This is a genomic window from Legionella nigrisilvae (genome assembly GCF_977063395.2).
Window position 1 is genome coordinate 230685 of record NZ_CDRUGZ020000044.1, and the last position, 57259, is coordinate 287943.

Consider the following 57259-nt stretch of genomic DNA (forward strand, 5'->3'; position numbering starts at 1 on the left):
ATTTAAGCATGATCCTTCCTTTGCTTTTTCTTCAACTTGCGTTCGTGAATCACATAAAAAACCGAGGGAACAAAAAAGAGAGTAGCCATCGTTGCAAAAGACAACCCCCCAATTACGGCCCGTCCTAGTGGAGCATTCTGCTCCCCTCCATCTCCCAAGCCCAAAGCCATGGGAAACATACCAATAATCATCGCCAATGCAGTCATCATTACAGGCCGTAAACGCGTCTGTCCTGCCTCAAGTGCTGCCTTCATGGGATCATTTTCAGTGGCAAGATGATCGCGGGCAAAACTAATAATAAGGATACTATTTGCTGTTGCCACCCCCATACACATAATGGCTCCTGTTAGTGCAGGCACACTCAAAGCGGTATGAGTGATGAATAACATCCAAGCAATTCCTGCAATCGCAGCAGGCAAGGCAGTAATAATAATAAAAGGATCAACCCATGATTGAAAGTTAATAACAATCAACAAATAAACCAACAAAATCGAAAAAGCTAAACCCCAATACAAACCATTAAATGCATGCTCCTTAGTATCAATCTGGCCACGAATCGCTACCGAAGATCCTCTCGGCAGTTCGTCTTGCGTATCATGAATAATTTTCTGAATGTCTTTAGTTATTGATCCTAAATCTCTATCTTGGATTGAAGCAAAAATATCAATCACTGGCTGAACATTATAATGCGACTCAACAACAGAGGTCCAAGTACGTTTCAATTTGGCAAAAGAACCTAAAATTTGCAGCCGACTGGGCAGAGTTAAACTGCCAATCGGGATATTAAGCAAATCATTTAATGAAGTCATGACATATTGGGGGGCTTGCGTAACAATCGGATAAGAAACTCCGTTTTTAGGATCCAACCAAAATGTGGGTGTCGTTTGAAAACTACCTGATAAGGTCACTAATAAATCGGAAGCGATATTGAGTTGAGTAAATCCAAGTTCATTGGCCAAACTCCGATCAACCTTCACAAAAAACTCAGGATAATTATTAGATTGTCTTATTCGCACATCAGTGAGACCGGGAACTCGCTTTAACTGATTCATCAAGTTATTGGCATGCCGAGCATTGGCCTCTTTTTTTAAGCCAATGACCTGGATATTAATTGGTGATGGCAAACCAAAATTGATAATTTGGTTTACAATATCCGCCGGTAAAAAAGCGAACGTCACTGCTGGAAAATGGTCTCTTAAAACCGATCTTAATTGATGAACGTACTCTGAACTAGGTCGATGTCCATCCTTCAGGGAGATTAAAATATCCGCATCTTCTGGGCCATTCGTTGCTGAATTACTGTACGATAAATTAATACCACTCACAGGTAAACCAATATTATCAACAATACTGCCAAGATCCTTGGGCGGTATTACCTTTCGAATTACGGTATCAATGTTATCGACAATTCGTGCTGTCTCCTCTACCCTAGTTCCCGTTGGAGCACTAATATGTAATTTAATTTGTCCCGCGTCGACATCAGGAAAGAAATTCGAACCCAACCATGGCCACAGCAATACAATTGAAAGGGCAACAAAACCTAAAAAATAAAAAATAAAAACTTTAGCATTGTTCAATACCCAAGATAATGATTTGAAATATTGGGCGCGCAATCGTGCAAATTGTTCTTCAAAAGATTGGTGTAAGCGCGCAAAACGTCCTTTATCTTGCTCTTCACCTATCAATTCGTGTTTATGCAACCAGTATTTTGCCAAAGTAGCAACCAGTGTACGGGATAAAATATAAGACATGAGCATGGCAAAAATTACTGCTTCAGCTAAAGGAACAAATAGATATTGGGCAACGCCTCCCAAATAAAACATAGGAACAAACACGATACAAATACATAAGGTTGATACCAACGCAGGTATCGCAATCTGTTTCGCGCCATCAAGAATTGCTTGTTCCACTTCTTTACCCTGCTCCAAATTCCAGTTAATGTTTTCAATAGCAACCGTAGCATCGTCAACTAAAATACCCACCGCCAGTGCCAAACCACCTAAGGTCATAATATTGATTGTCTCTCCCAAAGCAGAAAGGATAGTAATCGATGCAATGATAGATAAAGGAATGGACAAAGTAATTATAAGCGTACTCCGTAAACTCCCAAGAAAAAGTAAAATCATAAGTCCAGTTAGTGCAGCTGCAATCACCCCCTCCGTAATAACCCCACGAATCGCCGCGGTAACAAAGATTGATTGATCCGCAAATTTGGACAAGTTAAGCCCTTCCGGAAGCATGTTCTTAACTTTTGGTAATAAATCTTTAACCCGATTCACAATATCTAAAGTAGAAGCATTACCGGTTTTTTGGATTGACATCATAACCGCCCTTTTCCCATCCACTCGTACGATATTAGTTTGTGGGGCAAATCCATCACGCACATGAGCTACATCACGGATGTATAAAACTCGTCCAGGAGTGGATTTAACGGGCACATCATTTAATTCAACTGCTGAACGGGGGCTACCATTCAACTTAACAATATATTCATACTCTCCTATTTTTTGGGTACCTGCGGGGATAATGAGGTTTTGGGAAAGAATTGCATTATTAATTTCTTGTGCAGAAATACCATAGGTTTGCATTGCTTGCAGATCTAAATCGACCTGGATTTGACGTATTTTGCCTCCATAGGGATACGGCAGTGCAGCTCCTTGTACGGTTGCTAGTTGAGTACGAAGAAAGTTATTGGCCAAATCATTTAATTTTTGTTCTGGGATAGTTGCACTCGATAATACCAGTTGTAAAACAGGAACTGTTGAAGCTTTATAGCTTAATACTAATGGAGGTAAAGTTCCTGGTGGTAAACTACGGAGCATCGTTTGTGCAATTGCTGTGACTTGGCTTAAAGCCAAGTCAACATTTACATTGGGTTGAAAGAATAATTTGATCACACTAACACCAATCAACGACGAAGATTCAATGTGTTCAATATCATTCACTGTGGTAGTAACTGCTCGCTCAAAGACACTCGCAATACGATTCCCCATTTCATCAGGAGGCAAGCCTGCGTAATTCCATACAACGCTCACAACCGGAATATTAATGTCAGGAAAAATATCTGTAGGCGTACGCATTATCGCTAGAGGCCCAATAATAAGAAGCATTAGAGCCATTACAATAAACGTGTAAGGTCGCGAAAGTGCAATCCATACAATCCACATAAACATCCATATTAACGATTCGAAAAGTGAACCATTATATCAATGAAATCCATTAAATTTTAAGAATAAACTCAAGTTTTATTACGGGATTAGGTATCAGGTGATTTAATTCATATATTGACAAATTAGATATCTAAAGTTTGGGTAGGGGATTGTTTAAATTGAACTTATTAAATGAGTTATTACTTGTTTAACTAAAATCAAATTCCTGACCACAACGGATAAACCCTAAAAAACCATGAGCTTGTGCATCAGGTAGAGGGCCATCATTGTAATGATATAACCAACTTTTGGCTTTAATTTCAGGATCTAAAGTAACAAGCTGCTTAAAATGAGCATGTACTCCGCTTGGGGTTTCCAAGGTTTCACAATCATGAAAAATTAGAGTTGCCTCACGATAATAGGGGTCGAAACGTTCTGGGGTAAATCGTGCATCTGTAGTAATAAAATATTCTTTTCCTTTATAACTAATACTCAAACCATAGCTTGGCATTAATTCTTTATTGGAATAAATATGGAGTGTTTGTACTGGGTTGAGTGCCAAGCCTTCCCAATTAAAAGGGTGACCAGTACGAACCGCTTGGACTGCAAAATAATCGCTCAAAGTTGCTTCTTTATCATCAAGGGTTTTCAACCCACCACTTAGACTGCTATTCCATAATAGATCTACTAATTGTTCATGAATAATTAAATGAGGCATTCCCTTGGGGGAGGAAGCAAATTTTCGTTGAAAGGCGAACCATTCAATTCCACCTATGTGATCGGCATGTAAATGGCTTATATACAGTGCATCAATATCTTGAGATTGGTATCCTGCTTTTGTTAAAGAAAAACGAATATCTGTACCACAATCTATCAGGAGTTTTTTCCCACTATCTGTTAGAAGTAGCATATTTGATTGAAAATTTCCGAAATCCGTTCCTATACCGCTACCGGCTCCTAAAAATAACAATTTCATTAATAATCCTTGAACAATTTAAGGATCAAGTCTGACTCGTCCTAAGAATTCCCTAATAAAACAGACCTCTCTTCTATAAAGAATAGCATTTAAAATAAGTTATTAGAAATGCCTCCTTTATTATATAAATAAGCTATTCTTGAATGTAAGTGAATAGAAAAAAAGAGTTAAAGGTGCTCAGAAAGCTTCATCTTAAAAACACACGTCTTTTACACTATTTTTTCTTCTTCTTAGCGCTCACTGTAATGAGCCTTATCATGTGTTTATTTCTGTTAAAACACATTGCAGTTCAAGAGGTTATTGATGGCAATGAGCGTTATCAATTGTATGTATTAGCGAATAAGCTTCGACAAAGCTCTGATGATTTAACTGAGATGGCCCGCCTTTATGTAGTAACCGGCGAGAAGAAATATCGTAATTACTATAATGAAATTTTAGCGATACGTAATGGAACTTCCCCTCTCCCTTTAAATTATGACGAATTGTATTGGGATTTAGTTATTAATAACAAACAGCCCCAATCGTATGGTCCAGCAAAATCGTTATCCTCAATGATGTTGGAGCATCATTTTACGCTCAAAGAATTTTCCTTATTGGCCAAAGCAGAAAACCAAAGTAATAAACTCTCCGAAACTGAAATCAAAGCTATGAATTTATTTGAGGGTAAATATCCTGATAAATCAGGAAATTACACCATTATTGGCAAACCAAATCCTCAATTAGCGCAGCAAATGGTTTTTGGGGACGATTATATGAGCGCCAAATTACAAGTGGTAAAACCCTTACAAGAATTTTTTAAACTCGTAGATACTCGCACATTTTTAACGAATGAAAAAATTGATCTCAAAATGTCTAAAATTATTGCCCTGGCTCTTGCGCTCTCTTTTTTGTCAACAATACTTATGCTCTTTTTTATTATTCATGCATTAAAGACTTTATCAAGAGTAAATGAGGAAAATGATTTATTACTCTTGAATATTTTGCCAGAAGCAATCGCTGCACGCTTGAAAAAAGGAGAGGAAGATATTGCAGATGAATTTTCCCAAGCAAGCGTGATGTTTGCAGATATTATTAATTTCTCACAATTAACGGAGGAATTAGGAGCAAAACAAACGGTAAATATTCTCAATCGCTTGTTTGCAGAGCTTGATAAACTCACAGAGCAATATTATGTAGAAAAAGTTAAAACCATTGGTGATAATTATATGGCTGTATCAGGAGTCCCTGAACAAACCACTCGACATGCCATTAATATTGCAAATTATGCTTTGGCCATTCTGGAACGAATGATGAGGTTTAATCAAGAACACCACATGAAACTTCAATTTCGGATTGGAATGACCTATGGTACTGTAATCGCAGGAATCATCGGCCATAAAAAATTTGTTTATGATATATGGGGTAATGTAGTCAACTTAGCCAGTCGTCTAGAAGAAACATCCCTTCCTAATAAAATCCACATCTCAGAAAAAATGGCTTTTATGCTTCAAGATGAATTCCTTATTGAACCCCGAGGAACTCTGGAAATGAAAGGGATTGGCAAAATAAAGACTTATTTCCTTTTGGGAAAAAAAGAAAATTAAAGCTACCTATTGCGTTCATTGATCTTTATGGCAACGGGGACAAATTCCATAAATATTCAAAGCGTGATCGGTCATGTGAAAATTGGCGCGTTCGGCGATAGTTTTCTGTCTTTGTTCAATGACCTCGTCAACAAACTCCTCAACACAACCACATTTGATGCAAACCAGGTGATCATGATGCGCTCCCTGGCTTAATTCAAATACAGAGTGCCCTCCCTCAAAATTATGCCGATTCACCAATCCTGCAGTCTCGAATTGCGTTAGTACTCGATAAACCGTAGCAAGCCCCACATCTTCGCCTGTCTCTAATAATGCTTTATAAACACCTTCCGCGCTTAAATGATGGTTAGGAGACTGTTCCAATATTTGTAATACTTTTAAACGAGGCAAAGTAATCTTCAATCCAGCATTTTTTAGCTGTTTACTCTCTTCCATCAATGCTCCTTTGCAGTAACGAACTTGTCTACTTCTAACCTGAAAAAATTTCCGCAGATGGGTCCTTTTCGCTTGTACAGTAAGGGTTACAACTGCTTTTCTAGGTTAAAGGTGTCTTTCAGTAAATGACGTGTTATTATGGCGAAATTTTTCACGATAGGCAAAAAAAATGAGAATAATAATTTTTCTATTAGGAATTGTGTGTACCTTAACCCTTACTCAATGCTCATCATTTGATCTGTCCCGACGAGTAGTACAACAAGGAAATTTATTACCCAAATCGAAAATCGACCGACTCAAAATCGGAATGAGTAAAAATGATGTTGCTATATTAATGGGAACCAGTTTGTTAAGTCCTACGTTTAATGAAAACCGATGGGATTATGCATACACTTGGCGTAGAGGCCGAGGATATACGACTATGTCCACAGTCAGCTTATACTTCCAAAATGGAGTTCTCGCACGTATCGAACGGGGTAAACTAAAACCGGGGGTAGCGTCACTTAATCAACCGGACATTAATCAAGAATAAGCAAGATTCCTAATTTCTAATTTGTAACCTGGGTGTAGCGTAGCGAAACCCAGGATTCCTAGCAACAATTTCCAAAATTCAAGGCGGGCGCTAGACTACATAGGATGAAGATTAGCGAGCGCGGATGGCCTTTTGACGGCGTTTCTCTTTTGGATCGAGAACCAAAGGTCGGTATATCTCGATCCTATCTCCCTCTTGCAACACCTGTTCTAAAGAAACCTGTTTTGCATAAATTCCAACAGACATGCCTTGCGTCTCCGGATAGTCTTCATATATTCCTGACACATTAAGCGCATCAAGAACTGTTGCTCCTGGTTCGAGCTCTAAAACCCGATGCTGTACCGTCTTGTCAATAGCCACATAAACCAACTCAACTTTGACCATAAATTTCCTTGGCTCGCTCACAAAATGAGTCGACCATCTTATCGGTGACTTGCTCAAATACCGGGCCAAGAAGCATCGAAAACATACGCCCTGCAAATTCAAATTCCAGGTCAAAAGAGATTTTGCATCCTTCTTCGACTTCATCAAAGCGCCAAAAACCCTCTAAATGACTGAATGGACCATCAACAAGACGAATTTCTATCATTTTGTTAACTTGTAGCATATTACGTGTGGTAAATGATTTACTCATACCAGCAGCACCAATCACTAAAGTGGCCTGCACTTCATCTTCATCGCGATGATGTACTAAACTTTCTGCGCAGTAAGGTAAAAATTCCGCATATCGCTCTACTTCATTCACCAACGAAAACATTTGCTCACAGGTATAATTAACCGTACGTGACTTTTTCACTATGGGCATTATGCTTCTCCCCGAATTTTATTTCTAAACCAAAGACTTAAGTCTTTAATCTCCTCGAAACAAATTGAATGTTCCATAGGATATTTATAATAAGATAGGTGTTCATATCCTTTACCCAATAACCAATCTTTACTCGATTCAGTCCATTGAGGCAAAACCAACGGATCAAATTGTCCTGCTCCCATAAAAAAAGGGGTACTCTTATCCAACTTAGGTCTGGTATGCGCCGCTAAAGGTAAGTAAGCAGATAAAGCTACAACCCCCGCCAAGCGAGCTGTGGTATGAAGAGCGGTATGCAATGCCATTGCTCCTCCTTGTGAAAACCCTGCTAAAAAGATCTGATTGTACTCTAAACCTTCATTTAATTGCTCATCCATGACCTTACGAATCAGCAACTCGGATTGTTCAATTCCTTCTTTATCTTCTCTATCAATTAGTTTCATGCCCATAATATCATACCAAGCAGGCATGACCATGCCAGCATTTAAAGTCACTGGACGCTGGGGGGCATTAATAAATACATGACGTACCGCGAGATCTGCGATAGTTAATTGATCGACTAAACCCATCATATCGGAAGCATCAGCGCCTAAACCATGCATCCAAATAACACATGCTTGTGTTTGAGCCTGTGACTCCTTTATAAAATCACTCAAAACAAATCTCCTCACAGACAAAAAAAGAGAAATTATCGCTAATGCAACAACACAGTGCAAGTTATACGTGTCCGATATTTGATAAAAGCCATATTATTGCAAAATAACATCAGTTTGGGTCATTTATTAACAAATTTGAGGGGTATGGATATTCCATTATTACCCAACATGAATTATAGTTCGCTACTATGAATTAATAAGCGGCAAGCGTATGTTTAAGAAAGTAGAATCCAAGTCATTCACCCTTACGATGTTAGGAACAGATACATCTTACACTCCTACTTTAAAAAATAAGAAAAAAACTACCCCCTTAAAAGTAGGAACTAGAATACAGGATTACTACCCCAAAGGAGAAACATTAAGTATTGTCTCTACATTAATTAAAACAGAAGAACAGCCAGCGATTGATAGCAAACAACTCGCTCCTTATCAGTCTTTAGAGGTTTCGGTCGTTAATGGTCCAAAAACAGACGGTGGGAATGTTGGCGAAAAAATCGGAATTGGGCTAGGTATTGCATTAAATGCGGTTATCCGTGGGCAAACCGAACTTAATGAAATTGCGCACAGTAGAGGTGGCGTTGAATCCATTCTGATTGCTCATGAAATTAATGCAATCAAAGATGCTATTAACTCTTGCGCGAACTTTGATCAATTAATAAGTCTACTCGAGTCACAACAAACAGAAAGGCAACAAAATAAAAAAGGAAAACCTTTAAACAATACTCCTGACATTATTAAACCCCTTTTATCCCAGCTACCTAAAACTAAAGAAGCTCAGGAACAATGGTTTAATGCACTAAAAACCAATATTTCTAACGTGTCGATGAATCTCTTTATCATTGACCCAGTTCCCGGAGATTGCTGGCCTGTAACCTGGTATGACGAACGATTTTTTACACTTCCAGCTGTTGTAAAACATGCGGAGTTTGTCTATTACGAAAATGAGCGTTCTGATTGGGGCTTTACACCTATCTATCCAGAAGGTTCGACCCCTGATCAAATAATAGTTCGCAACACCATTCCTGGGCATCATGGTACAGGATCTGCTGGAACGAATGCATCACAACAAAACATTGTTGTTTCACCTGAAAAAACCAAAGCGACTCATGTTCAAAAATTAATGCTTTTTAAATTACTGAAGTTTCTAAAGGAACATGGGGTTGAATTTAAAAATGCACAAGAAATTTTTCATGAGCCTACAGGACTAGGTAGAAAATATGTGTCCTTGCTTGCCGATCTCGGAGATGGCATTGATGTGGAAAAACTTGATTTTCCAACGATATTCCGCAAGCTTTACGACAAAATTTACGACAATAGAGCAGCATATGAAGCATTTGATACGACTCACTACACTCTGATGGGAGTAGCGCCGCAACGAAAATTGCTTCGTACGGGCCATAAATATGGTCTTTTAACCGAGGTATTCCCTAAAAATACCGGATATGTTAATGAAGAACATAGCTTTTTAATGAAGGAATATTTCTTCAAGATATTTAATGTACATTCTGATGAAACCAAAGATTTATCCGTATTGATAAATTCAGCCCAAAAAGTACTCTCTAAAAACATTAAAAAAATATCCAATATTTCATCTTCCTTGGTGGAACATTCGATTTCACCAGCCGCAATACTCGACAATGAAAATGCACGCAAGGATGTTTTAAACTCATTTGGAGCATTAATACAAAGGGTCAGCCTACAATATTTGACGGAAGACTGGAGTGAAGAAAGTAAACAAAAAGAGAAGCAAGATCTTTTTATTGCAATCATTGCTATTTTTAAGGAGTTTGACGGATTATTACAAATAGATAATCCCGGCATTCAGGAATTTGTCAAATCTCTCTATAGCTTAAGTTTAAAGGGAATTACCCAAACCGCAGGACAACAACATGCAAACTTGCAAGATGATTTTAATCGTTTGCAAACCTCAACCGATACGAACTTGAAAAGCTTTTTTAATGGGTTATTAACTCAAATCAATAAGGATGAACGGTATTCAAATGGAGAAATTAACCCAGAAATTATACAAATTTTCGAAAGTCCTCAGTTTGCGCAATTAGCCAATTATCCAGTAAGCATAAAAATCCAATACATTTGTGAACAACTGGGGGAAAAACTATCCAAAGATGAGAGTTTGGAAAGTTTAGTTGAACAACTTACGAAACGATTTGAGGAACATTATGGCAGCTCTTTGGCTGAATTTGAAAAACTGCATCATCAAATTAAAGTCTTCATCGATGATATAGAAGCCTTAGGTCGAGTACGAGAGCTCGCAACTGAGGAAGCGGTGTTCAATAAGCATGAACTGTTACTCCGAAAAAAAGCCGAAATGCTAATTGATGTTGCAGCGCAAAAATTTTATCGAGACCGTCCTAATGCTTTGCCTGAACCTGCAGCTAAAGGTACTTTTAAAGAATTAGTGGAACGCCATGCGATTAACAAATATGGTGTGGTAGATAGAGTGAAGCAAGAAAAGGCAGTTTTAGCACAGGAAAAAAACGAATTAACGTCACAAATTGAAATGATGCAGCAAAATTTAGTGGAAAGGAACCAACAGCTAGAAAAAACTAAAACTGTATTGAAAGCGGAACGCAACAAAAAAATCGAATACAGTAAAGCACTGAACGATGAAAACGAGGTTGAGCATTTGCTGCTTATTAAGAAAAAACTCATCCCATTAACTGCGGAATATCTGGCTTGGCTTAGATCTCAATTATCTGATAGACCTAAAGAGTCGGAACAAGATGATGAAATTAAAAAATCCGATGATAAAATAAACGTCAAAATTACAGAAGTAACTAAACTGCTTAAGATTTTAAATAATACACGAGATTTCCCTCGTCCTAAAGAACGCGCGCGACAATTTTACAACTATCTTGATAAAGTGGAACAGACACTGATAAATCACCGTGATGACCGACTAATTCGATATATTAGAAATGCCGTAATTGCCGCAGGGGTTCTTTTGGCAGGTCTAGGATTAATTGGACTTGCAGCTTATACCCGTGTAGGTTATTCCTCAGTTAAATCCCTTCTTTTTTGGCAATCCTCTGGAGAAAATGTGGTTTCCAAATTGAATGAATATAGAAAAGAACTGGATATACCCATTGATAATGAAGAACCAGGAAAAGCACAAGAGCTCAACGTATAGTTAGAAAACCCGATTCTTTTAAAGGTATTGGGTTGCATTAATATCATTGTTTATCACTTGAATTTTTACTTAAATAAATAGATAGTGATACTCAAATCGTTAACCTGCTTATTTCAAATGAAACGAACTTACTTTTTACTTATGATCTGCCTTGTTATTTTCTTATCCGCTTGTGGGCAAAAAGGTCCTCTTTATTTGCCACACCCCACTAGCAGGACTGCAGATAAATCAACTCAATAGAATAATATGAACATTAAATTTACCAAAATGCATGGCTTAGGTAATGATTTCATTGTAATTGATGGGATTCATCAGACAATCAATCTAAGCCCACAGCAAATCGCTATTATGGCGCACCGGAATACCGGGATTGGTTTTGACCAATGCCTGTTAATCGAATCCAGTCAGCAAAAAGGTATTGACTTCAATTATCGAATTTTTAATGCCGATGGGCAGGAAGTGGGTCAATGCGGGAATGGAGCACGTTGTCTTGCCTTATTTGCAAAATACTACGGATTAACCGACAAGAATCACTTAACCGTTGCAACCAAAACGACCCAGATGGATTTGCATATTAATCCAGACTCCAGTGTGCGCGTTAATATGGGGATTCCTCAATTAGCTCCTTCAGCTATTCCACTTAAAGCAGCTCAGCAATCTATTGAATATTCTTTAGAACTTCCAACCCAAAAAATGGTCAAATTCCACGCCTTAAGTGTAGGGAATCCCCATGCAGTGTTATTAGTTACCGATACCGAAACAGCACCAGTGGATACCTTAGGAAAACAAATCAGTTTGCATCAGTGCTTTCCTGCTCAAGCCAATGTGGGATTCATGCAAATTATGAGTTCCCATCATATTAAATTACGTGTTTATGAACGCGGCTGTGGAGAAACCAAAGCCTGTGGAAGTGGTGCGGTTGCCGCGGCGGCGATTGGCCGGCTATACCATCAACTGGATAAACAAATAAAAGTTACCTTGCCCGGGGGTGATTTGTTTATCGACTGGCCGGAATTCAATCAAGCAATTACCCTAACTGGCCCCGCTGTCTTTGTTTATGAGGGTATCTTGTTTTAATAAATAGATAATTGAATCATCTTCGTATTAGTTTACTTATACAAAATTAACACAAGTATTGAATTTTATTTACAAAGAGTTATCCTGAAAGAACGACCTCACACTCGCACCGTTCCATCTGACTTCTATGCAACTCACTACAGTGAGCCTACACGAGAAGAAGCAGAGCGCGCAGAACACCGGAGTGTACACGAGCACATGAGGATTCGAGCACCACATCGGCGAAGTGATTTGCTGTCACAATAGAGTTCGAAAGAAATCTATTTTGAGACTGGTGCTTGACTAAAAGGAGAGTGCCATGACAGGAAGCAAAATACAAAGTTTTGATTTATTCAAAGCGGCTATGGGAAACTCTGAGTACTTAAAAGAGATCAGTCAGGATATAAGGAGTCATACTCAATTTCTAACCACTCTTGAAGAGAGCCAATTAACGGCCTTAGACATCCTTGAGTCCATAAAAATAGTGCAAAGTCTGGAAGTAAAGTCTCTTTTAATTATTCACCTGTTAAGCCAAAAAGAATTCCTATCTTGTTTAAGGGGCGATTCCTTATTAAATCGATTAACGCATCAAGATCATCATGTTCCTTCACGTCTTAATATGTTCATTCATCAACTTGATTTGACAATCCTCTCCGCTCAATTAATTGAGAAATTGGAACCCGAGGCTGCGATAAGTCTTCTTTGTTCAGTCCCTCATTTTCATCAATTAAGTAAAACACAAATTGAGGCTTTAATTGAACGATATCCTCTCTATGAGAGACACCGTGTTTTAACCTACTGGCTCAACCATTTCTCATCCATGCCTAATGCGCAGTATGTGTTGGCTCATTTAATGCACATTGCAGGCCCCAATGTAATCGATGAATTGTGCAAAATGGAGTCCAATCAGAAAGAAGCCATCATAATAAATATTATTGAACATTTGGGCCTATTTAATAAAATACCTCTTAAATTTTTAGAGCATGCAAATAAAGAATCTCATTTGATTTTGGCGATGCGTCTTTATCTCAATGGTCACTATAATAAGGCATATGCTAGTTATATCAATCAACTAACAAAAATATTATTAGATAAAAACCATTCATTTTCGCTCGAAGCAATTGAATTACTTTTTTATCTAAATGATAAACTCGCATTTAAGGAGTTAGCAAAAAGTACGGCTTTTTTAACGAATCGTTATTTAAGAAATAATGCGTTAAAAGGAAATGTTGCATTATTTTATCAAAATAAGCGAATAAATACTCAAAGGTTGTTGCAAACTGTTTATTTAAATCCAATTTCGGAAACTTCCAAAGAGCGAAAACAGTCATCAGACTCTGATGAAAACCCTTTTATCCAAGGATTAATTAAGCATGATAAATCGATTAACTGTTTTGAGTATTTCTTAATACATTATAAAGGGGACCCCGAACCCTTTTCGAAACTAATCAATGACTACATGGATTTCTACGCCGGTTCAGAACACTTAAAATCAAGAAACCAAGCCATACACCATATTGGTTTCATGCTAAGTCGTCCTGAATTAGATCCCATAATAAAGGAAATATTATTTACTGCTTTTTTAAATCATCCTTTATTCTTCGATGAACAAGTCAGCTATCAATTGTTTTTGTTTGATGCAAAGAGAGTTCTCCGATATTTTGGTTTACGTGGTGGGGAGGAAAATTATCAACACGTAATTAATTTGTGTACCTTAGCGTTAAAAAATCTTAATTCCGAAAAAAATCCGCAAATCATTCAGATAGCTCAACAAGCGCTTTCTGAAGCACGGCAAGAGTTAATTTGGATTAAACATCAGGGTTTTTTCGCTACTTTAATCAAATGGCTTAAACGATGCTGGACTTATGGATGGACTGGTTTTTTTAAACCAAACTCTCCTGATTATGTGGTCCCAGAATCATTGAGCTTCATACAAAATAATAAAAATGTACCTAAGAATTCAGAAAAAAAAACGGTTTCACCTCCAGAATCAGCAAAGGATCTTCCGACTTTGTTAAACAAAATTAGATTGCCACTAACACAAGAAAAATTTGCAGGAATTATTAAAGCATTCGAAAGTTATTCGTTAGAAATAATGCCTAAAGATGAGCTAAGTACAAGACAAAAACTTCATAAGCTATACCATTACGTAATGACCCATAAGGAGCATAACGAAGGGCTTTATCGCTGGTTAAAAGAAAATCAAACTCCCTTTAGTGTAAATCGATTCCATTTGCTGGAGTTAACCTTAAAAGAAAAACAACGTGAGGAGGTGGATTCCTTACTGGCAGAGGTAAATGAAGATTCCGATCATTTGCAATATGTTTCTGACGAACTGGATTGTCCTATGCCAGAACTAATAATTAAACCCACACCAAAACCCAAAACTCAAGAAACTTCTGACTTTGTTGCAAGCGCGTCTAAAGTGTTTTCCGAATATGCTTGTGAAGCAACTGTATATGCACACAGCGCATTCCATTGGGCAGAAAGTTTTTTCTCTAAAATGAAACAGCCGGAACAAGAAGAGGACGATACCTTCGAGGTGGAACATATTGAATCGTTTAAAAAAACAATTAGTAGTAGTTAATCTTTAGGTCTTAAGCTTCCAACGTTTATGCATCCAGTTCCATTGCTCAGGATGATTCAATATAATACGTTCTAACGCTTGATTATACGCCAATGTATTCTGGTAAAGGGATTCTTGAGCACTTCCATAATCTTTCCATGGAATAGGATCATAAAATTCTAAAACATGCTTTCCATTGGGTAACCGATAGCCTGCAGCAGGAATCACCGGTACGCCCGTATAACGAGAAAGAGTGGCTAAACTTCGATAAGTCCCTGCTTTCGTACCGAAAAACTCCACGGCAATACCATCACGATTCGCTAAAGAAGCATGTTGATCCAGAACAAAAATGACCGCATGGTTTTGCTCTAAAGCGGCACACACCTTATCAAGCGAATTTTTTTTAGGAATAACGTTTAAACCCACTTGATAATATTGCTTAAACAAACTTCGCTCAATAAATTTGATTGATAAAGTGCGACGAATAAAATGAAACTGTCCTCGAAATTCTTTAAAATTTAAAACACCCCCAATGGGTGCAACTTCCCAATTACCAAAATGTCCTGTTAGAACTAAAACGCCTTTTTGTTGTGCTACCACTGCCAACATATTTTCATGGCCACGAACCTCCACCAGATTGCGTAAATCATCCTCCGACATAAAACGCAATTGAATGGCTTCTTTAAACGACTTAAGCAAATGTGAATAATAGGATATGGCAAGCCGCTTTTTTTGGGCCTCACTTAATTGATCACCGAAAACACGATCAATATTGGCCATAACTATTTTACGCTTATAGGGTAAAAATTTATGGACAAATCGACCCAACCAACTCACGGGCAATTCATTGACTTTTTGTTCTAATTTAATCACAAGCTTTGATCACCAAACACGCATTCATACTGGCAAATCCGCGATTTACCGTCAGTGCATACGGTCCTTTTTTTACAGGTTGATGATCTGCACTTACGGATAAACCATTACAACTGGATGCAATATTTTGCAGATTAGCTATACCTGGCACACATTTAGATGAAAGTGCATAGGTCGTCATTACTGCGTCAATTAATCCAGAAGCGCATATGGTATGTCCCATGGACCATTTGAATGCTGTTACTGGAATTTCCTCATGGCCAAACACATTTTGTATTGCCTGAGATTCACTATAATCTGATTTACTATTACCGTTTCCATGAGCAACGATAAACCCTAAATCATTAGAACTTAATTTTACCAGATCTAACGTACGTTGCATCAGTTCAGCAAGCTGTTGCCCACTGGTATCTAGAGAAAATAGGCCTTCCGCTTCGCTGGTTGATAAACCACCGATAATCTCACCGTAACAGGTGGCTGAGCGCGCATTCATACTGGCTTCACTTTCCAAAACCAAAGCCGCAGCGCCTTCGGCTAAAATTGTACCATCATGCGCTTCATCAAAAGGTTTTAGATGTTGAGTACTCAATACCCCTAATTGATCATAGTAAAAGACCGCTTGAGGCTCAATACCCATATCATAAGCAACGACGACAGCTCGCTCTGCCTGACCCGTACGAATTGCGTGATAGGCTTCCAATAGAGCTTGTGTTCCCCCAACAGCATGATTTGTTACATTATGATTAGGGCCTTTAAATTCATAAGTTATTCCGGTATATGCAAGGACATTATTAGGTAATATTCGTAATAGCCACATCGGATGGACTGTTTCGAATAATTCCTGCGCAAATTGCTGCATCCCGTGGGTTTTTGCTAACAAGGGTAAAAAATCATATTGTTGAAAATATTTATTCCCCGGAGAGCCCACAAATACTGCTGTTTGCTCATTAAATGAATTGGGGTCTGCAAGAGTATCGCGATAATCAATCATATGACTATGTTCAATTGCTTGTACTGCAGCATTAATTCCCATCACATCCTGACGTGAAATGACCTTCATCAACTTACGATCGGGCAGCATTTTTGCAGGGTTGAACTCTTTTAGTTCGCCTCCCAAACGGTGAGACCATTGTGACAAATCCCATTGGGTTATTTCTGCAATCCCACTTTTACCAGAAAGAATCGAATTCCAAGTTGCATCTGCAGTAGCACCTGATGCGGTTAAAGCACTCCGTCCTGTAATAAATACTCTATTGTCTTGACTCATAAATCTGCTCCCCCAAACTCAGGATGCTTAAACAATAAGCAACTATTGGAGCCACCAAATCCAAATGAATTGGATAAAACCACGCCCAAAGATCGTTCGCGTGGCCCATCAACCACATAATCCAAATCGCATTCAGGATCGGGGTTAGTTAAATTAGCGGTTTTAGGGACTTGTGCCTGTTCTATCGATTTAACGGATAAGACTGCCTCAAGTGCGCCTGCAGCAGCAATTAAATGTCCTGTTTGCCCTTTAGTCGAACTTACCGGTAAGGTTGCGACAGACTCCCCAAAAACTGCTTTAATGGCATTTGTTTCGCTTAAGTCATTCATTTTAGTTGAGGTTCCATGTGCATTGATGTAATCCACATCGGAAGCCTTTACTCCAGCATCTTGAAGAGCACGTTCAATTGCTTGAATCGCGCCATCACCATTTGGATGAGAATCGGTAATTCGATAAGAACTTAAAGAATTCCCTTCACCGGCCAATTCAGCATAAATACGGGCACCGCGTGCTTTTGCTTTACTCCATTCTTCAAGAATTAAAAAAGCCGCACCTTCTCCTAAGACAAAACCATTACGCGTGGCATCAAAAGGTCGACTTGCTGTTTCTGGAGTACTGTTGTACGTAGATAAGGCACCTAATAGGCAAAAACTGGATAATCCTAAGGGATTGATCATTGAATCAAATCCGCCAGCTAACATATAATCTGCTTCACCCCGACGAATTACCTGCATTGCTAAACCTAAAGCTTGGCCGCCAGAGGCACAAGCGGTATGTACTGAGGAGGCATAACCTCTGATTCCGAATTGTTGAATCAATAAAGACAAGCCTGAATTTGGCGTTGTTTTGCCAAAATCGGATAATTTATAAAATTCTTGAGTGTTATCAAGCAAACGTCCCCAATCTGCTTCACCATCTGAGGCACAAATTTGCTGAAATCGAGATAGATAATCAAATTCGGCAGTCATCATACCACTGCCGGTAACTACACCCCACTGGGCTGCAGTTTGTTCGGTAGGCACGAGACCCGCATCATCAAAAGCTTGTTGAGCGGCAGCAAGAGCAAAACGGGTAAAATGCACTGAAAAGCGACTTCGTTTGGTAATTAACTTGGGATCGAGCGCAAAGTTTTTCACCTCAGCCGCAATATATGTAGGAAAAGCACTGGCATCAAATTGCTTAATTTCAGCAATTCCTGAGTGTCCCGCCAATAAATTAGACCATGTGGACTGGACATCGAGTCCTAAAGGGGAAACCGCTCCCAAACCTGTAATAGCCACTCGTCTTTTTTTCACTTTATTTATCCTCTGGGAATAAGTACTACATCTACAACACAAACACGTTTACCGGCAACCTCGCTGCGGTAAGCCAGGATCAACTCGTCTTCGGTTTGCTTCTTAACGGTTACATTACATTCAAGAACATCGCCTGGATAGACAAATTCATTCATTTTTATTTTGCGAAATTCGCTTACTTGATACTGTGTTGAGTATCCTGCGCGCAAAACAAATTCATAAGCTAAATTGAGCTTGCATTCCAATAATACCGTCAAAGGTAGTACAGGTTTCTTGGGAAAATGATCTGCAAAATAAGGGGCAGCTCGGGATATTCTTTTTTCAGCGACTAAACGCACCCCCGGTTGACTGGAACATATTCTATCAAAGGCCATGGGCATTACAGACACGTTCGAATCCATTATCAGATAATCATCCGCCACAGGCCCACTTTCTTTACTAATAACCGACCATTCGCCAGGACGGTTAATTTCAGAAAATTGCTGTTTCACTTCATCCAAATTGATAAAATCATCCATAGGCAGTAAAGGGCCTAAAGCGCCGTCAAGACTGAAGACAAGTTCACTACCTACCCGGGCTTCACTATGATATTGCATCACTGAATCATCTATATGTTCTATAAATGACTCCAGCAATAAAGTCTCCCCGACATAGGCTCTGCGGTGCATAGAGGCACGTGCTACGATACCAGCCACAGGCCTATGAGTGAATTCTTGCAGCGCCATAACATTCCATGCTGCCAATTGCCCAAGTGTTTCTCCGATTAAAGAAGGGATAAAACAAGGCCGCCCCTGTTCATCAACTGTGAGGAACGTATCATTTGAGGTAATATGTTTTATTCCCCGGATCCACTGACCAGGAGATGACTCGACGATACGATCAACAAATAAGAATCTCATCAGTATTTAATAAACCCTATTAATCTATAAAAATAATACCGAACTTAAGCTCCAGCTCCGGCAGTTTGTTGCTCTTTGATGGCAACAACAACTAACTTACAAAACGTTTCAATGGTAAATAACAAGGGTATTTCATTGACTTTCATATTTGGCTTGAATTGATCCGCTGGAACTTCGCTTAAATAGTCTTGCAACGCTTTCAAACCTTGCTCAGTAATAACGCCGCCTTTTTCAAACTCATCTTCCGCCAAATCACCCCGTGCATTTTTTTCCAATTGGCCCCGAGGGATTTTTATTTTGAATTCTTTTTCTAATTGGAAAACCAAATCAAGAAAATCAATAGATTCAGCGCCTAGATCTGCTATCAATCGACTATTAAGAGATACGTCTTCAGCATCAATTACTAACACATCAGCAACAATTTCCCTAACCTTAGGATAAACGTCTGCTACATTCATATTTTGTTCCTCAGAGATCAGCTAATTTAAAAAGCCGGGAATTATACCATATATTTTTTTAAAGACACAAAATTAAAGTGATAAGGTATTAACCAACCTGACTATACCCTGCATCAACAAATAAAGTATGAGCATTAATCATAGCCGCTTCCGGTAAGCATAAAAGATAAATTGCATTGGCAACATCTTGGGTTGTCAATGGTCTATCGGCCAAAGAGTGCGCTTGATACTCATCAAGTAACTCTTCTCTGTTAGGAAAATGCTTTAAGGCGTCGGTATCAACTACTCCAGCCGAAACAGTATTCACAGTGATCCCATCAACCGCTAACTCAAGACTTAAAGAGCGAACTAATGCTTCAAGAGCCGCTTTAGAAGCACCTATAAAGGCATAATTAGGAATCGCGCGTGATGCGCCAAGACTGGACAAAGCAATAATTCGACTCCCTTTTGGCATTAATGAACGAGCTTCTGTGGCTAAATGATTTAATGCCAAAGCATTTGTTTCCAAACACCAACGCCAATGCTTAGTTGACATCTTAAGTGCCGATTTTAAAACACCACTGGCCGCATTACTAATTAAGAAATCAAGTCGATTAAAGTGTTCGCGGAATTGAGTCAACATTTCCTTTACGGACTGATGGTCAGCCACATTGGCTTGCAGAGCAATTGCCCTGCGTCCAACAGCCTGGATTTCTTTAACTAAAGCTTGGGCTTCATCAGAGCTGTTGTAATAAACTATAGCAATATCACATCCTGCCTGTGCTAACTTTAATGCAGTCGCCTTACCGATACCCCGTGCACCGCCAGTAATCAATCCAACTTTATCTGCAAAAACCAAACTCATGGAAAATTCCTCATCAACTTCATCTATAAAAGCAACTGTTTGCTAAAACAATGGTATCTCTTTAAGAATCCATCCCCTGTTGCGTGTACCCTGGTCAAAAAACAGAATCCAGGAATTCTCCCTACCCAATCCAGATTCCCTTTTTCTTGCCTAAGTAGTGATTTCAAAATACCAAGCGCTCGTATCCTAACATCCTTGGACCAACAGTTACAAAAAAATACATTTTCATTTTTATTTATCGATAAAGCAATCATTAGATCATTAAATTTTCAAATATCTTGTTTCTAGAGTGCTAACTTTGTACTATCGGCACCACGATTAAGATAAACATATATTAATGAATGAAACATTCTTGGTTTAAAACTGTGTTTCCTATAGCTGCAATTTTTTCTTTTCGCATGCTCGGCTTGTTTTTGCTTATTCCTGTATTTAGCATCTATGCAGAAAATTTGCGTAATGCCACTCCAGCATTGGTAGGTTTTGCGCTTGGAATTTATGGGCTGGCTCAAGGCATCCTCCAAATGCCTTTCGGAATGCTTTCCGATAAAATAGGTAGAAAACCCATGATTACTTTGGGATTGCTTCTTTTTGCCAGTGGAAGCTTACTGGGTGCTCTGACCGATTCTATTTATGGAATGATCTTTGCCCGAGCATTACAAGGAACCGGTGCTATTGGAAGTGTTTTAATCGCCTTACTTGCCGATCTTACGCCTGATGAACAGCGTACCAAGGCCATGGCAGTCATCGGTATGACCATCGGTACATCGTTTAGTTTGGCTATGGTCGTGAGTCCTGCCATTACCCATTATTTTGGTCTATCGGGTATTTTTTATCTCACTACCTTATTAGCGATTGCCGGGATCGTTTTACTTAATTTGGTTATTCCTAAACCTGTAAGTGAACGTTTTCATATTGATAGCGAAACAAATCCCGCTTTATTGAAACAAGTTGTATCCAACATGCAACTACAACGTCTTAATATAGGTATTTTCTGTCAGCATTTTATTCTCACAGCAACCTTTTTTGCTATTCCCTATATCTTAAGAAAACAAGTGGAGCACGGCCATTTATCCCAACAGTGGCATTTTTACCTGCCACTCATGCTCATATCATTTATACTGATGATCCCGTTTATTGTGCTTGCGGAAAAGAAAAAGCGCATGAAAAGCGTTTTTCTTTCTTCAGTCCTTACAATAACTGCAGCACAACTGTTATTGGCCTATACGTTTCAAAATTGGTTTAGTTTGTGCATTCTCATGCTAATTTACTTCGTTGCTTTTAATATCCTCGAGGCAGCATTACCCTCTTTGGTATCGAAACAGGCAAATCCCAATAGTAAAGGGACGGCAATGGGTATTTATTCAACCAGTCAATTTTTAGGGCTTTTTATTGGGGGAGCATTATCTGGTGTACTGTATCAGTGGAATAGTAGCGAGGGAATATTTATTACTAATGCCATTCTTGGTATCTTATGGTTAATTGCATCTGTTTCAATGAAATCAAACGATGCTGTTTCAACACTTATTTTGCACTATCCTTGGTCCGAAAAGAAAGAGAATATAATTACTCAACTACTAAACATTAAAGGAGTGGTTGAGGTGGCACTCGCAGAGAAAGAGCAAGTTATATATTTACGCGTTAATAGAGAGAACTACCCAGAGGGTAGTGCAGAAAAAATTCTATCGACTTTCTCTCATTAAAAAGGGAGGGTTTTTATCGTCGTGTTGAAGAGTCAAATGATCTTATTGACAAACTTTTGGCAACACTTCAGAGCATTTTATTTTTTTGACTCGTTTGTAAACTTTCAGATTGTTCTGGACTAATTGCGAATTGATTTAAATAAAGGTTGAGAAGTTCTTTATTAATATTAAATTCCAGTATAATACTCTTGCCCGTAAATTTTAACCCACTCACCTGATAGCTTTTTATATCGCGGGGCAAAAGAAATAATAGCTCACCGATAAGATAATGTTGATTCTTTGACAAGATTTTATCACACTGTATTATTCTAACTAGTTTTTCAGCAAATTCTTGCAAAATAGGATGTGAATATTCAGGATAATTTATTTTTTCTGGTTTACGTGGAGGGTCAAAGAATCGTGCGGAGACTGAAAAGGAGGAAACACTTGTAAAAGGTTGTTCGTTTAGCCCGTGTCTAAATGTTTTTGCCTTGCCTGCAAGACAGGTTAAGCTAAGATCAAACAAATCATTAGTCATATGGAGTGTTTTCAAAGCACCCTTAGCTCCCCCTAACACGCTCCGTGCTGCTCCTGGCACACTAAGACTCACCTCTGAATAATACTCGATTTCTATTTTTTGGAGGGATTTGTCTAAATGTTTACGAAATTGCTCAGCCATACTTCTAGACTTATTCTCTTGTCGGTATTCATCACAAAAGAATAACTTAATAACATTGTTATCACTAAAATTTGGTATCACTAAATCCTCTGTAAAATGTGCTGCAACGTCCTCAATACCCAGCTCTTGATAAGCGTCATCATCAATTGATTGGTTACAGACTGTGTATTTACTCGTATTCATTCCATGACTCAGGATATAAATGTGGCATTGTCCCTTTTGCAAGGCTTGTTTAAGGCTTAATTGAGTATCAACTTTGCCGCTACCGTGATAAATAATAAATAGTTCTTCACCGTTTCTTTTTGATCGCTCATACCAAACATTGGCTTTTTTTTGTAAATCAAACAAAGCATCCTCAAAGGAAAAAGGAATATACAATATCTTCATAAATCAAACACTCGGCACATCTTTTTAGCTCATTGTAACCAATAATTATTAACAAAGTATTAAATTTAATTCTCTGTATTGCACGCGATTTGTCTTGAATTACCTGATGCTAAGATGTCTCATACATTGTCCATTATTTCTGCCACAAAAAAGAAAAGCTAAATGGGATAGTAAGAATTAATTTGGATTGGTCATGGGCTTGCCAATATTGTTGCTCACTGGTTCTTCATTACAGATATGGGAAAAAATCCTTAGTTTTCTCTGAGCCTGTTTTTTGTCACAAAATCTTATAATTACTTCAGATTTTTCTCTCTCATTCAACAAATTATATTTAACTAAATAATCCAATAATTGGATAATATCCTTAACAGTTATTTTCCCTTTATCCTTTCTTTCGAAATGGTAGTGACCTTCATCACTATAAGTCGCATTAATTCCTTCGTGGTACTTCAGTTTATTAGTTTCTTCCGTATCATGGTCCACTACATAAGTGAAAATACAATGTTCATCTTTATCAAGCGCCAGTGCCATCTCCATTAAATTGAGTAAATCATTAAATCCATTGTAATAAAGGGTTATATTATTTTTTTTAAAAACAAGATATTTTATACTCTCAAAAAGTTCGATAACTATATTCGTCATTATTACCTCTACATTTCCATTTCAATAATTTCGGATTATCTAATTTGAGTTATCTTTATTAATAACTCAAATTAGAGTACGGGTTTATTATTGACGTATCAGACGCAAGTTTTTATTTATAAATGAAGTCTTTTCTGTAGAACGATATGGATTAATATCCAAACCTCCCCGTCTGGTGTAGCGGCCATATACAGTCAGCTTTTCTGGTTTGCAATAATTCAGAATATCGATAAAAATTCGTTCAATGCATTGTTCATGAAATTCATTATGATTTCGATATGAAACAAGATATTTTAATAAACCTTCTCGATCAATTTTTCTTCCTTTGTAATCAATTTGTACACTTCCCCAATCTGGCTGATTCGTGACTAGACAATTTGATTTCAATAAATTGGAGTATAAGGTTTCTTCCACAACTTCATTGCTTGTAGCAAGAAATGAAGGTTCTACAAGATATACAGAACACTCTACATCAAGATGATCCAGTGACTCTCCCATTAAAGACTGATGTACCACAAACTGATCGGCTTTCTCTAATAGATAAATTTTCACCCCAACTTCTGCACCAACACGTTCTTGCAAATCTTTTTTAATCGTATTTTCCAATTCATCAACATTTTGAATTCGTGTGTTGTTGAATGAATTAAAATAAAGTTTTAATGATTTTGATTCGATTAAGTTAGGCGAGCTGCAGTCATAAAATAATTCAGCAATTGCGACCATAGGTTTGCCCTTCGCATTAAGCCAGGAAACTTCATAGTGATTCCAACAATCAAAGCCATAAAAAGGTAATTGTTTGGGATCAACTCCGATTTCCTGCCGTTTACCAGATCGCGGAATAGGGTATAACCGATCTGGATTATAGGTATCATCATATGCAGATTTTTTACCTAATTCGGATTGTTCAGCTTCAGTTTGATATTTCTGCAGAACTTGTTCATTCATTGTATTTAGCTCCAATATCTCGATAATTTTTGCAGTACTTTTCCAATTCACCGGTTGCTTCATTTCCATTTGACTCGCAATGTAAGCAAGTAAAGAAGCCGCTTCATTAATTCGCGTTGCTTTCTCAGTCAGTTCTCGTGCTTGTATCCCAATGGATGACATCACATCAAAATTTGGACTTTCTATAATTTTTTTGATGGTCGATAAGGAAAAACCCAAAAACTTTAATGTGGTAATCTGTTGTAATCGTATTAAATCCAATTCAGAATAAAGACGATAGCCACTCTCAGAACGTTTTGTTGGTTTTAATAAACCAATTTCATCATAATATTGTAATGACCTAATTGTTAATGAGGTCATTTGGCTAATCTCTTTAATTTGATAATATTTCATTCAACTTTCTCCTGAAAGCTGATTCTAAACTATCACGTAACGTGAGAGTCAATAGGTGGAATGAAAAAAACGTATACAGGGATTATATATTATGTCTAAAATTGAAGTTAGCTGGCTAAAATACATTACTGAAATTCAAGCAATTGCTCAAAATGGACTATGTTTTGCAAATAATGAATTTGACAAAGAACGCTACCTAAGACTCCGGAATATTGCTTCTGAGTTTATTGCCAGCTATTCAGATACACCACTTGCAGAGATTAAGCAGATCTTTGCGTTAGAAAAAGGGTATGCAACACCTAAAGTCGATGTACGTGCTTTTATTTTAAAAAATAAGCAAATCTTATTGGTCAAAGAACGCTCGGATGACCTCTGGACTTTACCTGGTGGATGGGCGGAAACAAATGAATCCGCATCAGAATCAGTAATCAGAGAAGCTAAAGAAGAAACAGGGTTTGATGTTTCTGTAATCAGGCTCCTTGCCTTATGGGATAAACAAAAACATGATCACCCGCTACAATGGCCACATACTTATAAATGTTTTTTTCATTGCGACATTTTGTCGGGAACAGCAAAAGAAAATCTAGAAATTTCCGAAATTGATTTTTTTGACATAAACCGCCTCCCCCCGCTTTCAACGCATCGAGTAACCCAAAAACAAATTACGCGTCTGTACGAACTTGTTTCCACTTCGAATAAAACCCTTTTTGATTAACCTGCTTGACTCTAACCTTACGTCATACAATAACCTTGGCCACAAGGAGGAAAAACGATGAAACAATGGTATGCAAAAGAGTTTAGCTTACTGACAGAAGTGTCAGTAAGAACGCTACATCATTATGACAAAATTGGTTTACTTAAACCCAGTTTACGTCAAAGCAATCGTTATCGTTTGTACTCTGAAAAGGACTTGTTAAAGCTACAACAGATTATTGCGCTGAAATTTTTTGGTTTTAAATTAGCACAAATCAAACAATTACTTGCCCACAATACCGGGGTGTTAGAACACTTCAACTTACAAGCAAAGTTTTTGCAAGAAAAAGCAGAAACACTCATGCAAGCGAGTTGTATTTTAAAGCAAGTGACTGAACACTGTAGCCGAGAGCAGTCTATTCCTTGGGAACAAATAATACAATTGATAGAGGTTTATCGTATGACACAACAACTTAAGAACTCTTGGATTAAAGAAGTATTCAATCCCAAAGAGTTAGAACAATATGCACAATTCGAAGCAAATTTAAAAACTCGATTTAACGAGAATGAGAAGAAACAGTTTGAAGATGCATGGTTTAGTTTAGTTAATGAAATTAACAATAATTTGCATCTTGATCCACAATCACCGGTTGCCATTTCCCTGGCAAAACAATGCATGGAATTAATCAATAATTTATATGGTAAGGAACATGCAAATTTACGAACCAGTAAATGGGAAAAAGGTTTTAAGAAAGGGAAAGGTCTTGAAGATCACGGACTAACAACCAAAATTGTAGACTGGCTGGATCGCGCCATAGATGCATATGGTTTAAATGTATATACGAGGTGCTCTCACAAGTGAATAAAACTGACTGTACGAAATCAGTAGCCGCTTGGAATGAACTCATGGAGAACATCTGCGGGGATTCAATTGAATTAAGAACAGCTGTTTATAACAAGATCATGGACGGTGAAGAAATAAGTAGGGAAGCAAAAGATTGGCTTAGAAAAATTTCCAAAATATAAGTTATTAACAAGCATGCTAGTACAAGTATGCTTGTTACCTTTTCTAGGGATTTCTATAGCATCACATCCGTGCAAGGGATATATAAATTAGGTATACTCTACTCCTAACTTTCGCATACAGGAGATAAAGAAATGGCACGTGGTATAAATAAAGTCATCCTAATTGGTAATGTGGGTGTTGATCCTGACGTACGTTATTTACCAAATGGAAATGCTGTAACTACCCTCTCAATTGCCACCAGCGAGGCATGGAAAGATAAAGTGTCCGGTGAAAAGCAAGAACGAACTGAATGGCACCGTGTGGTATGTTTTAACCGCTTAGGAGAGATAGCCGGCGAATATGTGCGTAAAGGATCCAAACTCTACATTGAAGGTAGTTTAAGAACCCGAAAATGGCAGGATCAGCAAGGTCAAGATAGATACACTACCGAGATTGTAGCGAATGACATTCAAATGCTAGATAGCAAAGGTACCGGCTCATCAAGTTTCGATGAGATACCGCAAGCTCAATTCGCACCCAGCAATCAAAATTCCGGAAGACCACAATCTCCTCAGGTTCCCCAAGATGCTTTTGATCAGTTGGATGACGATGTTCCGTTCTAAGTATTTATATAGATATTAAACTTAAATGTATCCTGGGTGCAGCGAAACGAAACCCAGGAAACCTGTTATTCCCAGGCTCAGTTCCCTGCATCCCTAAATTACGTGTTAATTCGTTATATGAGATACTCGTTTCTAGAGTAGTACAAGATGACTCATCATCTACATAACTAATGCAATGAGGTAATTATGGAAAAGGTGAATTTAGCTAAAAAATTTCAATTGTTCGATGAGTACTGGTCACCACGCATTGTGGGTGAATTAAATGGTCAATATGTCAAGCTTGCTAAGTTTAAAGGCGAATTTATATGGCATAGTCATCCAACAGAAGATGAGCTATTTTTAGTAGTGAAAGGAACACTTCAACTCGAACTTAGAGATAAAGTGATTACTTTAGAAGAAGGTGAGTTTTATATTGTACCCAAAGGTGTAGAACATAAACCAATAGCCAATGAAGAAGTACATGTCATTTTATTAGAACCAAAATCTACTGAGCAAACCGGAGGTCTTGAGAGTGATTTACTGGTGGATATACAACCATGGATATAAATTTTAGGAGGGACCATAAAAATTAGAACAACGATGGATGGTGGGACATAAAAGTTATAACTATTGGCAATTAGAAAGTTCACTGGGTTAAAATTTGAATATTCATATAATAAAAAACCCGCATAGGGCGGGTTTTAAAATCATAATAACAATCTTTTATTCTTCAGTCTCTTCGCTAACAGCAGGTCTGTCTAATAATTCAACTATAGCCATAGGCGCATTATCACCATCTCTAAATCCACATTTGATGATACGTACATAACCACCGGGACGCTCAACAAAACGTGGACCTAAATCTTTAAATAATTTACCAACTGCTGATTTAGATCTTAGAATATCAAACGCGTGACGACGGGTAGCTACTGAATCAACCTTTGACACAGTAATTAAAGGTTCAATGTAACGTCGCAGGTCCTTAGCTTTAGGCAAAGTTGTTTTTATTAACTCATGCTCAATCAAAGAACAACACATGTTTGCAAACATAGCCTTTCTGTGGCTACTTGTACGGCCAAAACTTCGGCCAGAATTACGGTGACGCATAACCAAAACTCCTAAACATTATTCGCCAAGATTTGCTGGCGGCCAATTCTCAAGTTTCATACCGAGCGATAATGAACGTGAAGCTAAAACATCCTTAATTTCAGTTAAAGATTTCTTACCCAAATTAGGTGTTTTTAAGAGCTCATTCTCAGTTCTTTGTACTAAATCGCCGATATAATGAATATTTTCTGCTTTCAAACAATTTGCAGATCGAACTGTTAACTCTAAATCGTCGACGGAACGTAATAGAATAGGATCAAAATCATTGCGTTCTTTATTATCAGATCGAGATTCTTCAAATTTCATATCAACAAAGGCATGAAGTTGTCTTTGAAGAATACTAGCAGAAATTCTTATTGATTCTTCAGCATCAATAGTTCCGTTAGTTTCTAATTCGATAGTTAACTTATCTAGATCAGTACGATTTTCTACACGAGCACTATCAACATAATAAGCCACTTTTTTAACTGGAGAGAAGCTATTATCAATTTTAAGCTTCCCAACAGATTTTCTTTCTACTTCATCATCGAAATGTCTAATGAATGAATCAGTACTGTGGAAACCAATTCCTCGCTCAACCTTCAATGTCATATTTAATTTGCCTTTTTCATTCAAATTAGCAATGACGAGCTCTGGATTAACAATCTCTACTCCATGAGTGAGTTGAATATCTCCAGCTGTAACCTGACAAGGACCTTGCTTATTCAATGTTACAATAGCTTCTTCACCGACTGTCATTTTTATCGCAACTAATTTCAGGTTTAACAAGATGTCGACGACATCTTCCTGCACACCTTCAATTGTGCTGTATTCATGGAGAACACCTTCAATCGAAGCTTCGGTAATTGCACTACCAGGCATTGATGATAGTAAAATACGTCTCAAAGCATTGCCGAGAGTATGACCAAAGCCACGCTCCAAAGGCTCTAAAACTATTCTAGCTTTATAGGGCGATTCTGCCTGGACCTTAAGAACATTAGGTGTCAACATTTCATTGATTTCAGTATACATTCAGCTATTTCTCCGAGCTTACTTAGAGTAAAGTTCTACAACTAAGTTTACGTTGTAGTCTGAAGATAAGTCAGTTAACGTTGGTGCTGTAGAGAATGTTCCTTTAAAAGAAGAAGTATCTACAGTAATCCAATCACATGGAGCTCTTTGTTCAGACAAAGTTAAAGCTGCTTGGATGCGACCTTGACTTCTTGCTCTTTGTCGAACCGATACAACATCACCAGGTTTTACTAAAAACGATGGGACGTTAACTATTTTATCATTAACAAGTATTGATTTATGCGTAACCAATTGACGTGCTTCAGCACGAGTAGACGCAAAACCCATACGATACACAACATTATCCAAACGTCTTTCGAGTAAAGACATTAAGTTTTCACCTGTTGCGCCTTTCATTCGAGCAGCCATTTTGTAATAGCCACGGAATTGCTTTTCAAGAACACCATATAATCTTCTAATCTTTTGTTTCTCTCTGAGCTGAATTCCATAACCATTCAGACGTGGTTTTTTATCGCCGTGTTGTCCAGGTAATTTTTCTGATTTACATTTGGACTTGTGATCACGGACACCACTTTTAAGTAATAAATCACAACCTTCACGACGTGATAGCTTACATTTTGGACCAAGATATCTAGCCATTAATTACTCCTGAGTCTTATACACGACGTTTTTTAGGTGGCTTACACCCGTTATGAGGTATACCCGTAACATCGGTAATTTCAACAATTTTAAAATCCTGTGATATTAATTCACGTATAGTGGACTCTCTTCCAGGGCCAGGACCATGAACAAATACAGCCACGGATTTCATACCGTATTCTTTTGCAACAGCAGCAGCACGCTCAGTAGCAACTTGTGCAGCATAAGGTGTACTCTTTCTTGAGCCTCTGAATCCTGAACCACCAGATGTTGCCCAACACAGCGCATTACCTTGCCTGTCAGTAAAGGTCACTATAGTATTGTTAAAAGAAGCATGTACGTGAACGATACCATCAGATACGACACGTTTTGCCTTCTTGCGTACTTTTTGTTGTTTTGACTTAGTTATTGCCATCTTACTTTCCTACATGAAAAATCAACCGGTAGTGCCCTTTCTGCGGCCTTTTCGAGTACGAGCATTAGTTTTCGTACGCTGGCCCCGCAATGGCAACCCTCTTCTGTGTCTTAGACCACGATAACATCCTAGATCCATAAGACGTTTAATGTTCATTGTCACAACACGACGCAAATCACCTTCCACTGTTATTTTTGCAATTTCTGTTCGCAAAGACTCAAGCTGAGCATCAGTTAGTTCTGATACCTTTTTAGAAGGTTCAATACCAACAGTCGAACATAATTTCAAGGATGTAGGTTTACCAATACCATATATAGCTGTTAAAGCAATCACAACATGTTTGTGATCAGGTATGTTTACTCCTGCAATACGAGCCATTAACTTCTCCGAACGTTATTTGTTCTGTCGAAAGGGACAGAAGAATACTATTTTTATAAAATTAAATCAAGCAGATATTAACCTTGCTTTTGTTTGTGTCTGGCATCTTTACAAATAACCCGTATAGTGCCACTTCTTTTAATAATCTTGCAATTGCGACAAATTCGCTTTACAGATGCTCTTACTTTCATTCCTAACTCCGATAAAAATCATAAAAGACCAGGTAATTTAGTACCTTTAAAATTAGCCTTTTTCATTAAAGAATCATATTGCTGAGTCATTAAATGAGCTTGTACCTGAGCTACAAAATCCATAATAACAACTACGATAATCAGCAAAGACGTTCCTCCGAAATAAAAAGGGACATGCCATGTATACATCAAGATCTGAGGCAAAAGACATACTAATACTAAATAAATTGCTCCGACTAAGGTCAAACGGGTCATTACACCATCAATATATTTAGTTGTTTGCTCTCCTGGTCTAATTCCAGGAATATATGCACCAGATTTTTTTAAATTATCAGCAGTATCTTTGGGGTTAAATACCAGCGCGGCATAAAAGAACGCAAAGAATATAATTGCTACTGCATACACAATTAAATATAAAGGTTGTCCAGGAGACAAAGCCATTCCCACATCAGCGAGCCAACCCAAACCTTTAGTATGAGAAAAAAACTGCGCTAAGGTTGCTGGTAGCAATATGATACTGGATGCAAAAATTGGAGGTATTACCCCAGACATATTGATCTTTAAAGGCAAATGACTGGTTTGTGCAGCATATACCTTTCTACCTTGTGTCCTTTGCGCATAATTAACTCTGATACGTCTCTGCGCACGCTCCATAAACACTACAAATCCTGTCACCACTACAACTACTACTGCTATAATGATCAAAGTTAATGCTTGCATTTGTCCTTCTTTAACTTGTTGAAGAACTGAAGCAATAGCCGTAGGCATACTCGATACAATACCCGAAAAGATAATTAGTGAAATACCATTACCAACACCTTTTTCGGTAATTTGTTCGCCTAGCCACATTAAAAACATAGTACCTGTAACCAATGTAGCAACTGCGGTGAAGTAGAATGAGAAGTCTGCTTGAAGTGCAATTTGTTGTCCAGCTAACCAACGTGCCATCCCTAAAGATTGAAACACAGAAAGCACCAAAGTTAGATATCGAGTATATTGGTTTATTTTTCTTCGTCCTGATTCACCTTCCTTTTTAAGCTGTTCCAATTTGGGAGAAACAACGGTAAAAAGCTGGAGAATAATGGATGCGGAAATGTATGGCATTATACCAATAGCAAAAACCGTAACACGCGATAAAGCACCACCAGAAAACATATTGAATAAGCCAAAGATTGTATTCTGTTGCTCGTTAAAAAAATTGGCTAATCGTGCAGGATCCAAGCCTGGAACAGGGATATGGGCTCCCAAACGATAGACTAGAATAGCAAGAACAACAAACAGTAATCTTGATTTTAGTTCAGCCAATCCTCCACGTGATTGGCTTGCATTATGTTTTTGGTTTTTCATAGTCACTCTTCTATGCTGCCGCCTAAACCTTCAATGGCCAAACGAGCTCCTTTAGTGACCCTTAAACCTTTAAGTTTGATGGCTGTAGTTAATTCACCTGATAAAATAACTTTTACATCTTTGATAGAACTATTAATGAGGCCAGCTTCACGTAAGACATTTAAATCAATTACATCAGCAGATAATTTTGCAAGTTCACTGAGACAAACTTGATCTACAGTTCTACCAACTCGTGATTTAAAGCCCATTTTTGGTAGTCTTCTTTGAATTGGCATTTGACCGCCTTCAAAGTTGATTTTATGGAAACCACCAGCTCTTGCTTTCTGACCTTTATGTCCTTTACCACTAGTTTTTCCTAACCCGGATCCTATACCACGTCCTAAGCGTCTTTTGGGACGTTTTGAACCAGGATCGGGTGATAGTGAATTTAAATTCATTATACACTCTCCTCAACCAGCAATAGGTAGTCAACTTTATTAATAAGGCCACGGATAGCTGGGGTATCATTATGTGATACACTCGAATTAGTTTTACCAAGACCTAATTGTTTTACGATAGAAATATGCTTTGGTTTTCTGCCTATAATGCTCTTAACCAAAGTTATTTTAATTTTCTTTTCCATAATTAGCCCGCCATAACTTCTTCAACAGTTTTACCACGCTTGGCCGCAACATAATCTGGGGTACCGATATTAGTTAAAGCTGCGATCGTTGCTCTTACAATATTGCTTGGATTGGTAGAACCAATACTCTTAGCTAATATATTTTGTACGCCTAGAACTTCCAATACAGCTCTCATTGCACCGCCAGCAATAATTCCAGTACCTTCACTTGCAGGCTTCATAAATACTTTAGAAGCACCGTAGTTCCAAGTAATTTCGTGGAAAATAGTTGATCCAGAAAGTGGAATATAAACCATGTTTTTCTTTGCTTGCTCCATTGCTTTCTGAATAGCAATTGGAACTTCTCTGGCCTTACCTCTACCAAAGCCAACTTTACCCTTGCCGTCACCAACAACAACAAGTACTGCAAAACCAAAAACACGGCCTCCCTTAACAACTTTAGCTGTACGATTAACCGATACTAGCTTTTCTTGGTAGCCATCTGATTTAGGTGATGATTCATCGAATGCCATAATCGTTCCTTAAAAATCCAATCCAGCTTCGCGAGCACCTTCTGCAAGGGCTTTCACTCTGCCATGATATTTATAACCAGCACGATCAAATGCAACTTGAGTAACGCCTCGCTCGCTCGCACGCTTACCAAGCATTTTACCAACTAGAGTAGCTTGTTCTACTTTACATTTACCGGTCAGACTGGCACGTAATTCTTTATCGTTAGTTGAGCATGAAGCGATTACTTTATCACCCAACTTATCTGCTTGAAGGATTTGTGAGTAAATATGCAAACCACTTCTAAAAACGACAAGTCTTGCTCTGCCTGATTTACGAATCAGTGCTTTTGCTTTTAATCCACGTCGATTACGTGAGTTGTTTTTATTCATAACTTAAACCTTATTTCTTTTTCGCTTCTTTACGAGCAATATACTCGCCAGCAAGTTTAACACCCTTACCCTTATAAGGCTCTGGTGGTCTAAATGCTCTTATCTCAGAAGCTACTTGGCCCAAAATTTGTTTATCCACACCTTTTAGCAATATTACTGTATTGCTTGGAGTTTCAACTAAAACACCTTTAGGCAAATGGTATTCAATAGGATGAGAGAAACCTAATGATAACGTAATTGATTTATCTTTAGACTGAGCTCTATAACCTACACCGACCAGTTCCAAGGTAACAACAAAACCTTCAGTTACACCCTTAACCATATTATTAACTAATGCTCTCGCCGTTCCAGCCTGAGCCCAAGCTTTAGGATCAGTTGCAGCTGGAGCAAATTCAATATGATTAGATTCTTTATTTTTAGTTACTTTAACTAACCGATTAATTTTTTGGGTTAGTGTTCCTTTAGGCCCTTTAACAGTAACCTCACCATCACCTATTGATATCTCAACATTTGCTGGTTGAACTACTGGGGCTTTTGCTACTCTAGACATATTATTCCTCGCAAGTATTAAGCCACTTCACAAATGACTTCACCACCAACGCCTTTCATCTTTGCAGATATATGGGTCATTATACCTTGTGATGTAGACAATATAGCCACACCAAAACCAGGAATAGAAGTCAAATCTTTATAAGACTTATATACTCGCAATCCAGGTCTGCTAATTCTCTTAATGAGCTCGATAACAGGTCTGCCATGATAATATTTCAGCTTTATCGTCATCAATTTAAGATTATTATCTAGTGATTCAACTAAGAAGTTTTCGATATAACCTTCTTCCTTTAAAACTCGAGCAATTTCTTCTTTCAACTTAGAAGAAGTTAAAGTTATTTGCTGATGTTTTGCTTGTTGACCATTTCTAATTCGGGTCAGCATATCAGCAACTGGATCATGCATACTCACAATCGTTCTCCAATTAAAAAATTACCAGCTAGATTTTCTTCCGCCTGGTATATTACCAACCATTAGTTGTTGTCTTAAGCAAATTCTGCAAAGAGCAAATTTACGATAAACACCATGTGGGCGACCACATTGCTGACATCGTGTTTTAAAACGAACAGGATTTGAATTAACAGGCATTTTGGCTAACTTTAACTGACTATCCATAATTACCTGAAAATCATCAGATGATTTAATCAATATTTTTAATTCGTTTCTACGCTTACTGTATTTATCTACAAGCTTGCTACGCTTTAACTCTCTCATAAGCATTGATTTTTTTGCCACAATTTCACCCTTATTTTTTATCTCTATCTTTCAATGGAAGGTTAAAGGCTTCTAATAAAGCTTTAGCTTCTTCATTTGTCTTAGCACTCGTTGTAATACAAATATCTAAACCACGAATACCATCTGTTTTATCGTAATCAATTTCTGGGAATACGATTTGCTCATGTATACCCATACTATAATTACCAGTTCCATCAAAAGATTTAGGATTTAAACCACGAAAATCTCTTACGCGCGGTAAAGTTACGGAAATCAATCGGTCTAAAAACTCATACATACGTTGACGTCTTAGAGTTACTTTACAGCCTATTGGCCATCCTTCCCTAATCTTAAAACCAGCAATAGATTTTCTTGCTTTAGTAACAACCGGCTTTTGTCCAGCGATTAAAGTCATGTCTTCAACAGCGTGGTTCATTACCTTTTTATCACCAACAGCTTCGCCAACACCCATGTTTAAGGTGATTTTTAGCAACTTTGGAACTTCCATAACGCTGGAATAGTTGAACCGTTTCATCATCATAGGGATGATTTCTTTTCTATAAAATTCATTAAGTCTTGCCATTTGAATCACCTAATTAAACACGGTCAATTATTTCATTGTCAGATTTAAAATATCTAACTTTTTTGCTCTCACCGTTACTCTCGATGAATTTAAATCCTACTTTATCTGCTTTATTAGTATTGGGATTATAATGAGCAACGTTTGAAATGTGAACTGGTGCTTCAAGAGTAACAATTCCACCCTTATTTTCTGGCTTCTGGGGATTTGGCTTGACATGTTTCTTAATCAAGTTTCCACCTTCAACTACAACGCCATTTTCAGTCACACGTAGGACTTTACCTCTAAGACCTTTACTTTTTCCGGCAATTATAACTACATCATCGCCTTTTTGAATACGTTTCATATCTAAATCCTTCTCACAAAACTTCTGCAGCCAGAGATATTATTTTCATAAATCTCTCTCGTAGCTCGCGAGTAACAGGGCCAAATATACGAGTACCTATTGGCTCGTTTTGGTTGTTTAATAGTACTGCAGCGTTACCATCGAAACGAATCAGAGATCCGTCGTCTCTACGAACGCCTTGCGCGGTCCTAACAACAACCGCTTTCATTACAGCACCTTTTTTCACTTTACTTCTTGGTATTGCATCTTTAATACTAACTTTGATTACATCACCTACACGTGCATATCTACGGTGCGACCCGCCAAGCACTTTAATACACATAACTTTACGTGCTCCGCTGTTGTCAGCCACTTCGAGCACTGTCTGCATTTGGATCATTTTCTACTCCAGCTCTGATTTCGACCAGAAAAAGGTTGCTGATTATATCAGGCCTTTTAGGGTTTTAAAAGTAAATCAACAGGGTTGATTAAGAAATTACTTCGACTAATACCCAGCTTTTTGTTTTAGAGAGTGGTCTTGACTCACGGATCTTCACTATATTACCAATTTTACATACTTGATTTTCATCATGAGCATGTAATTTAGCTCTACGTTTCAAAATTTTTCCATACTTTGGATGCTTAACAGAACGTTCAATCATCACAACTATGGTTTTATCCATTTTGTCGCTAACTACTTTTCCAACCATTGTTCTGGCATTTGATTCACTATTAGACATGTCACTTACCTGCCTTTTCAGTCAACATTGTTTTTACTCTTGCCACTGACTTACGCACCATGGTGATGAGATGTGTTTTATCTAGTGAGCCACTTGCTTTTTTCATTCGCAAATTGAGTTGTTCTTTACGCAATGAAAGCAGTTCATTTTGCAGTTCTTCTACTGATAAACCGCGTAATTCATCTATCTTTTTCATTACATCACCTTCCTTTCTTCAAATATAACTTTGAAAGGAAGTTTTGCTTTGGCCAGATCAAAAGCTTCCATCGCAAGCTCTCTGGATACACCTTCCATTTCAAATAAAACCTTACCAGGCTGTATTTGAGCAACCCAATATTCGACACTACCTTTACCTTTACCCTGTCTTACTTCAAGTGGCTTTTGAGTAATGGGCTTGTCTGGGAATACTCTAATCCAGATTTTACCGCCACGCTTAATGTGACGTGTCATTGCTCTACGAGCAGCTTCTATTTGTCGTGCAGTTAAACGACCACGCTCAAGAGCTTTTAAACCAAATTCACCAAAGCTGATGTTGCTACCGCGCAAGGCTAAACCTCTGTTACGGCCTTTCATCTGTTTTCGGTATTTTGTACGTTTAGGTTGTAACATGATTCTTAATCCTCACTCACTGGGCAACGTCAGAAGATCTTTTCTTTTGAGGGAGAATTTCACCCTTGAAGATCCAGACTTTTACACCAATAATACCGTAGGTAGTTTTAGACTCCGCTGTGCCGTAATCAATGTCTGCTCTGAAAGTATGTAAAGGAACTCGTCCTTCTCTATACCATTCGCTGCGCGCAATTTCTGCACCACCTAGTCTGCCACTAACGCAAATTTTAATTCCTTTCGCCCCTGCTTTAAGAGCAGAAGTTACCGCACGTTTCATAGCACGTCTAAACATAACACGCTGTTCTAATTGTTGTGCAATTCCTTCAGCAACCAAAGTTGAATCGAGCTCAGGTTTTTTAATTTCTTCAATATTAAGATGAACAGGAACACCTAATCTATTAGAAATTTCAGAACGTAATGTTTCAATACCACCACCTTTTTTACCGATGATCACACCAGGTCGTGCGGTCAGTATTGTAACTACAGCATTATTAGCAGGTCGCTCAATCAAAATTTTGCTTACAGCAGCTGCCATAAGTTTCTTTTTAAGCTCGGTACGTAATTTAATATCTTGAATTAAAAATTCAGCGTATTTTTTACCTGCGAACCATTTAGAGTTCCAGTCTTTAATAATACCAAGGCGTATACCTATAGGGTTAACTTTTTGTCCCATTGCTATTCCTCGTCAGACACTTTAATCGTGATATGGCAGGTACGTTTGCAAATTCGATTTGCCCGTCCTTTAGCTCTGGGACTAATACGTTTTAAAGTCATCGCTTCATCAACGCAGACCATACCTACTTTTAAATCATCAATATCTGCTCCATTATTATTTTCAGCGTTTGCAATGGCTGACTCTAATAATTTAAGCATTAATTGAGCACCTTTTTTTGGTGTAAACTTGAGGACATCAAGTGCACCTGATACTTTCATATTACGTATCATATCTGCTACCAATCTGCCCTTTTGAGCGGATAAGGGAGCACCTTTTAACTTTGCTGTAACTTCCATCATATCCTCTTATTTACCTTTAGCCTTTCTGTCACCAGAATGGCCTTTAAAAGTTCGAGTCATGGCAAACTCACCTAATTTATGACCAACCATATTATCAGTAATATATACAGGAATATGATCTTTGCCGTTATGAACAGCAATTGTTAAGTCAATCATTTCAGGAACGATTGTTGATCGTCTAGACCATGTTTTAATTGGTTTCTTAGATTTTGATTCAATTGCAGTCTCTACTTTGGCAATCAAATGATGGTCAACAAAAGGACCTTTTCTTATAGAACGAGCCACTTGATATCCTCTCAATAATTATTTCTTTTTACGTCTTCTGACAATAAAACTATCAGTACGCTTATTACTTCTGGTTTTATAACCTTTAGTAGGCATTCCCCATGGTGACACAGGATGACGTCCACCAGAAGTACGGCCTTCACCACCACCATGTGGATGGTCGACTGGGTTCATAGCTACCCCACGAACTGTTGGGCGAATACCTCTCCAGCGTTTAGCTCCAGCTTTACCTAATGCGCGTAAACTATGCTCACTATTACTTACTTCACCAATTACCGCTCTGCAAAGAACATGTATTTTACGCATTTCGCCTGAGCGAAGTCTTAATGTTGCATATATACCTTCTTTAGCAACAATTTGTCCGCTTGCTCCAGCACTTCTTAAAACCTGGGCACCTTTTCCTGGTTTCATTTCAACACAATGGATGGTGGTACCAACAGGAATATTTTTTAGTGGAAGGCAATTACCTGTACTAATAGGTGAATCAGCTCCACTTACCACAGTATCACCCGCTTTTAAATTAGCTGGGGCAATAATATATCTTCTTTCACCATCTTTATAAACAATTAAAGCTATCAAAGCGGTGCGATTTGGATCGTATTCAATACGCTCAACACGTGCTTCAATACCATCTTTATTACGTTTGAAGTCAATAATACGATATTGATTACGCTGACCACCACCGATATGTCTTACAGTGATTCTACCTTGGTTATTACGTCCACCGGTTTTCTTTAGTTTTTCAACTAAAGCAGCGTGTGGTTTTCCTTTATGAATATGGTGATGAACCACGCGTAGCTCGCCACGTTTTCCTGGCGAAGTAGGTTTAGATTTTAATAGTGCCATCTTAATCTGCCTTATTCGGTAGCTGTAAAGTCAATATCTTGATCAGCATGAAGAGTTACAAATGCCTTTTTCCAATCACTACGCTTGCCGCTTGTTTGTTTAAAACGCTTTGTTTTTCCCTTCACATTGATAACAGATACATTTTTAACTTTAACGTTAAATATATTCTCTACCGCCATTTTAATTTCATTTTTAGTTGCAGTTTTCAATACTTTGAAAGTGAACTGTTTCAGCTTATCAGCTATGACAGTAGCTTTTTCAGAAGTATGTGGTTCACGTAGAACCATCAACAATCTTTCAGCGTTCATTGTAACTGTTCCTCAATTTTTTTAATTGCAGCTTCTGTAACAACAACTTTCTCAAATTTGAGTAAAGAAACAGGATCTATAGTTGTAACGTCGCAGATGTCAAAATCAATTAAGTTTCTTGAACCAAAATATTCATTTTCACCAACTTCACTCATTACGATCAGCGCATTGTTGATGTTTAGCTGGCTCATTTTATTAACAAAATCTTTGGTTTTTTTGCTTTCGCATTGGAAATCACTTACTACAATAAGGTTACCAGTGCGGCAAAGTTCGGAGATTATACTACGTAATGCGCGTTTGTACATTTTTTTATTAATTTTTTGTGAATAATCTCTTTTTTTAGAAGCAAAAGTTACCCCACCGCTTCTCCAGAGAGGGCTTCGAATAGTACCAGCACGAGCACGACCAGTACCTTTTTGATTCCATGGCTTTTTACCGCCGCCTCTAACTTCAGATCGTGTTTTTTGAGCACTATTACCACTACGTGCGTTATTCATATAGGTTATAACGGCTTGGTGAATTAAGCCTTCATTATAACCATACGCAAATACTTCTTGGTTCAGTTTTAATTTTGAATTTGTATCTATAGTAGTAATTTCCATCACTCACCTCGAACTTGCTTTTTAACTGCAGGCTTAATCTCAACTTGTGAGCCAGGAGCACCAGGTATAGCACCTTTAATAAGAAGTAAATTTCTTTCAGCATCTACGCGCACTAATTCAAGGCTTTGAACAGTACAACGAACATTACCCATGTGACCAGCCATTTTCTTACCTTTAAATACACGTCCTGGAGTTTGGTTTTGACCAATAGAACCAGGCACACGATGCGATCTGGAGTTACCATGAGTAGCATCTTGTGTTCTAAAATTATATCTTTTAACCGTACCAGCGAAACCTTTACCTTTGGTAGTTCCAGCAACATCAACAAATTGGCCAGCAGTAAATACATCAGCTACTGATATCACCTGACCAGTTTTGAATGCTTCTTCTGAGTCAATTAAAAACTCAATACGCATGTCACCAGCTTCAATTTCAGCTTTTGCAAAGTGGCCAGTTAATGGTTTGTTAACTTTGCTTGCTTTTTTAGTACCACCAGTTAATTGAACAGCAGAGTAACCATCAGTTTCTTTGGTTTTAACTTGTGAGACTCTATTAGGGTGAACTTCAACAACAGAAACTGGAACAGAAACTCCATCTGCCATGAAGACCCGCGTCATACCGATTTTACGGCCTAATAAACCGATCATCATTCTAACACCTCTTTAATATCCTTCACCCTAACATTTAGTCATCAAGGCTTATCTGAACATCAACCCCAGCAGCCAGATCTAACTTCATCAACGCATCAACTGTTTTTTCAGTTGGATGAACGATAACGACCAGACGTTTGTGAGTACGTAATTCATATTGATCTCGAGCATCTTTATTAACATGCGGTGAAGTCAATACAGTAAATTTTTCCTTACGGACTGGCAATGGTATTGGCCCACGAACTTGTGCGCCAGTACGTTTTGCAGTCTCTACAATTTCTCGAGTTGATAAGTCAATCAACCGATGATCAAAGGATTTTAATCTTATTTTAATGTTTTGATTGCTACTCATTGTAATTACTCGATAATTTTAGCGACAACACCGGCGCCAACAGTACGGCCACCTTCCCGAATTGCGAAACGTAAACCTTCGTCCATCGCAATAGGTGCATGCAGGTTAATCGTCAATTGTACGTTATCACCTGGCATTACCATTTCTACTCCAGATGGCAAGTCACATGTACCTGTCACGTCTGTTGTTCTGAAATAAAACTGTGGTCTGTATCCATTGAAAAATGGAGTATGACGTCCACCTTCTTCTTTAGACAACACATATACTTCAGCTTCAAATTTTGTATGAGGCTTAATTGTTCCTGGCTTCGCTAATACTTGGCCGCGCTCAACTTCATCTCGCTTGGTTCCACGTAACAATACACCTACGTTATCTCCAGCTCGACCCTCATCCAACAACTTACGGAACATCTCAACACCTGTGCAAGTGGTTTTTTGAGTATCACGGATTCCCACAATCTCAATCTCTTCACCCACTTTCACTATTCCACTCTCTACACGGCCTGTTACTACTGTTCCGCGTCCAGAAATAGAAAATACGTCTTCAATCGGTAACAAAAATGCTTTATCAATGTTACGTACTGGCTCCGGTATGTAAGAGTCCATCGTCTCAACCAATTTCTCAATTGCTTTAACACCAATATCGCTCTCATCACCTTCCAACGCTTTCAGCGCAGAACCAACAACAATTGGAATATCATCGCCAGGGAAATCGTAACTGCTTAACAAGTCACGTACTTCCATTTCTACCAACTCTAATAACTCAGGATCATCAACCATGTCGGCTTTGTTCATGAACACAACAATGTAAGGAACACCAACTTGGCGTGATAACAAAATGTGCTCTCTAGTTTGTGGCATTGGACCATCAGCTGCTGATACTACAAGTATCGCTCCGTCCATTTGGGCCGCTCCAGTAATCATGTTCTTAACATAGTCAGCATGTCCTGGGCAATCAACGTGTGCATAGTGTCTGTTTGCTGATTCGTATTCTACGTGTGCTGTAGATATCGTAATACCACGCTCGCGTTCTTCGGGGGCCGCATCAATCTGATCATATGCTTTCGCCGTGCCACCAAACTTCTTCGCCATAATTGTGGTAATAGCCGCAGTTAATGTCGTCTTACCGTGGTCTACGTGACCAATCGTGCCAACATTTACGTGTGGCTTCTTACGCTCAAATTTTTCCTTCGCCATTTCAATAACCTCGTTAACTTTATTGTTTCTTAATAATTGCTTCAGCAATGTTATTTGGTGCTTCCGCGTACTTACTAAATTCCATTGTGTATGTTGCTCTTCCTTGCGTCGCAGAACGTAAATCGGTTGAATAACCAAACATCTCTGCTAATGGAACTTCAGCCCGAACAATTTTACCTGCTGGTGAATCTTCCATTCCTTGAACCAGACCGCGACGTCTGTTAAGGTCACCCATAACATCCCCCATGTAATCCTCAGGGGTTACGACTTCAACGCTCATTATAGGCTCAAGCAATACAGGTTTAGCTTTTAATGCACCTTGCTTGAAGCATTGTGAACCTGCGATTTTAAATGCCATCTCACTAGAATCCACTTCGTGGAATGAACCGTCAAACAACGTGACTTTAACATCCACTACTGGATATCCAGCAATAACGCCATTTTGCATCTGCTCTTGAACACCTTTATCAACAGCAGGTATGTATTCTTTAGGAATAACACCACCAACAATTGCGTTGATAAACTCATAACCTTTTCCAGGCTCTTGAGGTTCAATTTTCAGCCAAACGTGACCGTACTGTCCACGCCCACCTGATTGTCTTACAAACTTGCCTTCTTGCTCCACAGGTTGTTTCAATGTTTCGCGATAGGCAACTTGAGGCTTACCAACATTAGCTTCCACATTAAACTCTCGTTTCATGCGGTCAACAATAATTTCTAGATGAAGCTCACCCATACCTTCAATAATCGTTTGTCCAGATTCTTCGTCAGTATGAACTCTGAATGAAGGATCTTCTTGAGCCAACTTACCAAGGGCAATACCCATTTTTTCTTGATCGGCCTTAGTTTTTGGTTCTACAGCGACAGCAATTACAGGATCGGGAAAATCCATTCTTTCTAATATGACAACACTTTCAGTATCACATAAAGTATCACCAGTCATTACTGTTTTCAGTCCTACAGCTGCAGCAATATCACCAGCTCTTACTTCTTTGATTTCTTCACGTGAATTAGCATGCATCTGGAGTAAACGACCTATACGTTCTCTTTTGGCTTTTACTGAGTTATAAACAGTGTCACCACTTTTTAGAACACCAGAGTAAGTTCTAAAATAAGTTAAAGTACCAACGAATGGGTCAGTTGCGATTTTAAACGCCAAAGCAGAAAAAGGAGCATCATAACTTGTTTTACGAGAAGCTGGCTCACCATCTTCATCAACGCCTTGAACGTCAGGAATATCAGTTGGAGAAGGTAAATACTCAATTACTCCATCTAGTACTGCTTGTACGCCTTTATTTTTAAAGGCTGAACCACAAAAAACAGGGACAATTTGGTTGCTAATAGTCAATTGACGTAGCGCTGTCTTAATCTCTGCTTCAGTGAACTCTTGACCTTCAAGATACTTCTCCATGAGTTCTTCATTTGCTTCTGCAGCTGCTTCTATGAGTAGAGCACGGTATTCTTCACATTGTTCTTTGAGATCTGCAGGAACTTCTTTATATTGGAAAGTCATCCCTTTGTTTTCTTCATCCCAATGAATTGCTTTCATCTTAATAAGGTCAATAACACCTTTAAATTCTTCTTCAGCACCAATGGGTAATTGAACAACGACAGGATTTGAACCAAGTCTTTGCTTAATTTGGCTTACCACACGAAGGAAGTTTGCACCCATTCTATCCATCTTGTTGACGAACACAATTCGTGGTACACCATATTTATTTGCTTGGCGCCAAACTGTTTCAGACTGTGGTTCCACTCCAGATACTGAATCGAACACCACAACAGCACCATCGAGCACACGCAAAGACCGCTCGACTTCAATCATGAAGTCCACATGTCCTGGTGTATCAATGATATTAATACGATGTGGCTCGAACTGTTTGTCCATGCCAGACCAGTAGCACGTTGTTGCTGCTGAGGTAATGGTAATGCCGCGCTCTTGCTCCTGAACCATCCAGTCCATAGTTGCTGCACCGTCATGAACTTCACCAATTTTATGAGACATACCAGTATAGTACAGGACACGCTCTGTTGTTGTTGTTTTACCAGCATCAACGTGCGCTGCAATACCTATGTTTCTATATAACTTCAATGGAGTAGACACGGGATTACCTCTCTATTAGTTCCATCTAAAATGTGCAAATGCCTGGTTAGCTTTTGCCATCTTATGTGTATCTTCGCGTTTCTTCACTGCAGAACCTTTACTTTCGTAAGCATCCATAAGTTCTCCAGCCAAACGTAGCATCATACCCTTTTCACCACGAGTACGTGCTGCCTGTACAATCCAGCGCATTCCTAAAGCAATGCTTCTGTCCGTTCTAACTTCAACAGGGACTTGATATGTAGCGCCACCAACTCGGCGTGAACGAACTTCAACGCTTGGGCGTACATTATCTAAAGCATTTTCAAAATAACGAAGAACTGTTGCAGAACCAGTTGAACCTGATTCGCTTTCATCTTCATCTGTTTTTTTAAGTTTCTTTACGCGCTCTTCCATAACGGATAAAGCACCATAAATAATTTTTTCAGCAGTAGACTTCTTACCACTAACCATTAATACGTTGATAAATTTTGCTAATAACTCACTATGATGTTTAGGATCTGGCAAAATTTCTCTTTTGGGGACTTCTCTTCTTCTAGGCATTTCGATTTCCTACAATCAGTTATTTTTTATCTTTTGGTTTTTTAGTACCGTATTTTGAACGACCTTGTTTACGATCATTAACACCTGAGGTATCTAAGCTACCTCTTACAGTGTGATAACGCACACCAGGTAAATCTTTAACACGACCACCTCTAATTAGAACAACTGAGTGTTCCTGAAGGTTATGGCCTTCTCCACCAATGTATGATGAAACTTCAAATCCATTAGTTAACCGTACACGAGCAACCTTACGCATAGCTGAGTTAGGTTTTTTAGGTGTAGTAGTGTAAACGCGTGTACATACACCGCGTCTTTGTGGACATGATTCCAGTGCAGGCACGTTACTTTTCTTTTTTACGTCCACACGAGGCTTTCTTACTAACTGATTAATAGTAGCCATTTATACTTAACTCCGATCTGTCTCTTTTGATTATTTCGAATGCATAAGGAGGCCGGATTCTATATAGCTACGGCAGATTTGTCAAGTTTAATCTGCCGTTTTTCGAATCCGAACTAGTGTTCTTGATTGTCTGCGTTTAATGCTTCACTTAACGCATGCTCAACATCACTTGCAGTGACGGTATGCACTGGGTGCTCACCGGCTGCAGCCTTAGCTCTTTTTGCCTTACGGCTTTGATGGTATGCATAACCTGTTCCTGCAGGGATCAAGCGACCTACCATAACATTTTCTTTTAAACCACGTAAATCATCAACTTTACCACTTACAGCAGCTTCAGTTAAAACTCTTGTTGTTTCTTGGAACGAAGCAGCAGAGATAAATGACTCAGTTGCCAAAGAAGCCTTGGTAATACCTAACAATATAGGAGTACCTCGGGCTGGTTGTTTATCTTCAGCAATAAGCTTGTCATTTTCCTGCAACAAGACGCTTTCTTCAACTTGTTCACCGGCCAAGAATTTAGAATCCCCAGCAAAAGTAATAACTCTTTTACGTAGCATTTGTCGTACGATTACTTCGATGTGTTTATCATTAATTTTTACACCTTGTAAACGATATACGTCTTGAACTTCATTTACAATGTAATTCGCTAATGCACCAACGCCAAGTAAGCGCAATATATCATGAGGATTGAGCGCACCTTCAGCAATAATTTCACCGCGTTCAACATGCTCCCCTTCAAAGACAGAAATATGTCTCCATTTAGGTATCAATTCTTCATGACATTGATCTTCAGAAACATTAATAAGTAATCTTCTCTTACCTTTTGTTTCCTTACCAAAACTAACCATTCCTGAAACTTCAGCCATAACAGCTGAATCTTTAGGTTTACGCGCTTCGAATAAATCAGCTACTCGAGGCAGACCCCCGGTAATATCGCGAGTTTTAGAACGTTCTTGAGGAATACGTGCTATGACGTCTCCTATACCTACGTGACCGCCATCTTCGAAATTAACAATCGCATCTACTGGCAGATAGTATTGAGCAGGAACGTTGGTACCAGCAAGATAAATATCTTCCCCGTTTTCAGCGACGAGTTTTACCATCGGGCGTAAATCACGACCTGCTGCACTACGTTGTTTCGCATCGATAACTACGATGTTACTCAAGCCTGTTAGCTCATCTGTTTGTCGGTTCATGGTGATACCTTCAACCAAATCAACAAATTTCAGATATCCTGTTACCTCTGAAATAACTGGGTGAGTATGGGGATCCCAAGTAGCAATAACTTGCCCAGCTTCTACAGGTGAATTGTCATGAACTGAAATTACAGCGCCGTATGGCAACTTGTAACGTTCACGTTCACGCCCGAACTCATCAACAATGGTTACCTCACCGGAGCGAGATACAGCCACCAAGTTTTTGTTTTCGTGAGTAACTGTTTTAATGTTATGTAAACGAATAACCCCTTTCGTTTTAATCTGAATATTATTCGCTGCGGTCGCTCTAGAAGCAGCACCTCCAATATGGAAAGTACGCATTGTTAACTGGGTGCCGGGCTCTCCAATTGACTGAGCAGCTATAATACCTACAGCTTCACCTGTATTAACGAGATGGCCTCGGGCCAAATCACGGCCATAGCACTTAGCACACAATCCAAAACGGGTTTGGCAGGTAATCGGTGAGCGAACCATAATTTGATCCACACCTTGCTTTTCGAGTTTTTCAACCCATTCTTCATCCAATAAGGTACCCGCAGTAACAACAGGTTCACTTTGGTTAGGAATATAAACATCGGCAGCAACTACTCGTCCTAAAACGCGCTCATGTAACGGCTCAACGATATCCCCACCTTCAATCAGAGGTTGCATTAAAATACCAGTATCAACACCGCAATCATCTTCAGTAATCACTACGTCTTGAGCTACATCCACCAAACGTCGTGTCAAATAACCCGAGTTAGCAGTTTTTAACGCTGTATCTGCCAAACCTTTTCTAGCTCCGTGAGTCGAAATGAAATACTGGAATACGTTCAGACCTTCGCGGAAGTTAGCTGTAATTGGCGTTTCAATAATAGAGCCATCAGGTGCAGCCATCAATCCGCGCATACCTGCTAGCTGTCTTATTTGCGCTGCGGAACCCCGCGCTCCTGAATCAGCCATCATAAAGATTGGATTGAAGGATTCTTGTCGAACTTTATTCCCTTTGGCATCAATTGTTTCTTCTGTTGCTATTTTACTCATCATCGATTTAGCAACTAATTCGTTAGTTCTGGACCAAATATCGATTACTTTATTGTAACGTTCGCCATTGGTTACCAAACCAGATCGGAATTGTGATTCGATTTCACGAACTTCGTTATCTGCATGATCAATAATGCTGGCTTTGTCATCAGGTATTTCCATATCTTCAATACCAATTGATACACCAGAGCGAGTTGCATACTTAAAGCCTGTATACATAAGCTTATCAGCAAAAATAACCGTTTCCTTCAAACCAAAATTTCTATAGCAGGTATCTATGACTTTGGAAATGACTTTCTTGGTCATCGTACGGTTTATCTGAGCAAAGGTCATACCCTTAGGTAGCACTTCAGCAAGAATTGCTCGGCCAACAGTTGTTTCTACCAAATGGTGACCTTCACTATCTTCTTTTGGCATGCGGATTTTAATTTTAGCATGAATATCAAGATGACCTGACTCATAAAAGTTTTGTGCTTCTTGGGCACTAACAAAAATCTTCCCTTCACCTAAGGCATTAACTTTTTCACGAGTTAAGTAATATAAGCCTAATACAACGTCCTGGCTAGGTACAATAATTGGCTCACCACTCGCAGGTGATAAGATGTTGTTTGTAGACATCATTAATGAGCGAGCTTCCAATTGTGCCTCTAAAGTCAAGGGCACATGCACCGCCATTTGGTCACCGTCAAAGTCAGCGTTGTATGCAGTACATACTAATGGATGAAGTTGTATCGCTTTACCCTCAATAAGTACGGGTTCGAAGGCCTGTATACCTAATCTATGGAGAGTAGGAGCACGGTTTAGCAGGATAGGATGTTCACGAATTACATCATCTAATATATCCCAGACCACAGACTCTTCACGCTCTACCATTTTTTTGGCTGCTTTAATTGTTGTAGCTAAGCCTCTGAATTCAAGTTTACTGAATATGAATGGTTTAAATAACTCAAGAGCCATTTTCTTAGGGAGACCGCACTGATGCAGTTTCAAAGTCGGACCAACCACAATTACAGAACGACCTGAATAATCCACACGTTTACCTAACAGGTTTTGACGGAAACGACCTTGCTTTCCTTTAATCATATCAGCTAGCGATTTAAGGGGTCGCTTGTTGGTGCCCGTAATTGCACGGCCACGACGTCCATTATCGAGCAAAGCATCAACTGATTCCTGTAACATCCTCTTTTCATTACGAACAATAATATCTGGTGCGTTAAGATCCAAAAGACGTTTCAAACGGTTGTTTCGGTTAATGACACGTCGATATAAATCATTCAAATCAGATGTAGCAAAACGGCCACCATCTAGTGGTACCAATGGTCTTAAATCAGGTGGTAGCACAGGTAGGACATCCATAATCATCCACTCTGGCTTATTCCCAGACTCATAAAAAGCTTCGAGTAATTTTAATCTTTTGGTAATTTTTTTAATTTTGGTTTCAGAGTTGGTAGTTGGTAACTCTTCACGCAAATTCTTGATTTCATCTTCAAGATCAACTTGGCGGAGCAAATCACGAATAGCTTCGGCACCCATACGTGCATCAAACTCGTCACCATATTGTTCCATTGCATCAAGATACACTTCATCATTCAGCAATTGACCACGTTCCAACTCAGTCATTCCTGGGTCAACAACAACAAACGCTTCAAAATAAAGAACACGCTCAATATCACGCAAAGTCATATCCAGGAGTAAACCTATTCTGGAAGGTAACGACTTCAAAAACCAAATATGTGCAACTGGGCTTGCGAGCTCAATATGTCCCATACGTTCACGACGCACTTTTGCAAGCGCAAGCTCAACACCGCACTTTTCACAAATAACACCGCGATGTTTAAGACGCTTGTATTTTCCACATAAGCATTCGTAATCTTTTACTGGGCCAAAAGTTTTAGCACAAAACAACCCATCGCGTTCAGGTTTAAAGGTACGATAATTTATTGTTTCTGGTTTTTTTACTTCACCATATGACCATGAACGAATTAGCTCAGGAGAAGCCAACGCAATCTTAATTGCGTCGAACTCTTCACTTTGTCCCTGTTGCTTTAGGATGCCAAGCAAATCGCTCATCACAGGAGCTTTTCTCATTGGCTCATTCATTGGATCGTCGTTTAGAGTACTCAAGTCTATGCCTCCAAAAATTTGTTAATCAGTATGTATCGCTGAAAAAGTTAATCGTGTTCGAGTTCGATATCTATGCCCAATGCACGAATTTCTTTCAACAATACGTTGAAAGACTCAGGCATTCCTGGGTCCATACGATGATCGCCATCGACAATATTTTTGTAGATCTTTGTTCTACCTCCAACGTCATCTGATTTCACAGTCAACATTTCCTGTAATGTATAAGCTGCACCATAAGCTTCGAGAGCCCAAACCTCCATCTCCCCAAAGCGTTGTCCACCAAACTGTGCTTTACCACCTAATGGTTGTTGCGTTACTAGGCTATATGAGCCAGTTGAGCGAGCATGCATCTTATCATCAACTAAATGATTTAGTTTTAACATATACATGTAACCGACAGTTACCGGGTTATCAAATTTGCTTCCAGTTCGTCCGTCAGTCAAATAGGTTTTACCATCAGAAGACAAATCCGCCAGTTGCAGCATGCGTTTTATTTCTTCTTCAGAAGCACCATCAAAAACAGGTGTCGCCATAGGTACACCAGCACGTAGATTATCTGCCAATCTAAATATTTCTTCATCATTTAGACAATCTAAATGTACACGTTGTACGTCATCATGGTTGTATATCTTATTCAAGAACGACTTGATTTCAGCCGCATTTTGTTTTGTATCAAGCATCTGAGCAATTTTGTTACCCAAGCCTTTTGCAGCTAAACCAAGGTGGGTTTCGAGCACTTGTCCGATATTCATACGTGATGGTACGCCTAGCGGATTAAGAACGATGTCTACTGCTGTTCCATCTTCCATATGCGGCATGTCTTCAACAGGAACTACGATGGAGATAACCCCTTTGTTACCGTGACGACCTGCCATCTTATCGCCTGGTTGAATACGTCTTTTCACAGCAAGATACACTTTAACAATTTTTAACACGCCAGGAGCCAGATCATCGCCTTGAATGATTTTCTTACGACTGTCGTTAAAGCGCTTTTCCATTTCTTTAGACAACATTTCAAGTTGCTTTGAAAGCTGTTCTAATTGCTGGCTCGTTACATCGTTTTCAAGACGGATATCAAACCATTTATCTCTACCTATCTTATCAAGGTATTCTTGGTTTATTTTAGATCCTGGTTTCAGGTTTCCTGGGCCACCTGTTGCTACTTTATCGAGAACAATATTTGCTACGCGATGGTAGATATCTTCTTCACGAATACGTCGCTCATCAACTAAGTCTTTACGGACTCGCGCCAAATGTTCTTCCTCGATGCTTTTCGCACGGGCATCTTTTTCTAAGCCATCACGCGTAAATACTTGCACGTCAATGACAGTACCATTCATTCCTGATGGAACACGAAGTGAAGAATCCTTAACATCAGAAGCCTTTTCGCCAAAGATTGCTCTTAGTAGCTTCTCTTCAGGTGTTAATTGTGTTTCGCCCTTAGGAGTAACTTTTCCAACAAGAATATCGCCGGCTTTAACTTCAGCACCGATGTATACTACACCTGATTCATCCAAGTTAGAAAGAGCAGATTCACCTACATTAGGAATATCTGCAGTAATCTCTTCTGTACCTAATTTAGTATCACGGGCAATACACGTTAATTCTTCTATATGAATTGTTGTGAATCGATCATCTTGTACGATACGCTCGGATATAAGAATAGAGTCCTCGAAGTTATATCCATTCCATGGCATAAAAGCGACCAACAAGTTCTGACCTAAAGCCAGTTCGCCCATATCAGTACATGGACCATCGGCCAATATATCGCCTCTTTGGATGATATCACCTGTATTGACTATTGGACGTTGGTTAATACATGTATCCTGATTTGAGCGGAAGTATTTAGTCAGGTTATAAATATCAACGCCGGTTTCACCCGCGGTAGTCTCATCGTCATTAACACGGACCACAATACGAGATGCATCAACAAGATCAATTATCCCACCTCGTTTTGCTACTACTGAAACTCCCGAATCAGACGCTACAATACGCTCCATCCCAGTACCTACTAAAGGTTTTTCTGAGCGCAGGGTAGGCACTGCTTGTCGTTGCATGTTTGAACCCATTAAAGCACGGTTCGCGTCATCATGTTCTAGGAATGGAATCAAAGAAGCTGCCACAGACACAATCTGCTTCGGCGAAATATCCATGTAGTTGATATTATCGGGCGTAGTCAATGAAAATTCATTTTGATGTCTGCAAGGAACAAGATCAGCCAGTATGTTACCTTCTTTATCAAGTGCAACGCTTGATTGGGCGATGTATTGATCCACTTCTTCAATAGCTGAGAGATATTCAATATCATCAGTAACACGGCCATTAATTACTTTACGACATGGAGTTTCAATAAATCCATAATCATTTGTTCTAGCATATACAGACAGGGAGTTAATCAACCCAATGTTTGGACCTTCAGGAGTTTCAATAGGACATACTCTACCATAATGTGTAGTATGTACGTCACGTACCTCAAACCCTGCACGTTCACGTGTTAAACCACCTGGGCCTAGTGCAGAAACGCGTCGTTTGTGGGTAACACCGGATAATGGATTGACTTGATCCATAAATTGTGACAGCTGACTGGAACCGAAAAATTCTTTAATTGCTGCGGAAACGGGTTTTGCATTAATCAAGTCCTGCGGCATCAGATTTTCTGACTCAACCAAACTTAAACGTTCTTTAACGGCTCTTTCAACACGCACAAGACCCACTCTAAATTGATTTTCAGTCATTTCCCCGACACTACGAACCCTTCGGTTACCTAGATGGTCAATATCATCAACCATTCCAATACCGTTTCTTATGTCGATAAGGGTTTTGATAACTGACAAAATATCTTCTTTAGTCAAAGTGCCCGGACCGTCATCATTTTTTCTACCAACGCGTCGATTAAATTTCATTCTTCCAACTGCAGATAAGTCATACCGCTCATCGACAAAAAATAGATTTTTAAATAAAGCTTCGGCAGCCTCTTTAGTTGGTGGCTCGCCTGGACGCATCATACGGTAAATTTCAACAAGCGCCTCTAATTGACTTGAAGTAGGATCAATTTTAACTGTATCTGATATATATGAACCATGATCCAAATCATTGGTGTAAATCATATCAAATTCATGGAGTCCGTTAGAAGCCATTGCATCGAGCAACTCATCTGTAACTTCATCATTTGCTTGAGCAATAAACTCTCCGGTAGAGGTATCAATGATATTTCTGGCTAAAGTTTTACCTATTAGATAATCACGAGGCACAATCAGATCTTTCATCTGACTTTTTTCCATTAACTTGATATGACGTGCTGTAATTCTTCTACCTTGTTCGACAATTAATTCCCCTGTCTCAGGGACATGAATATCAAAAGAAGCAATTTCCCCGCGTAAACGTTGAGGGATAAGATCAATATGATATTCGCCATTTTTAAGATGGCAGCTGGTCATTTCAAAAAATTCGCTCAGAATATCTTCTGTTTCGTATCCTAAAGCTCTTAAAAGAATACTAACCGGTAATTTACGTCGTCTATCAATACGAACATAAACACAATCTTTTGGATCAAATTCAAAATCTAACCAAGAACCACGGTAGGGTATAATACGCGCGGAATATAACAACTTACCTGAAGAATGGGTTTTACCTTTATCGTGCTCAAATATCACACCAGGAGAACGATGTAACTGAGAAACTACTACCCGTTCAGTACCATTTACTACGAACGTGCCTACATCTGTCATTAAAGGTATTTCACCCATAAAAACGTCTTGTTCTCTAATATCTTTAATTGGCTTAGGTTCTTCGCTTGCGTCTTTATCCAAAACAACAAGTCTTATTTTAACCCTCAATGGTGCAGAATATGTTAGACCTCTTAATTTGCATTCACGAACATCGAATGCTGGTTCACCTAACTTATAACCAACATATTCTAATCGTGCATTGCCTGAAAAGCTTTCAATCGGAAATACAGAAGAAAATGCAGCATGCAATCCTGTATTAAAGTGTTCATTTGACTTGCTATCAGCCTGAAGGAAATCCCTGTAAGATTTGAGTTGAATTTCAAGCAGATTTGGTATTGCCATTTTATCGGCCTGCGTACCAAAGCTTTTGCGAAATCGTTTTTTCTCAGCATGCGAATATTGAGGTTTAGCTTCTGCAACGGCCATGGTGTTTCCTCTGTAAATTATTGATGACTTCAAACACGTAAACCCAGCCATGAAACCATGGCTGGGTTCTATCTCACTGATATAGCTTTATTATTTAACTTCTACTGAAGCACCAGCTTCTTCAAGTTCTTTCTTGATGTTAGCAGCTTCGTCTTTAGATACAGCTTCTTTAATTGTTGAAGGAGCACCTTCTACTAAATCTTTAGCTTCTTTCAAGCCAAGACCTGTAATACCACGAACTGCTTTAATAACGTTTACTTTGTTAGCACCAAAACTAGTCATAACAACGTTAAACTCAGTTTGTTCTTCAGCAGCGGCGGCAGCAGCAGCTGGAGCAGCAACTGCAACAGCAGCAGCGGCAGCAGAAACGTTAAATTTCTCTTCCATTGCTTCGATTAACTCAACAACTTCCATAACAGACATGTTTGCTATGGTTTCTAAAATATCATTTTTTGACACAGCCATTACTAGCTCCTGATTTAAAATTAATTTAACGATTAAATGTGACTTAACCTGCTTTTTTATCTTTTACCGCTGCTAAGGTTCTTACTAATTTAGCATGAGGCTCAGCAAGAGTTCTGACAAATTTCTCAACGGGCGCTTTCATCACGTACATTAACTTGGCGATTGCTTCATCACGAGTCGGTAAGCTAGCAACAGCATCAATTTGATCTGCTCTGTATACTTTTCCGCCTACTGATAATGCTCTAACCTCAAGTTTGTCGCATGTCTTAGTGAATTCTTTAAGTAGCCTTGCTGCATCACTAGGTGCTTCTAGTGATAAAGCAATGAATAACGGGCCGACAAGCAAGTCATTCAAGCACTCAAATTCAGTGTTTTTAAAGGCTCTTCTTGTCAAAGTATTTCTTACAACTCGAAGATAAACACCAGATTTACGTGCTTCACTACGTAAGTGCGTCATTTGATTAACAGTTAAACCACGATAATCAGCAACTACTGCCGAAATAGCCTTTGAGGCGACCGCAGTCACTTCTTCAACAACAGCTTTTTTTGCAGCTAAATTTAATGTCACGTTACTGACCTCCTAATTATACAAATCACAAGGATTTGCCAGTTATGGTGGCCGCCTCTTTCATTATGTTGGAGCCGGTTCACCGTCTGCGCAGGAAATTAAGCGTTAGCACCTGCGGTCTTCGACGGCATGGAACCAAATCTATGCCGTGAATTCCTAAAAATGGGTGGTTATATTACACAGGTATTGATGAAATATCAATAGCTATTCCAGGACCCATAGTTGTAGATAAAGATATTTTCTTTAAATATTGACCTTTAGATGAAGAAGGCTTCGCCTTTTTTAGATCATTAATTAAAGCAACTATATTTTCGATAATGTCTTCAGCCGCAAAATCTACTTTACCGACAGTACAATGGATAATACCGTTTTTGTCAGTTCTGTAACGTACTTGACCTGATTTAGCATCTTTAACTGCAGCCTCAACGTTTGTTGTAACAGTTCCAACTTTTGGATTTGGCATTAAGCCTCTTGGGCCTAAAATCTGGCCTAATTGGCCGACGATACGCATAGCATCTGGTGTTGCAATAACAACATCGAAATCCATTGCGCCACCTTTAATCTTTTCAGCAAGATCTTCAAATCCAACGATATCAGCACCAGCATCTTTTGCCTTGGTCGCGTTGTCACCTTGTGCAAAAACGGCAACACGCACAACTTTACCAGTACCTTTAGGTAAGTTAGTTGATGAACGAACTACTTGATCTGATTTACGAGGATCAACACCCAAGTTAACACTAATATCTAAACTTTCACGAAATTTAGCTGAAGCAAATTGTTTCAAAAGATTAATTGCTTCACTAGCGCTATATAAATGATTTGTCTTGATTGTCTCTAAAATCTTTTTTTGTTTCTTCGATACTCTTGGCATGGCATCCCCCTTACTCTAAGCCTTCAACGTCAATACCCATACTGCGAGCAGTACCTGCAATACTTCTAACCGCTGCTGCTAAGCTGGCTGCAGTTAAATCAGGTTCTTTAATCTTCGCAATTTCTTCAAGTTGTTTGACGTTAAGTTTGGCCACTTTTTTAGTGTTAGGCGTACCACTTCCACTTTGAATACCCGCAGCCTTTTTCAGAAGAACTGAAGCCGGTGGTGTCTTAGTAATGAAGGTAAAACTACGATCACTATAAACAGTGATTACAACTGGTGTCGGTAACCCTTGTTCCATTTGTTGTGTTGCAGCGTTAAAGGCTTTACAAAATTCCATAATGTTAACACCACGTTGACCCAAAGCTGGACCTACTGGTGGACTTGGATTAGCTTTACCTGCTGGAATTTGCAACTTTATATATGCTTCTACTTTTTTTGCCATCTTTACTCCTTATGGGTCATACGCTAGTTTTTTTTAAAAAAGGATGAATATACTTTTTTAATTTCTAGCTCCCCTTTTTACACAAAATAGCCCTGGATAACTCTTATCTAAACTTGGTGTTTATTAAGGGTTATCCAGGGCACCTTAGCGAACTAAGTTTTCTCTACTTGACTAAATTCAAGTTCAACCGGAGTAGAACGTCCAAAAATCAGTACGGCTACTCTTAATCTGTTTTTCTCATAATTGACTTCCTCTACTACACCATTGAAGTCAACGAATGGACCTTCTTTAACTCGAACCACTTCGCCTGGTTCGAATAGAATCTTCGGTCTAGGTTTAGTAACACCATCTTCAACACGTTGCATAATCGCCTGAGCTTCTTTATCAGTAATAGGTGTAGGAGTCTGACTGGT

66 protein-coding genes and 2 pseudogenes (2 of these 68 only partly in view) are annotated in these 57259 nt (G+C 38.8%); 12 read left to right on the forward strand and 56 right to left on the reverse strand.

Annotated elements, in window-relative coordinates:
- The 3 genes from ACWTE2_RS33370 to ACWTE2_RS33380 form a co-directional block, all read right to left on the reverse strand.
- A protein-coding gene (locus ACWTE2_RS33370) for an efflux RND transporter periplasmic adaptor subunit (protein ID WP_454786132.1) crosses the window boundary here: on the reverse strand, window positions 1-10 show its 5' portion. The gene continues 1136 nt to the left of window position 1, outside the view; the window shows 10 of its 1146 coding nt (coding positions 1-10); it begins with the start codon at window positions 8-10; its stop codon lies beyond the left edge, outside the window.
- Complete coding sequence (locus ACWTE2_RS33375; protein WP_454786133.1) at window positions 3-3167, reverse strand: efflux RND transporter permease subunit; 3165 nt, start codon at window positions 3165-3167, stop codon at window positions 3-5. The genes ACWTE2_RS33370 and ACWTE2_RS33375 overlap by 8 nt, the downstream gene beginning before the upstream one ends.
- A 190-nt stretch (window positions 3168-3357) precedes the next feature.
- On the reverse strand, window positions 3358-4125 hold the full coding sequence (locus tag ACWTE2_RS33380; RefSeq protein WP_454786134.1) for an MBL fold metallo-hydrolase: 768 nt from the start codon (window positions 4123-4125) through the stop codon (window positions 3358-3360).
- A gap of 257 nt (window positions 4126-4382) precedes the next feature.
- On the opposite strand from ACWTE2_RS33380, the gene ACWTE2_RS33385 reads away from it, so the two are divergent.
- Window positions 4383-5708 (forward strand): adenylate/guanylate cyclase domain-containing protein, encoded by a 1326-nt coding sequence (locus ACWTE2_RS33385; protein WP_454786135.1) that lies wholly within the window; start codon window positions 4383-4385, stop codon window positions 5706-5708.
- 15 nt (window positions 5709-5723) lie between these two features.
- Here ACWTE2_RS33385 and fur read toward each other — a convergent pair whose 3' ends face one another.
- Window positions 5724-6143, reverse strand: coding sequence for a ferric iron uptake transcriptional regulator (fur, locus tag ACWTE2_RS33390; RefSeq protein WP_454786136.1), 420 nt, complete (start codon window positions 6141-6143; stop codon window positions 5724-5726).
- Between the two features lie 138 nt (window positions 6144-6281).
- Here fur and ACWTE2_RS33395 point away from each other — a divergent pair.
- Window positions 6282-6675: pseudogene (locus ACWTE2_RS33395) on the forward strand (outer membrane protein assembly factor BamE).
- 111 nt (window positions 6676-6786) lie between these two features.
- Here ACWTE2_RS33395 and ACWTE2_RS33400 read toward each other — a convergent pair.
- From ACWTE2_RS33400 to ACWTE2_RS33410, 3 genes are read right to left on the reverse strand one after another with little or no spacing between them, the layout of a single operon-like run.
- Window positions 6787-7059: an RnfH family protein gene (locus ACWTE2_RS33400; RefSeq protein ID WP_454786137.1), complete on the reverse strand. Its 273-nt coding sequence runs from the start codon at window positions 7057-7059 to the stop codon at window positions 6787-6789.
- Window positions 7046-7480, reverse strand: a complete 435-nt coding sequence (locus tag ACWTE2_RS33405) for a type II toxin-antitoxin system RatA family toxin (protein WP_182391629.1) — start codon at window positions 7478-7480, stop codon at window positions 7046-7048. The genes ACWTE2_RS33400 and ACWTE2_RS33405 overlap by 14 nt, the downstream gene beginning before the upstream one ends.
- Window positions 7480-8136, reverse strand: a complete 657-nt coding sequence (locus ACWTE2_RS33410; protein WP_454786138.1) for an alpha/beta hydrolase — start codon at window positions 8134-8136, stop codon at window positions 7480-7482. The genes ACWTE2_RS33405 and ACWTE2_RS33410 overlap by 1 nt, the downstream gene beginning before the upstream one ends.
- Window positions 8137-8347: 211 nt before the next feature.
- On the opposite strand from ACWTE2_RS33410, the gene ACWTE2_RS33415 reads away from it, so the two are divergent.
- From ACWTE2_RS33415 to ACWTE2_RS33430, 4 genes are all read left to right on the forward strand, one after another.
- A complete protein-coding gene (locus tag ACWTE2_RS33415) occupies window positions 8348-11287 on the forward strand; it encodes a hypothetical protein (protein WP_454786139.1) in 2940 nt (979 codons plus the stop codon).
- A gap of 117 nt (window positions 11288-11404) precedes the next feature.
- Window positions 11405-11527, forward strand: a complete 123-nt coding sequence (lptM, locus tag ACWTE2_RS33420) for an LPS translocon maturation chaperone LptM (RefSeq protein WP_454786140.1) — start codon at window positions 11405-11407, stop codon at window positions 11525-11527.
- A 6-nt stretch (window positions 11528-11533) separates the two neighbouring features.
- Complete coding sequence (gene dapF / locus ACWTE2_RS33425; protein WP_454786141.1) at window positions 11534-12364, forward strand: diaminopimelate epimerase; 831 nt, start codon at window positions 11534-11536, stop codon at window positions 12362-12364.
- 298 nt (window positions 12365-12662) lie between these two features.
- Window positions 12663-14930 carry a hypothetical protein gene (locus ACWTE2_RS33430; protein WP_454786142.1) on the forward strand — a complete coding sequence of 756 codons (2268 nt, stop codon included), beginning with the start codon at window positions 12663-12665 and terminating at the stop codon, window positions 14928-14930.
- A gap of 3 nt (window positions 14931-14933) precedes the next feature.
- On the opposite strand, the gene ACWTE2_RS33435 is transcribed toward ACWTE2_RS33430, so the two are convergent.
- The 6 genes from ACWTE2_RS33435 to fabL form a co-directional block, all read right to left on the reverse strand.
- Complete coding sequence (locus tag ACWTE2_RS33435; protein ID WP_182391634.1) at window positions 14934-15782, reverse strand: lysophospholipid acyltransferase family protein; 849 nt, start codon at window positions 15780-15782, stop codon at window positions 14934-14936.
- Window positions 15775-17049, reverse strand: coding sequence for a beta-ketoacyl-[acyl-carrier-protein] synthase family protein (locus ACWTE2_RS33440; RefSeq protein WP_454786143.1), 1275 nt, complete (start codon window positions 17047-17049; stop codon window positions 15775-15777). Before ACWTE2_RS33440 ends, ACWTE2_RS33435 begins: the two co-directional genes overlap by 8 nt.
- Window positions 17046-18344, reverse strand: coding sequence for a beta-ketoacyl-[acyl-carrier-protein] synthase family protein (locus ACWTE2_RS33445; RefSeq protein WP_454786144.1), 1299 nt, complete (start codon window positions 18342-18344; stop codon window positions 17046-17048). Before ACWTE2_RS33445 ends, ACWTE2_RS33440 begins: the two co-directional genes overlap by 4 nt.
- Before the next feature lie 5 nt (window positions 18345-18349).
- Complete coding sequence (locus tag ACWTE2_RS33450; protein ID WP_454786145.1) at window positions 18350-19243, reverse strand: ApeI family dehydratase; 894 nt, start codon at window positions 19241-19243, stop codon at window positions 18350-18352.
- 44 nt (window positions 19244-19287) lie between these two features.
- Window positions 19288-19701: an acyl carrier protein gene (locus ACWTE2_RS33455; protein WP_182391638.1), complete on the reverse strand. Its 414-nt coding sequence runs from the start codon at window positions 19699-19701 to the stop codon at window positions 19288-19290.
- An 88-nt stretch (window positions 19702-19789) separates the two neighbouring features.
- On the reverse strand, window positions 19790-20545 hold the full coding sequence (gene fabL, locus ACWTE2_RS33460) for an enoyl-[acyl-carrier-protein] reductase FabL (RefSeq protein WP_454786146.1): 756 nt from the start codon (window positions 20543-20545) through the stop codon (window positions 19790-19792).
- Between the two features lie 341 nt (window positions 20546-20886).
- Between fabL and ACWTE2_RS33465 the strand changes: the two genes are divergently transcribed.
- Complete coding sequence (locus ACWTE2_RS33465) at window positions 20887-22245, forward strand: MFS transporter (RefSeq protein WP_454786147.1); 1359 nt, start codon at window positions 20887-20889, stop codon at window positions 22243-22245.
- Between the two features lie 67 nt (window positions 22246-22312).
- Here the strand turns inward: ACWTE2_RS33465 and ACWTE2_RS33470 are convergent, their stop codons facing one another.
- The 4 genes and pseudogenes from ACWTE2_RS33470 to ACWTE2_RS33485 form a co-directional block, all read right to left on the reverse strand.
- Window positions 22313-23290: a hypothetical protein gene (locus tag ACWTE2_RS33470; RefSeq protein ID WP_454786148.1), complete on the reverse strand. Its 978-nt coding sequence runs from the start codon at window positions 23288-23290 to the stop codon at window positions 22313-22315.
- A gap of 177 nt (window positions 23291-23467) precedes the next feature.
- A complete protein-coding gene (locus ACWTE2_RS33475) occupies window positions 23468-23932 on the reverse strand; it encodes a hypothetical protein (RefSeq protein WP_454786149.1) in 465 nt (154 codons plus the stop codon).
- 87 nt (window positions 23933-24019) lie between these two features.
- A complete protein-coding gene (queF, locus tag ACWTE2_RS33480) occupies window positions 24020-24877 on the reverse strand; it encodes an NADPH-dependent 7-cyano-7-deazaguanine reductase QueF (protein WP_454786164.1) in 858 nt (285 codons plus the stop codon).
- 240 nt (window positions 24878-25117) lie between these two features.
- Window positions 25118-25270, reverse strand: a pseudogene (locus ACWTE2_RS33485) (MerR family DNA-binding transcriptional regulator); the annotation flags it as partial.
- Between the two features lie 91 nt (window positions 25271-25361).
- On the opposite strand from ACWTE2_RS33485, the gene ACWTE2_RS33490 reads away from it, so the two are divergent.
- The 5 genes from ACWTE2_RS33490 to ACWTE2_RS33510 all read left to right on the forward strand — a co-directional run bounded on the left by ACWTE2_RS33490 (window position 25362) and on the right by ACWTE2_RS33510 (window position 28138).
- Window positions 25362-25985 carry an NUDIX hydrolase gene (locus tag ACWTE2_RS33490; RefSeq protein WP_454786150.1) on the forward strand — a complete coding sequence of 208 codons (624 nt, stop codon included), beginning with the start codon at window positions 25362-25364 and terminating at the stop codon, window positions 25983-25985.
- Window positions 25986-26042: 57 nt separating this feature from the next.
- The gene (locus ACWTE2_RS33495; RefSeq protein ID WP_454786151.1) at window positions 26043-26825 is read left to right on the forward strand and encodes a MerR family transcriptional regulator; all 783 of its coding nucleotides are present in this window, start codon (window positions 26043-26045) and stop codon (window positions 26823-26825) included.
- Window positions 26822-26989: a hypothetical protein gene (locus tag ACWTE2_RS33500; protein WP_454786152.1), complete on the forward strand. Its 168-nt coding sequence runs from the start codon at window positions 26822-26824 to the stop codon at window positions 26987-26989. Before ACWTE2_RS33495 ends, ACWTE2_RS33500 begins: the two co-directional genes overlap by 4 nt.
- Before the next feature lie 132 nt (window positions 26990-27121).
- On the forward strand, window positions 27122-27592 hold the full coding sequence (gene ssb, locus ACWTE2_RS33505; protein ID WP_454786153.1) for a single-stranded DNA-binding protein: 471 nt from the start codon (window positions 27122-27124) through the stop codon (window positions 27590-27592).
- Between the two features lie 186 nt (window positions 27593-27778).
- The gene (locus ACWTE2_RS33510) at window positions 27779-28138 is read left to right on the forward strand and encodes a cupin domain-containing protein (protein ID WP_454786154.1); all 360 of its coding nucleotides are present in this window, start codon (window positions 27779-27781) and stop codon (window positions 28136-28138) included.
- 156 nt (window positions 28139-28294) lie between these two features.
- On the opposite strand, the gene rplQ is transcribed toward ACWTE2_RS33510, so the two are convergent.
- The 39 genes from rplQ to nusG all read right to left on the reverse strand — a co-directional run.
- Complete coding sequence (gene rplQ, locus ACWTE2_RS33515; protein ID WP_182391648.1) at window positions 28295-28678, reverse strand: 50S ribosomal protein L17; 384 nt, start codon at window positions 28676-28678, stop codon at window positions 28295-28297.
- A gap of 18 nt (window positions 28679-28696) precedes the next feature.
- Window positions 28697-29689, reverse strand: coding sequence for a DNA-directed RNA polymerase subunit alpha (locus ACWTE2_RS33520; RefSeq protein WP_182391649.1), 993 nt, complete (start codon window positions 29687-29689; stop codon window positions 28697-28699).
- A gap of 18 nt (window positions 29690-29707) precedes the next feature.
- A complete protein-coding gene (gene rpsD / locus ACWTE2_RS33525) occupies window positions 29708-30328 on the reverse strand; it encodes a 30S ribosomal protein S4 (RefSeq protein WP_182391650.1) in 621 nt (206 codons plus the stop codon).
- A gap of 16 nt (window positions 30329-30344) precedes the next feature.
- Window positions 30345-30743, reverse strand: a complete 399-nt coding sequence (gene rpsK / locus ACWTE2_RS33530; protein WP_003633055.1) for a 30S ribosomal protein S11 — start codon at window positions 30741-30743, stop codon at window positions 30345-30347.
- A gap of 21 nt (window positions 30744-30764) precedes the next feature.
- Window positions 30765-31121, reverse strand: a complete 357-nt coding sequence (gene rpsM / locus ACWTE2_RS33535) for a 30S ribosomal protein S13 (protein ID WP_182391651.1) — start codon at window positions 31119-31121, stop codon at window positions 30765-30767.
- A gap of 77 nt (window positions 31122-31198) precedes the next feature.
- The gene (gene rpmJ, locus ACWTE2_RS33540) at window positions 31199-31312 is read right to left on the reverse strand and encodes a 50S ribosomal protein L36 (RefSeq protein ID WP_010946099.1); all 114 of its coding nucleotides are present in this window, start codon (window positions 31310-31312) and stop codon (window positions 31199-31201) included.
- Between the two features lie 18 nt (window positions 31313-31330).
- Complete coding sequence (gene secY, locus ACWTE2_RS33545; RefSeq protein WP_182391652.1) at window positions 31331-32659, reverse strand: preprotein translocase subunit SecY; 1329 nt, start codon at window positions 32657-32659, stop codon at window positions 31331-31333.
- Window positions 32660-32661: 2 nt separating this feature from the next.
- Complete coding sequence (gene rplO / locus ACWTE2_RS33550) at window positions 32662-33096, reverse strand: 50S ribosomal protein L15 (protein WP_182391653.1); 435 nt, start codon at window positions 33094-33096, stop codon at window positions 32662-32664.
- Window positions 33096-33281, reverse strand: a complete 186-nt coding sequence (gene rpmD / locus ACWTE2_RS33555) for a 50S ribosomal protein L30 (protein ID WP_019233377.1) — start codon at window positions 33279-33281, stop codon at window positions 33096-33098. The genes rplO and rpmD overlap by 1 nt, the downstream gene beginning before the upstream one ends.
- A 2-nt stretch (window positions 33282-33283) precedes the next feature.
- Window positions 33284-33793 carry a 30S ribosomal protein S5 gene (gene rpsE / locus ACWTE2_RS33560; RefSeq protein WP_010654817.1) on the reverse strand — a complete coding sequence of 170 codons (510 nt, stop codon included), beginning with the start codon at window positions 33791-33793 and terminating at the stop codon, window positions 33284-33286.
- Window positions 33794-33802: 9 nt separating this feature from the next.
- On the reverse strand, window positions 33803-34162 hold the full coding sequence (gene rplR / locus ACWTE2_RS33565; protein WP_182391654.1) for a 50S ribosomal protein L18: 360 nt from the start codon (window positions 34160-34162) through the stop codon (window positions 33803-33805).
- Between the two features lie 10 nt (window positions 34163-34172).
- Window positions 34173-34712 carry a 50S ribosomal protein L6 gene (rplF, locus tag ACWTE2_RS33570; protein ID WP_182391655.1) on the reverse strand — a complete coding sequence of 180 codons (540 nt, stop codon included), beginning with the start codon at window positions 34710-34712 and terminating at the stop codon, window positions 34173-34175.
- Window positions 34713-34729: 17 nt separating this feature from the next.
- On the reverse strand, window positions 34730-35119 hold the full coding sequence (rpsH, locus tag ACWTE2_RS33575) for a 30S ribosomal protein S8 (protein WP_220471027.1): 390 nt from the start codon (window positions 35117-35119) through the stop codon (window positions 34730-34732).
- A 27-nt stretch (window positions 35120-35146) separates the two neighbouring features.
- Window positions 35147-35449 (reverse strand): 30S ribosomal protein S14, encoded by a 303-nt coding sequence (gene rpsN, locus ACWTE2_RS33580; RefSeq protein WP_182391657.1) that lies wholly within the window; start codon window positions 35447-35449, stop codon window positions 35147-35149.
- Between the two features lie 10 nt (window positions 35450-35459).
- Window positions 35460-36011 carry a 50S ribosomal protein L5 gene (gene rplE / locus ACWTE2_RS33585; protein ID WP_182391658.1) on the reverse strand — a complete coding sequence of 184 codons (552 nt, stop codon included), beginning with the start codon at window positions 36009-36011 and terminating at the stop codon, window positions 35460-35462.
- A 13-nt stretch (window positions 36012-36024) separates the two neighbouring features.
- Window positions 36025-36354, reverse strand: coding sequence for a 50S ribosomal protein L24 (gene rplX, locus ACWTE2_RS33590; RefSeq protein WP_182391659.1), 330 nt, complete (start codon window positions 36352-36354; stop codon window positions 36025-36027).
- A 13-nt stretch (window positions 36355-36367) separates the two neighbouring features.
- Window positions 36368-36733 carry a 50S ribosomal protein L14 gene (rplN, locus tag ACWTE2_RS33595; protein ID WP_006872243.1) on the reverse strand — a complete coding sequence of 122 codons (366 nt, stop codon included), beginning with the start codon at window positions 36731-36733 and terminating at the stop codon, window positions 36368-36370.
- Window positions 36734-36821: 88 nt separating this feature from the next.
- A complete protein-coding gene (gene rpsQ, locus ACWTE2_RS33600) occupies window positions 36822-37073 on the reverse strand; it encodes a 30S ribosomal protein S17 (protein WP_182391660.1) in 252 nt (83 codons plus the stop codon).
- A 1-nt stretch (window position 37074) separates the two neighbouring features.
- Window positions 37075-37269 (reverse strand): 50S ribosomal protein L29, encoded by a 195-nt coding sequence (rpmC, locus tag ACWTE2_RS33605; protein WP_019233368.1) that lies wholly within the window; start codon window positions 37267-37269, stop codon window positions 37075-37077.
- Window positions 37269-37682 carry a 50S ribosomal protein L16 gene (gene rplP, locus ACWTE2_RS33610; protein ID WP_003633085.1) on the reverse strand — a complete coding sequence of 138 codons (414 nt, stop codon included), beginning with the start codon at window positions 37680-37682 and terminating at the stop codon, window positions 37269-37271. The genes rpmC and rplP overlap by 1 nt, the downstream gene beginning before the upstream one ends.
- 16 nt (window positions 37683-37698) lie before the next feature.
- The gene (rpsC, locus tag ACWTE2_RS33615) at window positions 37699-38355 is read right to left on the reverse strand and encodes a 30S ribosomal protein S3 (RefSeq protein WP_182391661.1); all 657 of its coding nucleotides are present in this window, start codon (window positions 38353-38355) and stop codon (window positions 37699-37701) included.
- 2 nt (window positions 38356-38357) lie between these two features.
- Complete coding sequence (rplV, locus tag ACWTE2_RS33620; RefSeq protein ID WP_003633087.1) at window positions 38358-38693, reverse strand: 50S ribosomal protein L22; 336 nt, start codon at window positions 38691-38693, stop codon at window positions 38358-38360.
- Window positions 38694-38702: 9 nt separating this feature from the next.
- Entirely contained in the window at window positions 38703-38981 is a 279-nt protein-coding gene (gene rpsS / locus ACWTE2_RS33625) for a 30S ribosomal protein S19 (protein ID WP_182391662.1), read from the reverse strand.
- An 18-nt stretch (window positions 38982-38999) separates the two neighbouring features.
- A complete protein-coding gene (gene rplB, locus ACWTE2_RS33630) occupies window positions 39000-39827 on the reverse strand; it encodes a 50S ribosomal protein L2 (RefSeq protein WP_454786155.1) in 828 nt (275 codons plus the stop codon).
- An 11-nt stretch (window positions 39828-39838) separates the two neighbouring features.
- A complete protein-coding gene (gene rplW / locus ACWTE2_RS33635) occupies window positions 39839-40135 on the reverse strand; it encodes a 50S ribosomal protein L23 (protein ID WP_019233364.1) in 297 nt (98 codons plus the stop codon).
- Entirely contained in the window at window positions 40132-40737 is a 606-nt protein-coding gene (gene rplD, locus ACWTE2_RS33640; RefSeq protein ID WP_454786156.1) for a 50S ribosomal protein L4, read from the reverse strand. The genes rplW and rplD overlap by 4 nt, the downstream gene beginning before the upstream one ends.
- Window positions 40737-41387: a 50S ribosomal protein L3 gene (gene rplC, locus ACWTE2_RS33645; protein WP_182391665.1), complete on the reverse strand. Its 651-nt coding sequence runs from the start codon at window positions 41385-41387 to the stop codon at window positions 40737-40739. Before rplC ends, rplD begins: the two co-directional genes overlap by 1 nt.
- A 34-nt stretch (window positions 41388-41421) precedes the next feature.
- Window positions 41422-41739 carry a 30S ribosomal protein S10 gene (gene rpsJ, locus ACWTE2_RS33650; RefSeq protein WP_010654833.1) on the reverse strand — a complete coding sequence of 106 codons (318 nt, stop codon included), beginning with the start codon at window positions 41737-41739 and terminating at the stop codon, window positions 41422-41424.
- Window positions 41740-41744: 5 nt separating this feature from the next.
- Complete coding sequence (gene tuf / locus ACWTE2_RS33655) at window positions 41745-42935, reverse strand: elongation factor Tu (RefSeq protein WP_182391666.1); 1191 nt, start codon at window positions 42933-42935, stop codon at window positions 41745-41747.
- Window positions 42936-42954: 19 nt separating this feature from the next.
- Window positions 42955-45039 carry an elongation factor G gene (gene fusA, locus ACWTE2_RS33660; RefSeq protein ID WP_454786157.1) on the reverse strand — a complete coding sequence of 695 codons (2085 nt, stop codon included), beginning with the start codon at window positions 45037-45039 and terminating at the stop codon, window positions 42955-42957.
- Between the two features lie 15 nt (window positions 45040-45054).
- Window positions 45055-45579, reverse strand: coding sequence for a 30S ribosomal protein S7 (gene rpsG / locus ACWTE2_RS33665; protein ID WP_182391668.1), 525 nt, complete (start codon window positions 45577-45579; stop codon window positions 45055-45057).
- A 19-nt stretch (window positions 45580-45598) separates the two neighbouring features.
- The gene (rpsL, locus tag ACWTE2_RS33670; protein ID WP_010654837.1) at window positions 45599-45979 is read right to left on the reverse strand and encodes a 30S ribosomal protein S12; all 381 of its coding nucleotides are present in this window, start codon (window positions 45977-45979) and stop codon (window positions 45599-45601) included.
- 113 nt (window positions 45980-46092) lie between these two features.
- Window positions 46093-50289 (reverse strand): DNA-directed RNA polymerase subunit beta', encoded by a 4197-nt coding sequence (rpoC, locus tag ACWTE2_RS33675; RefSeq protein WP_454786165.1) that lies wholly within the window; start codon window positions 50287-50289, stop codon window positions 46093-46095.
- A gap of 101 nt (window positions 50290-50390) precedes the next feature.
- Complete coding sequence (rpoB, locus tag ACWTE2_RS33680) at window positions 50391-54497, reverse strand: DNA-directed RNA polymerase subunit beta (RefSeq protein ID WP_182391669.1); 4107 nt, start codon at window positions 54495-54497, stop codon at window positions 50391-50393.
- A gap of 90 nt (window positions 54498-54587) precedes the next feature.
- Window positions 54588-54962 carry a 50S ribosomal protein L7/L12 gene (gene rplL / locus ACWTE2_RS33685; RefSeq protein WP_182391670.1) on the reverse strand — a complete coding sequence of 125 codons (375 nt, stop codon included), beginning with the start codon at window positions 54960-54962 and terminating at the stop codon, window positions 54588-54590.
- A gap of 43 nt (window positions 54963-55005) precedes the next feature.
- Complete coding sequence (rplJ, locus tag ACWTE2_RS33690; protein ID WP_182391671.1) at window positions 55006-55530, reverse strand: 50S ribosomal protein L10; 525 nt, start codon at window positions 55528-55530, stop codon at window positions 55006-55008.
- Between the two features lie 175 nt (window positions 55531-55705).
- The gene (rplA, locus tag ACWTE2_RS33695; RefSeq protein ID WP_182391672.1) at window positions 55706-56401 is read right to left on the reverse strand and encodes a 50S ribosomal protein L1; all 696 of its coding nucleotides are present in this window, start codon (window positions 56399-56401) and stop codon (window positions 55706-55708) included.
- Window positions 56402-56411: 10 nt separating this feature from the next.
- Window positions 56412-56846 carry a 50S ribosomal protein L11 gene (gene rplK, locus ACWTE2_RS33700; RefSeq protein WP_010654844.1) on the reverse strand — a complete coding sequence of 145 codons (435 nt, stop codon included), beginning with the start codon at window positions 56844-56846 and terminating at the stop codon, window positions 56412-56414.
- Window positions 56847-56998: 152 nt separating this feature from the next.
- A protein-coding gene (nusG, locus tag ACWTE2_RS33705) for a transcription termination/antitermination protein NusG (RefSeq protein WP_182393711.1) crosses the window boundary here: on the reverse strand, window positions 56999-57259 show its 3' portion. Its footprint extends 285 nt past the window's final position; only the last 261 of its 546 coding nucleotides appear in the window; its start codon lies beyond the right edge, outside the window — the gene reads right to left on this strand; its stop codon occupies window positions 56999-57001.

Bases quoted from the DNA above. Each gene is read 5' to 3' on its own strand.
- rpsJ (WP_010654833.1), bottom strand. From the start codon at position 41,739: ATGAGTAGCAATCAAAACATTAAAATAAGATTAAAATCCTTTGATCAT.
- rpsQ (WP_182391660.1), bottom strand. From the start codon at position 37,073: ATGTCTAATAGTGAATCAAATGCCAGAACAATGGTTGGAAAAGTAGTT.
- ACWTE2_RS33470 (WP_454786148.1), bottom strand. From the start codon at position 23,290: ATGAAGATATTGTATATTCCTTTTTCCTTTGAGGATGCTTTGTTTGAT.
- rpsL (WP_010654837.1), bottom strand. From the start codon at position 45,979: ATGGCTACTATTAATCAGTTAGTAAGAAAGCCTCGTGTGGACGTAAAA.
- fabL (WP_454786146.1), bottom strand. From the start codon at position 20,545: ATGAGTTTGGTTTTTGCAGATAAAGTTGGATTGATTACTGGCGGTGCA.
- rplA (WP_182391672.1), bottom strand. From the start codon at position 56,401: ATGCCAAGAGTATCGAAGAAACAAAAAAAGATTTTAGAGACAATCAAG.
- rplX (WP_182391659.1), bottom strand. From the start codon at position 36,354: ATGAAACGTATTCAAAAAGGCGATGATGTAGTTATAATTGCCGGAAAA.
- rpsE (WP_010654817.1), bottom strand. From the start codon at position 33,793: ATGGCATTCGATGAATCATCACCTAAATCAGATGGCTACCAAGAAAAG.
- ACWTE2_RS33450 (WP_454786145.1), bottom strand. From the start codon at position 19,243: ATGAGATTCTTATTTGTTGATCGTATCGTCGAGTCATCTCCTGGTCAG.
- ssb (WP_454786153.1), top strand. From the start codon at position 27,122: ATGGCACGTGGTATAAATAAAGTCATCCTAATTGGTAATGTGGGTGTT.
- tuf (WP_182391666.1), bottom strand. From the start codon at position 42,935: ATGGCGAAGGAAAAATTTGAGCGTAAGAAGCCACACGTAAATGTTGGC.
- rplO (WP_182391653.1), bottom strand. From the start codon at position 33,096: ATGAATTTAAATTCACTATCACCCGATCCTGGTTCAAAACGTCCCAAA.
- secY (WP_182391652.1), bottom strand. From the start codon at position 32,659: ATGAAAAACCAAAAACATAATGCAAGCCAATCACGTGGAGGATTGGCT.
- ACWTE2_RS33375 (WP_454786133.1), bottom strand. From the start codon at position 3,167: ATGTGGATTGTATGGATTGCACTTTCGCGACCTTACACGTTTATTGTA.
- ACWTE2_RS33495 (WP_454786151.1), top strand. From the start codon at position 26,043: ATGAAACAATGGTATGCAAAAGAGTTTAGCTTACTGACAGAAGTGTCA.
- ACWTE2_RS33510 (WP_454786154.1), top strand. From the start codon at position 27,779: ATGGAAAAGGTGAATTTAGCTAAAAAATTTCAATTGTTCGATGAGTAC.
- ACWTE2_RS33415 (WP_454786139.1), top strand. From the start codon at position 8,348: ATGTTTAAGAAAGTAGAATCCAAGTCATTCACCCTTACGATGTTAGGA.
- ACWTE2_RS33465 (WP_454786147.1), top strand. From the start codon at position 20,887: ATGAAACATTCTTGGTTTAAAACTGTGTTTCCTATAGCTGCAATTTTT.
- ACWTE2_RS33520 (WP_182391649.1), bottom strand. From the start codon at position 29,689: ATGTATACTGAAATCAATGAAATGTTGACACCTAATGTTCTTAAGGTC.
- rpsH (WP_220471027.1), bottom strand. From the start codon at position 35,119: ATGCATGATCCAGTTGCTGATATGCTGACCCGAATTAGAAATGGTCAA.
- rpsC (WP_182391661.1), bottom strand. From the start codon at position 38,355: ATGGGACAAAAAGTTAACCCTATAGGTATACGCCTTGGTATTATTAAA.
- rplE (WP_182391658.1), bottom strand. From the start codon at position 36,011: ATGGCAAGACTTAATGAATTTTATAGAAAAGAAATCATCCCTATGATG.
- rplF (WP_182391655.1), bottom strand. From the start codon at position 34,712: ATGTCTAGAGTAGCAAAAGCCCCAGTAGTTCAACCAGCAAATGTTGAG.
- rplD (WP_454786156.1), bottom strand. From the start codon at position 40,737: ATGGAAATTACTACTATAGATACAAATTCAAAATTAAAACTGAACCAA.
- rplB (WP_454786155.1), bottom strand. From the start codon at position 39,827: ATGGCACTATTAAAATCTAAACCTACTTCGCCAGGAAAACGTGGCGAG.
- rplP (WP_003633085.1), bottom strand. From the start codon at position 37,682: ATGTTACAACCTAAACGTACAAAATACCGAAAACAGATGAAAGGCCGT.
- rpoB (WP_182391669.1), bottom strand. From the start codon at position 54,497: ATGGCCGTTGCAGAAGCTAAACCTCAATATTCGCATGCTGAGAAAAAA.
- ACWTE2_RS33405 (WP_182391629.1), bottom strand. From the start codon at position 7,480: ATGCCCATAGTGAAAAAGTCACGTACGGTTAATTATACCTGTGAGCAA.
- rpsK (WP_003633055.1), bottom strand. From the start codon at position 30,743: ATGGCAATAACTAAGTCAAAACAACAAAAAGTACGCAAGAAGGCAAAA.
- rplK (WP_010654844.1), bottom strand. From the start codon at position 56,846: ATGGCAAAAAAAGTAGAAGCATATATAAAGTTGCAAATTCCAGCAGGT.
- rplC (WP_182391665.1), bottom strand. From the start codon at position 41,387: ATGATGATCGGTTTATTAGGCCGTAAAATCGGTATGACGCGGGTCTTC.
- rpmJ (WP_010946099.1), bottom strand. From the start codon at position 31,312: ATGAAAGTAAGAGCATCTGTAAAGCGAATTTGTCGCAATTGCAAGATT.
- lptM (WP_454786140.1), top strand. From the start codon at position 11,405: ATGAAACGAACTTACTTTTTACTTATGATCTGCCTTGTTATTTTCTTA.
- rplR (WP_182391654.1), bottom strand. From the start codon at position 34,162: ATGAATAAAAACAACTCACGTAATCGACGTGGATTAAAAGCAAAAGCA.
- rpsM (WP_182391651.1), bottom strand. From the start codon at position 31,121: ATGGCTCGTATTGCAGGAGTAAACATACCTGATCACAAACATGTTGTG.
- rplW (WP_019233364.1), bottom strand. From the start codon at position 40,135: ATGAACGCTGAAAGATTGTTGATGGTTCTACGTGAACCACATACTTCT.
- rpsD (WP_182391650.1), bottom strand. From the start codon at position 30,328: ATGGCTAGATATCTTGGTCCAAAATGTAAGCTATCACGTCGTGAAGGT.
- rpmC (WP_019233368.1), bottom strand. From the start codon at position 37,269: ATGAAAAAGATAGATGAATTACGCGGTTTATCAGTAGAAGAACTGCAA.
- rplV (WP_003633087.1), bottom strand. From the start codon at position 38,693: ATGGAAGTTACAGCAAAGTTAAAAGGTGCTCCCTTATCCGCTCAAAAG.
- ACWTE2_RS33430 (WP_454786142.1), top strand. From the start codon at position 12,663: ATGACAGGAAGCAAAATACAAAGTTTTGATTTATTCAAAGCGGCTATG.
- ACWTE2_RS33490 (WP_454786150.1), top strand. From the start codon at position 25,362: ATGTCTAAAATTGAAGTTAGCTGGCTAAAATACATTACTGAAATTCAA.
- rpsG (WP_182391668.1), bottom strand. From the start codon at position 45,579: ATGCCTAGAAGAAGAGAAGTCCCCAAAAGAGAAATTTTGCCAGATCCT.
- rpoC (WP_454786165.1), bottom strand. From the start codon at position 50,289: ATGAGCGATTTGCTTGGCATCCTAAAGCAACAGGGACAAAGTGAAGAG.
- ACWTE2_RS33475 (WP_454786149.1), bottom strand. From the start codon at position 23,932: ATGACGAATATAGTTATCGAACTTTTTGAGAGTATAAAATATCTTGTT.
- ACWTE2_RS33380 (WP_454786134.1), bottom strand. From the start codon at position 4,125: ATGAAATTGTTATTTTTAGGAGCCGGTAGCGGTATAGGAACGGATTTC.
- queF (WP_454786164.1), bottom strand. From the start codon at position 24,877: ATGAATGAACAAGTTCTGCAGAAATATCAAACTGAAGCTGAACAATCC.
- ACWTE2_RS33385 (WP_454786135.1), top strand. From the start codon at position 4,383: ATGTGTTTATTTCTGTTAAAACACATTGCAGTTCAAGAGGTTATTGAT.
- fur (WP_454786136.1), bottom strand. From the start codon at position 6,143: ATGGAAGAGAGTAAACAGCTAAAAAATGCTGGATTGAAGATTACTTTG.
- rplN (WP_006872243.1), bottom strand. From the start codon at position 36,733: ATGATCCAAATGCAGACAGTGCTCGAAGTGGCTGACAACAGCGGAGCA.
- rplL (WP_182391670.1), bottom strand. From the start codon at position 54,962: ATGGCTGTGTCAAAAAATGATATTTTAGAAACCATAGCAAACATGTCT.
- ACWTE2_RS33455 (WP_182391638.1), bottom strand. From the start codon at position 19,701: ATGAATGTAGCAGACGTTTATCCTAAGGTTAGGGAAATTGTTGCTGAT.
- ACWTE2_RS33400 (WP_454786137.1), bottom strand. From the start codon at position 7,059: ATGGTCAAAGTTGAGTTGGTTTATGTGGCTATTGACAAGACGGTACAG.
- rpmD (WP_019233377.1), bottom strand. From the start codon at position 33,281: ATGGAAAAGAAAATTAAAATAACTTTGGTTAAGAGCATTATAGGCAGA.
- rplQ (WP_182391648.1), bottom strand. From the start codon at position 28,678: ATGCGTCACCGTAATTCTGGCCGAAGTTTTGGCCGTACAAGTAGCCAC.
- dapF (WP_454786141.1), top strand. From the start codon at position 11,534: ATGAACATTAAATTTACCAAAATGCATGGCTTAGGTAATGATTTCATT.
- ACWTE2_RS33440 (WP_454786143.1), bottom strand. From the start codon at position 17,049: ATGAGTCAAGACAATAGAGTATTTATTACAGGACGGAGTGCTTTAACC.